Genomic DNA, 56,504 nt, shown 5'->3' with positions numbered 1-56,504 from the left:
CGTTGTCTTGCGACTTGGCACAATTGAACGTATATGCCCATCAATTGCCTGAATATGCCAAAAAAAACTTGCGCCAACAAGATGGTTGGTGGCAATTTAAGGCGGCAATGGCGGTAGTGTCGCCATTGCAAGCGCAACAAATTGGCTTGGAGACGGGTTTTGCTGTTCAAGCGCTGGCCGAAACCACATCGAGCAATGATGTGTTGTGGCAGCATTGGCAAGAAGGGCAAGACATTCATCAGCAAGCGGTGGTGGCATTGAGCCAAAGTCAAGGTCGTGGACGCATGCAGCGTACTTGGCACAATCAAGCAGGACAAGCGTTGATGTTCAGTTTGGCTTATCGCCTGCCTTTGAACAATGCGCATATTGCGTCTTTGCCTTTGATTGTCGGTTTGGCGGTGCAACAAGTTTTGGCGCAACAACACATACAAGCTCAGTTAAAATGGCCTAATGATGTGGTGGTGGGTGATTTGAAACTTGGCGGCATTTTGGTGGAAAGCAAAATTCGTGGTGAGCGTTTTCATGCGGTTATTGGCATTGGCATGAATGTCATGTTGCCGCTGCACGAAGATGTGAAATATTTGGCGACATCGTGCCAAGCGCAACAGCCACAATTTAACAGCGTGGCTTTTTTAAGTGCATTGCTGCAACAATTAAACCGCGATTTGCCACGCTTTTTTGAGCAAGGTTTTTTGGCCTTTCAGGACGCTTATGTGCAGCAATTGCGTGATGTGGGTCAAGAAGTGGTGGTGTATGAGCGTGGCGAGTGTGTTGACAGTGGTATGATTGTTGGCGTGGACACTTTGGGCGGCCTGCAACTGCAAAATGCCCAAGGACACATTCAAATTCACAGACAAGGTGAGATTTCAGTACGCCGCCTTCACGATGCGGCACCAATAATGCCCATTTTGCCAGAAACTGGCGTTCACAATTCAGACAATCAGCAACACAAGAGTCAACCAATGGTTTTAACTGCAACACATAAAAAAGATGCTCGTTATTTGTTATTAGATGGTGGTAACAGCCAATTAAAATGGGCTTGGGTTGACCAAGACCGTCAATTGCATTTTGGTGGACGTGCGCCATATGCCAATTTGCAAGCGTTCGCTGATTTTTTGCGTCAATTTCCTCGAGATTTTCCTATTTTGGGTTGTGCGGTGTGTGGTGCGAAAAAAATTGCAGCAGTGGAACAAGCTGCTTCAGGCCGCTCAATTCGTTGGTTGCCATCTATGCGTCATGCTTTGGGTGTGACCAATCATTATTATAAAGTCCAACAACATGGCTCTGATCGTTGGTTCAATGTTTTGGGCAGTCGTTTGTTCAGTCAAAATTCTTGTGTGGTGGTGTCGTGTGGTACAGCCATCACTATTGATGCAGTGACGCAAGACCATCATTATTTGGGCGGTAGTATTATGCCGGGATTCAATTTGATGAAAGAAGCGATGGCGGTCAAAACAGCCAATTTGAATCAGCCTATTGGCAAAGCGTATCCTTTTGCCACATCCACATCTAATGCTTTGGCAAGCGGCATGCAAGACGCTGCTTGTGGTGCGGTGATTTTGATGCAACAGCGTTTGAAAGAGCGTCAACAAGGTGGCAAGGTCGACATCATTTTAACTGGCGGCGGTGCGGCAAAAATCGAACAACACCTGCCCAAAGCGTTAATTTTAGACAGTGCTGTGCAAATTGTGGATAATTTGGTTTTATTTGGATTAAAAAACTGGGTAGAGCATACATGCAATTATTGAAATGGTTGTTTGCGATATTGGTTATTTTGAATATTGCAGTGTTTGCCAATGTGGTGACACAAAAAATGAATGGTAACCGTCCTACTCAAAGTCCTGCGGTGGTGGCTGTGCCTATTGGTACAGGGATTGCGGCTGAAACAACTGCCAATACCACTACTGGAGCAGCGCCAGCGGCACACATCTCGGCTGCGCCATCTCAAAATATACGCCGTGAAGCCGCGCCTGTGGTGGCAGCTAAAATAGCGCCAAATTGTTCGGCACAAATTACATTGCCTGAAGATGCTTATCACCGCTTGAAGAATTTTATTGGTGGTTATCGTCATGCCGTAGCACGCAATGTGGTAGAAAACAAACAAGCCACCAAAAAGCCTAAATTGCAATACCAAGTTTTGGCAGCAGGCAGCAGTGAAGAGTCGATGGCTGCTTTGAATAAAGCAGGCATTAACGCCACAGTGCAAGGTGCCAGTTTGTCTTTGGGTGTGTTTAGCAGTGCTGATAAAGCGCAAGCTGTGCGCCAACGTGCCATTGCGGCAGGTGTGGCGGGTGTGGTTATCAATGAGCGTGGTAATGAAGAAGCCGCTGCGTTGACTTCTGCCAATTACACTGTGACTTTCAGCGATGTCAGCGGTCAAGATGTCAGCCGGATTCAAGAAGTTTTGGGTCGTTATGGTCGCTTGCAGCGCAGTGCTTGTGCCAAATAAGCATTGAATCTGACGATTTACAGGCCGCTTGTGTGCATCTGCAACAAGCGGCTTTGTGATGTTGAAATTGAAAATGTGCAAAACATTGTTTTTGATGATGGGCATCATAAAGTTTATTACAGGCCGCTTTCGTTGAGATTGAATGAAATCCGTTACAATAGACCCTAATTATCTTTAGATTTGGATTGCGAATTCAATGAACACCCATGACGTTTTTCAGCACGCCAGCGCACATTTGTTGGCGCGCAATGACATTTCCGCAGCAGTATTGGACCAAGTCTTGTCTGAAGTAGGGCAGCATCAAGTTGATTTCGCCGACGTCTATTGCCAACATTCGGCATTTGAAAGCTGGCAATTGGAAGAAGGCATTGTTAAAAGTGGTACGTTTAACATCGATGAAGGTTTTGGTATTCGTGCAATTGTTGGGGATAAAACCGCTTTTGCTTATGCCGATTCCATTCATTTGGCCAGTTTGCAACAAGCGGCCAGTACCGTGCGTGCCATTGCTCGCCAAGGTCAAAGCAATGCCCATTGTGGTGCGCGTGTGATAGCCGAAGCCAAAGTGCAATATTCATTGGCCAATCCGATGCATTCTTTGGATGCGGCACAAAAAATCAAATTATTAGAACAAGTGGAATGCTTAGCCAGAGCCAAAGACCCTCGCGTGGTACAAGTGATGGCGACATTGGCGTGTGAGCATGACATTGTATATGTGGCGCGTTTAGATGGGCGTCATGCAGCGGATGTGCGTCCATTGGTGCGTTTGTCGGTGACGGTGATTGTGGAGCAAAACGGTCGTCGTGAGCAAGGCAGCAGTGGCGGCGGTGGTCGCTTCGATTTTGCTTATTTTGATACCAATATGGTGCAATATTATGTGGACAAAGCGGTGAGTCAAGCTTTGGTGAATTTAGAGTCGCGTCCTGCGCCTGCAGGTGCCATGAAAATTGTCTTGGGCAATGGCTGGCCGGGCGTATTGTTACATGAGGCGGTTGGCCATGGTTTGGAAGGCGATTTTAACCGCAAGCAAACCAGCGCGTTTTCAGACAAAATTGGTCAACAAGTGGCGGCCAAAGGTGTGACGGTGATTGATCAAGGCAATATTGAGCAACGTCGTGGTTCTTTGACTTTGGACGATGAGGGCAATGCTACGCAAGCGACGGTGTTGATTGAAGACGGCATTTTGAAAAACTATTTGCAAGACGAAACCAACGCACGTTTGATGGGCATGGCAGTCACAGGTAATGGTCGCCGTGAAAGCTATGCTTCGACGGTGATGCCTCGTATGACCAATACGTTTATGGCCAATGGTGAGTATGATGCTGAGGAAATTTTGGCTTCGGTGGACAAAGGCATTTACGCGGTGAATTTCGGTGGCGGTCAAGTGGATATTACCAGTGGTAAATTTGTATTCTCTGCATCAGAAGCGTGGTGGATTGAAAACGGTAAGCTGCAATACCCTGTGAAAGGCGCAACCATCATTGGCAATGGCCCCGATGTCATGAATCATATCTCTATGATTGGCAATGATATGGCTTTAGACAGCGGCGTGGGGGTGTGTGGTAAAGAAGGTCAAAGCGTCCCTGTGGGTGTGGGTCAGCCTACTTTGCGTATCGATTCTGGTTTGATTGTCGGTGGTTCGCAAGCGTAATAAGTTCGGTTTCGAATCATTCTCTATTTGAGAAAAATCCAAGGCGTTCTGTGGCTTACAGGGCGCTTTGTTGTTTTTGTGAGTGTGAATTCGTTTTTTAAACCATGAAATGGTGCTTAAAACGACTGCAATTGTTCATTTAAGAATTATAAATTCATATTTTTCTATAATTTGATTATATTTGAATTTAATCGAAAATAAAACAACAATATTTTGATGTTTTAAAACGTTTATTTTTCAGTTAACATAACTTTAAATAATAAATCGAAAATATTGTTTGACAGAAGCTTCGTTAATGTTCATAATAGCTTTCATTGAGTGGTTGCAATGACCTACTTAATAGTTTCTCTTCTATTTCTCCTTTGTAGACTTGGCGCACATTTGATTAAATGTGCGCATTTTTTTGTCTATTTTTTGGCTGATTCATGCTGCCGAGACTTGATATTCATCAGATTTTTTATATTGTTTATGTGTGTTCATTATTATGAATTTAGAATGAAGGCATGATTCAATTGTCTGTTTTGTGTGAAAATAATTTATATAAATCATCATCTTGTTGTGGTATTGTTGGTATCTTGATTGTAATGTCATTTTTATCAAAAATTTACCATTAATACATTGACTTTAAATTTTAGAGTATGGATAATAGGAACTGTTGAATCAATTGCATATTTGGTTCAACAGTTTCTCCTCTATTTCTCCTTTGTAGACTTGGCGCACATTTGATTAAATGTGCGCATTTTTTTGTTCTAAAAACAAACTTCATACTATCTTGTATCTTGGTATTTAAATAATAAAATATCAATATGAACTCAAAGACTGCTGCAATTGGATTAAGTTGCAATAGATTGTTGCATTGCAGTGGTGTCTGGTTGTCATAACATAGGCAGTAAATGCGTTTCTTTGACTTCTTCCATCACAATATAAGAGCGGCTTTCTAAAATAGCTGGCAATTGCAGCAGAATGTCTCCCAACATTTGACGGTAAGCGGCGATGTCGGTCATGCGTACTTTAATCAAATAATCATACTCACCTGAAACCAAATGGCATTCCATGATTTGTGGTGTACGCAACACATCGCGTTTGAATTCTGCAAACAAAGTTGCCGATTTGTCTTTAAGTTTGATTTCTACAAACACCAATAAACCTTGTCCGATAAGGTGTGGATTAATTTTGGCATGAAATCCTGTAATGACACCTGATTCTTGTAGTCTTTTCATGCGTTCTTTGACTGGTGTGGCAGATAAGCCTACTTTTTCGGAAAGTTCTGCGATACTGATGCGTGCATTTTGTTGCAAGATGTGAATGATTTTGGTGTCTATTTTGTCTAATTCTGAAATTGAAGTATTCATGGTGAAAATCCACATTTGTAGTTAAAAATAATCATTAATATACATTAGAAATCATTATTTTTAGTGAAAATAGCTATATATTCTGCATTACACTAGAAAAATAACTGCGCAAAATGATTGCAATGCAGCATTACATCTCATCAAGGACGAATTTATGAAAATCGTGATTTTAGGTGCGGGCGTGATTGGTACCGCGACAGCATGGTATTTGAGCCAAGCAGGCCATCAAGTACAGGTGATTGAGCGTCACGGTCATGCTGCATGTGACACCAGTTTTGCCAATGCAGGTCAAATCTCTTTTGGATATTCTACGCCTTGGGCAGCACCTGGCATCCCTCAAAAAGCCATCAAATGGATGTTTTCTGAACATTCTCCATTGTTAATGCGTCCTGATGCATCTATATACCAATTGAAATGGATGATGATGATGTTGCAAAACTGTGGCGAGAAAGTGTATGAAGTCAACAAAGAGCGCATGTTGCGCATTGCTGATTACAGTCGCCAACAATTTGCAGCTTTGCGTGAAACGACAGGTATCGAATACGAAGGTCGTCAACAAGGCACTTTGCAAGTGTTCCGCAACCAAAAACAATTGGAAGTGGTGGAACAAGACATGAAAGTCTTGGCAGAGTGTGGCATTCCATTTGAAAAATTATCGCCAGAAGCTTGTGCCGCTGTTGAGCCTGCTTTGGCTCGTGTGCAACACAAATTAACCGGTGGTTTGCGTTTGCCACAAGACGAAACGGGTGATTGCTATATGTTCACCAATCGTTTGGCTAAAATGTGTGAAGAAGCAGGTGTTGAATTTTTCTATGATCACCGCATTGACCGTGTTGAGCATGATGGCAAAGAAGTGAAAGCAGTTTGGGCAAACAGTACTGCGTTTACAGGCGACTATTATGTGTGTTGTTTGGGTTCTTACAGCCGTGATTTGTTCTTGAATTTGGGCATTGATTTGCCGATTTACCCAATCAAAGGCTATTCTTTGACTGTGCCGATTACCGATACTTCAGCTGCACCAGTATCTACCGTGATGGACGAAACCTACAAAATCGCTATTACCCGTTTTGATGACCGCATTCGCGTTGGTGGTATGGCGGAGTTGTCAGGTTATTACACCAAATTGAGTGAAAAACGCCGTCAAACTTTGGAAATGTCGGTTACCGATTTGTTCCCAGATGGTGGCGATGTGTCACGTGCTTCGTTCTGGTCGGGCTTGCGTCCTGTAACGCCTGACAGTACACCGATTATTGGTGGCTCTAGCTACAATAATTTGGCATTTAACTGCGGTCACGGCACTTTGGGTTGGACGATGAGTTTGGGTTCTGGCAAAGTGATGGCGGATTTGCTTTCAGGCAAGCGTCCTGAAATCGATGCGCACGATTTGTCTTTGCAACGTTATGCCAAAGGCGGCAAAGTATTGGCTAAACCAATTCAATTGTAATATTGTCACAACACAATGCTTAAATTCAGGTCGTCTTGAGGTCACACACAAGCGGCCTGAATGTTTTTGAAGAAAGAGAATTCGATCATGCGTTTTTTGGAAGCACACATTCATTTGGCGAATTTGCGCCACAATTACCAATATTTAAAAGGTTTACACGGCAATAAAGTTTTGGCTGTCATCAAAGCCAATGCTTATGGTCATGGTGCGGTGCAATGTGCCAAGGCTTTGAGTGATTTGGCAGATGGTTTTGCCGTTGCTGCAATTGAAGAGGCGTTGACCTTGCGCTCAGCAGGCATTACGTTGCCTATCGTCTTGTTAGAAGGCGTGTTTGAGGCTTCGGAATACGAATTGATTGAGCAGCATGATTTGTGGCCAGTGGTGCAAAACCAAAATCAATTGGATGGTTTGCTAGCGTATGAAGCGAAAAAACCGTTGACCGTATGGCTGAAGATGGACAGTGGCATGCACCGAGCAGGTTTTTTCCCACAAGACTATGTGAAGGCATTTGCTCAATTACAGGCCGCACCACAAGTAGCCAAAGTCATCAAAATGACCCATTTTGCTCGTGCAGACGAACCTGAGCAATTGATGACAGCGCAGCAAATTGCGGCATTCGATTCTGTGGTAACAGATGACAAAATCGAAGAGAGCATGGCCAATTCTGCGGGTATTTTGGCACATCCTGATTCACACCGCGACTGGGGACGTGCGGGTTTGGCTTTGTATGGTTTGTCGCCGATGGCTTATCCTGATGCCAATTTAAAACCAGTCATGACGCTCAAAACCAAAGTCTTTGGCGTGCGTGAGTTGCCTATTGGTGAAGTGATTGGTTACGGTTCTATCTTTAAAACCGAGCGCATGACGCGTGTGGGTTTGATTGCGGTCGGTTATGCTGATGGCTACCCACGTTTGGCATCCAATGACAGCCCGGTTATGATTGATGGTAAGCCATCACGCATCATTGGTCGTGTGTCTATGGACATGACGATGGTGGACTTGAATGATGATGCGCAAGGCATCGGCAGCGAAGTGGAGTTGTGGGGTGAGCATGTCAGCGCCAATACGGTGGCAGCGGTGGCAGGCACCATCAGCTATGAAATTTTGTGCAATGTGAAACGTGCACGGTTTGTTTACCACGATTGATAGATTAGCTGGTATCAGCGTCCTGTAAAGTTTACAGGACGCTTTTTTATTGCCGTTAAGTGATTCATAATGAATAGTGGAATGGGTGTGATGGTGGAACCAAATACCATTGCCCATCTCTGTTATATGTTGAAGCACAGGAGGATGAATCATGATTTCTACCATTTTAGTGGGTTTTATTGTGGGTTTGTTGGCACGGGCTTTGCATCCAGGGGATGACAATATCGGTTGGATTTGGACCATCTTATTGGGCATTGCAGGCTCGTTTGTGGCAACGTTTGTGGGCAGTGCTGTGGGTTGGTATCAACCTGGTGAAGCTGCTGGTTGGATTGCTTCAGTGATTTTTGCCATTGTGGTTTTGTGGGTGTATTACAAGATTCGTGGTATTAAGATGGGCAAGAAAGTGTAATCTTGGGCTTGGATGAAGCCAGATTCAGATGCAAAAAAGCGTCCTGTAAAAATTACAGGACGCTTTTATCCAATAAAAAAGCCTTTATACAAACAAAGGCAATTTTATCTAAAACCGTATCGAAAGATTATTTCAATTTGGTTTCTTTGTAAATCACATGCTTGCGTACTACTGGATCAAATTTTTTGATTTCCATTTTGCCAGGCATGTTGCGTTTGTTTTTGGTAGTGGTGTAGAAATGACCAGTACCCGCAGATGATTCCAATTTGATTTTATCGCGCATTTTGCTTGTTCCTTAATTACGCTTCGCCGCGTGCACGCAAATCAGCCAATACAGCGTCAATGCCTAATTTATCAATAGTGCGCAAAGCAGCGTTAGAAACGCGGATGCGTACCCAACGGTTTTCGCTTTCAACCCAAAAACGACGTGATTGCAAGTTAGGTAAAAAGCGGCGTTTGGTTTTGTTGTTGGCATGTGACACGTTATTACCCGTCATAGGGCGTTTGCCGGTCACTACACATACTCGTGCCATGGTTAGACTCCAAATTACCGAATTAGTAGAAACGAGATTTATATCATAAAAACGGCTGATTATTCAAGTTCATTTGTTGATTTTACTTATTTAATGTTGGTCTTGCTGCAATTTCGGTCTTTATATGGGGATTCTGTTTCATATGAGGCTGCGGTTTTGTATTCGGCTATGTTGGCGCTTTGGTATGGTTTTATCTGTTAATCCCAAACCAAACCATTTTAAAAATAGAAAAATTGCCCATTTTTTTGGCGGGATGGTCTTAGCTTAAAGGCTGATTTTTCTTGAATTTATGGTGGTGAAAATATTCGGCAAGATTGGGCCAAACCATGGCGGCTAAAATCAAGCTGCCACCAATTAACATATTGATGGTCAAGGCTTCATGCAGCCACCAAACGGCAAAAATAGTGGCGAAAACAGGCTCTAAATTGAAAATCAAAGTGGCGCGTTCAGGTGTGGTGTCTGGTTGGTAACGGGTTTGCGCCCATGTGGCAAAAGTAGATGGCAATAAAGTCGACAAAACCAAAATGCCTATCAATTGCCATGACCAATTGATGTGGTGTATTTCGGGTTTGGTGACGCCATAAATGGCCATGCAACCGATGCTCAAAACCAATAATTGAATCACGGTAATGACGGTACTTTCTTTGGGCGTGCTGTAACGATCTAAGGCCAAAATGTAAAACGTGTAGCCCAAAGAACAAATCAAAATGGCCAAATCGCCCATGTTCAAATGCAGTTTGTGAACTTGCGCAATGATGGCCAAACCGACAATGCCCAATGCCATGCTGACTTTGATGGGATTGCTGATGGGGGTTTTGAAAAACAAGGCATTGGTAATGGGCACCCACAAAATAAACAAGGCAAAAATAAAACCTGCATTGGATGCGGTGGTGTGGTGTAAGCCCCAGTTCATCAATTGCACACAAGGAATGAAAATTAAGCCGCAAATCAAGCCTGCTTTGAAACTATGGCGATTGATGTATTGGCGATGAAGCCATAACAGCGGTGATAACAATAAAAAACTCAACAAAAAGCGCATGAACAAAAACCAAGTGCCTTGTTCAAGCTGCAAGCCCATTTTCATCAAGGGATAATTGATGCCCCACCCTAATGTTGCAAACACTAGAAAAAATTCGGCTTTGATTTGAGAGCGAGGCAACATAGGATAACAAGCTTTAAAGTGGGTTGTGGCGCTGATTGTAGCGACAATCACAGTAGAATTTCATCCTATGAATCAAAATTTCAAAGCATTGTTGTTTTTATGTATTGGCATCATTTTTTTGATGAAGCTAAAAATGCTGTTCAAATTTTTACATTTGGGCACACAATGCGTTTGGTGATGGATTTCATATTGATATAAATAAAAAAAGACGGGGTGAAAATGCTTTCAGCGTGGGTAGGATTGACCTTGATGGCGGCGTTCATGCAAGCATGGCGCAATGCGTTTCAAAAGCAATTGAGCAGTACGGTCGATGTGTATGGCGTGACGTTGGCACGGTTTATTTTTGGTTTGCCTTTGGCGGTGGTGTATGTGTGGTGCTTGTACCACATGCGCCCTGTCAATGTCGTGACTGAGTTTACCAATTTGTATTGGATTTATATTGTCATGGGCGGGCTGAGCCAAATTGTGGCGACTGTTTTGATGGTGCAATTGTTCAAGCAAAAAAACTATGCCATTGGTGTCGGATTGGCGAAAAGCGAAGCGATTTTGGCTGCGATAGTGGCGGTGGTGTTTTTACAGGATGCTTTGAGCATCTTGGCTTGGGTGGGTGTGGCTATCGGTGGTGTGGCGGTATTCTTGCTGAGTAAAGGCAAGCGTGGTGAAGCCTTGTCTTGGTCTACTTTGTGGATTGGTTTGGGCAGTGGTTTAAGTTTTGCCATCACGTCTTTGTTGGTGCGTGAGGCCAGTTTGGAATTGAACCAATTGCCTTATTTACACCGTGCTGCTTGGGTGTTGGTATCGGTGATTGGTTTTCAATGTGTATTGATGTTGCTGTATTTGGGTTTGTGGCGTCGCCATACTTTGGTGGCAATGTGGCAACGTTTGGGTTTGACATTGAAAGTCAGTGTGTGCAGTTTTATGGCATCGCTTGGATGGTTCAGTGCCATGAGCATGCAATCAGTGCCGATAGTCAAAACTTTAGGGCAAATTGAAATCGTGTTCAGTTTGCTCATTTCGGTATTTTTCTTCAAAGAAAAATTGGCCAAAGCAGACCATTGGGGCTTGGTTTTGGTGGTGATAGCGGCATGGTTGGTTATTTGGGCGTGATGGTGGCGTTTTGATGGTGGCTTGCGCGGATGTATTTTAAAAGCGTCCTGTAAATGATTGGAGGGTAGATGGTGCAGATAGTTAATGTGTGAACTTGACACAAATTGATGCACGCTAGTGGTTTAATTGTTACCTTAAATCATGCTATAATTTGCAATTCCATTCTGTGTGTTTCGTCATGACCAAGTTTATCTTTGTGACCGGCGGTGTCGTTTCTTCTTTGGGTAAAGGCATTGCTGCAGCGTCAATTGCTGCCATTCTTGAAGCGCGTGGTTTAAAAGTCACCATGCTCAAATTAGATCCTTACATTAACGTAGACCCGGGTACGATGAGCCCGCTTCAACACGGTGAAGTGTTTGTGACCGAGGACGGTGCTGAAACCGACTTGGATTTGGGTCACTATGAGCGTTTCATCAGTTCTACCATGCGCAAGTCTAATAATTTCACTACTGGCCAAGTGTATGAAGAAGTATTGGCAAAAGAGCGTCGTGGTGATTATTTGGGCGGCACAGTACAAGTGATTCCTCACATTACCGACGAAATCAAACGCAAAGTGCACGTTGGCGCAGCCGACAACCAAGTGGCGATTGTTGAAATTGGCGGTACCGTTGGTGACATTGAATCTTTGCCATTTTTGGAATCGATTCGCCAAATGCGCAGCCAATTGGGTCGTGCTAATACCTTGTTCGTGCATTTGTCTTATGTGCCATTCATTGAAGCGGCAGGCGAAATCAAAACCAAGCCAACGCAACACTCTGTTAAAGAAATGCGTTCTATTGGTTTGCAACCAGACATTTTGGTGTGCCGTTTGAAAGACATGTTGCCAGAAGACGAAAAACGCAAGATTGCGTTGTTCTGTAACGTCGAAGAGCGTGCGGTGATCAGTTGCCCTGACAAAGACAGTATTTACAAAATTCCTGAAGTGTTGCACAACCAAGGCATCGATAAGATCATTTGCGAGCAATTGCAATTGAACGTTGCTGAAGCCGATTTGACCACTTGGAAGAAAATTGTCCATGCCATTGAAAATCCAAAACACACCGTTAAAATCGGTATGGTTGGTAAATATGTGGATTTGATTGAATCTTACAAATCTTTGTCAGAAGCTTTGAAACACGCGGGCATTCACACCGAAACCAATGTACAAATCACGTATTTTGACAGCGAACAAATCGAAAAAGATGGTACCGCAGCATTAGAAAGCATGGATGCGATTTTGGTGCCAGGTGGTTTTGGTTTGCGTGGTGTCGAAGGCAAAATCAAAGCGGTAGAATATGCTCGTACCAACAAAGTCCCTTATTTGGGTATTTGCTTGGGTATGCAAATCGCTTTGATTGAATACGCTCGCAATGTCGCTGGCATGGCTGGTGCGAATTCCACCGAATTTGATTTGAAGTCTCCATATCCTGTGGTGGCTTTGGTTGAAGAATGGGTGAATGAAGACGGTCAAGTTGAAAAACGCGATGAAAACACCGATTTGGGTGGCACCATGCGTTTGGGTGCACAAACTTGCGAATTGACAGAAGGCTCTTTGGCGGCACGCATTTACGGTGCGACCGAAATCAAAGAACGCCATCGCCATCGTTATGAAGTCAATGGCAAGTATGTTCCTAAATTGGAAGAAGCTGGCTTGGTGGTTGCAGGTTATTCTAGTGGCCATGAGCATTTGGTGGAAACCATCGAATTGCCACAAGAAGAGCATCCTTGGTTCTTTGCGGCGCAATTCCATCCTGAATTCACGTCAACCCCACGTAATGGTCATCCATTGTTCAGCGCATTTGTTAAAGCTGCGTTAAAAAGCAAAACGATAGCTGATAAATAAATTTTAAGCTGTTACACTCACTGCCAATAGATAGACTATTGGCAGTTTTGTTTTACAGGACGCCTTGATAAGGATAAAGACATGAAATTATGCGGTTTTGATGTGGGCTTGGACCAACCATTTTTCTTGATTGCGGGTCCTTGCGTGATTGAAAGCGAACAAATGGCTTTGGACACAGCAGGCTATTTGAAAGAAATCACCGATGAATTGGGCATTCCATTTATTTACAAATCCAGTTTTGACAAAGCCAATCGTTCTAGCGGTACATCGTTTCGTGGTTTGGGCATGGCTGAAGGCTTGCGCATTTTGGACGAAGTCAAACGTCAAATTGGTGTATCGGTGTTAACTGATGTGCATACCGAAGCGGAAGTGCCAGAAGTCGCTAGCGTGGTAGATGTGTTGCAAACGCCTGCATTTTTGGCGCGCCAAACCGACTTCATTCGTGCGGTGGCGCAATCGGGCAAGCCTGTGAACATCAAAAAAGGTCAATTCATGGCACCTGAAGACATGGGCAATGTGATTGACAAAGCGCGTGCGGCGGCGGCTGAAAAAGGCTTGCCTGCGGACTTTATGGTGTGTGAGCGTGGCGCAAGTTTCGGTTATCACAATTTGGTTTCTGACATGCGCAGTTTGATGATTATGCGTGACACGCAATGTCCTGTGGTGTTTGATGCGACGCATTCGGTGCAAATGCCGGGTGGTTTGGGCAATGCTTCAGGTGGTCGTCGTGAATTTGTACCTGTGTTGGCGCGCGCAGCGATTGCGGCAGGCGTGTCAGGTGTGTTCATGGAAACACACCCAAATCCATGCGAAGCCAAAAGCGATGGTCCTAATGCTGTGCCGATGGCGTACATGAAAGAATTGTTGTCTTCCATGAAACAGTTGGATGCGGTGGTGAAGAGCCAACGTTTGCTAGAACATGATTTGTTGAATTTTGGCAAATAACCAATTGATATATTCAAGCGTCCTGTAACTTACAGGACGCTTTTTTAATGTGTTACGCTGTTTCTTCATATATTTGAAAGCCCATAATATGAACTGGTTTACGCAATTAACAGGTTTACATTCAGACAGCCATGCGGCTGTTTGGAATGGTTTGAGATATGAAGATGGGTATTTGTATGGCAAAAGCCATGCGCAAATTTCGTTGCAGGCAGGACACTTGAATATGCCCAATTTGGGCAGCTTGACTTATCAAAAAGATGGCGGGCAGATTGTGTTTTCTGAAGTGGTGGCCGATGTGCAAGCATTGCATGCGGATTCTGCTAATGCAGGTGCGGTGTTTCAAGTGGCATCGCAAACCAATTTATTGGAAATGATTTCGCCCAATCAAACGCCAGAAGATGGTGTCATACGTTATCAAAACGACCGTACGCAGGGTCCTGCTTGTGCGATGGCTTGTGCGGCAGGGTTGATTTATCGCCATTATTTTGTGCCTGTTGGCGTGCAAATGGGGCAAAGCGAACACCATCAAATCGATACTTTGGCAGATTTAGGTCGTGCGCTTGGTAATGAAAATGACGAACTTTGGCACACCCAAAATGGCTATGTTTTGCCTCAAAGCGCACAGGCTTTAGAGCGCATTGCCACACAATTGCATCACCATCTTGCAGAGTATCGCTCTTTGGTGAAAGTGGGTGTGCAGCAAGATACACAAGTGACTTTGCCACATTGTGAACATGTGGTCACGCAAGTATATGCTTCAGCTTTGCCTATGGCTTATTCGCCATTGGGGCGAGATGTGACGAGTTGGGAAACTTTTGCACGCTTGGTTTTGGAAGCGGCGTATGAAGCCACTTTCATCATCGCCGCCAATAGTTCGAGTCGAAAATTGTATTTAACCCGTTTGGGCGGTGGTGCATTTGGCAATCCTGATGAGTGGATTGATGCGGCGATATTGAAAGCGGCTCAACGCGTTTCTGGCATGAGTTTGGATGTCATCTTGGTCAGTTATGGTGGTTCGAATCATCACAATCAACACATTATTCAAACTTGGAAGGCCAATCAAGCGTCCTGAAAGGTTTACAGGACGCTTGGCAAAGCGTTTTACAGCAATTGAATTTCTTGTAACACGATGTCCCAGAGTTTTTGGTGGCTAGGGCGCAAAATGTGGTTGTGTCCGATGTGCTTAAAGCCATATGTTTGTGGATTCAAGCAACGGGTGGTTTTGATGGCGTTGGGGAAAGTGCTGAGAAATTCTGCCACATTGGCTGCGTTGGCAATGTCATCGTCTTCGGCATGAATCACGGTAATCGGTTGGGTGATTTGCGTATGAAAATCGTGTTCAATGTCACCACGGTCAATGGCAGTTCGGACATAATGCCCGTTTTTACACCACTGCGCCCACTGCCGAGCGACATGGCGTGGCAAATCTTCGCCCCATTTGATGGCTTTGAGTTTGGCGTAACCAAATACCAAATTCGACAGCGGCATGTAAACCGTGAACAGAAAATTGGCTTTGCGGGCAAATTCAGGGCGCATATTGGCAAGGTGTCCTGTTGAACCGGCAATGGCAATCACTTTGGCTATTTTGGCATGATTGGGCATGACGCCTAACATTTGACTGCCTGCGCTGTGACCGATTAATAAAGCTTGTGGTAAACCTGTGTGTGCCAATAAAAAATCCACAGCGGCAGGAATGTCGCGTGTGCCCCAATCTTGTAAGCCCACGGAGCAATGTTTCAGGTCGCCTTGCAAGGATGGGCCAATGCCATCGTAATCAAAAGTCAGAACCGTATAGCCTTGTGCTGCCAACCAAGTGGCAAAAGCGGCGTAATAGGTTTGCAAGAAGCCTGTACCGCTACAAATCACAATTGCTTGATTGAATCTTATATCGGCGCGATGAAATAAAGTGCCACTGAGATTTTGCCCGTTGGGCAGTGCAATGCTGACGGTTTGTGGGTTCATGCAGTCTGACTCCTTGGTGATTTATAAAATGACTCTAACATGAGTAAGCTGGCTCACCCAACCAAGCAATCAGATGCAATGCTCTAAAAATCACCATGTTTGCCATAAAGGCAGCAAATCATAAGCAAATTTGGCGATTAAAATGACCAATAGCAGCATAAAACCATAGCGCAAAAAGCCTGAACCACCACGCAAAGCGATTTGAGTGCCAATGAAGCCACCGCTTAAATTACAGGCCGCTAATGGAATTGCCCATGCCCATAAAATATAATCATTGGGGATGAAAAAGCTCAGAGCAGCCAAATTAGTCGTGATGTTAATGATTTTAGAAGAAGCGACTGCGGTCAAAAAATCAAACGCAAACAGGCGAATGAACATGAAGGTTAAAAAACTGCCTGTGCCCGGGCCAATCACGCCATCATAAAAACCAATCAAAGCGCCACACGCCAAACCGATTAACCATTCTTTTTGGCTTAAGCTCAATTGGCGTTCTTTTTGACCAAAATCTTTTTTGCAAAAGGTGTAAATGGCCATGACCACCAAAATCAACAAAATAAATGGCTTGAACCAATGCACGGGAATGTGTGACACCAACATGGAGCCGAAATAGGATGTGATAAATGCCAATGCAGCTGCGGGCAATAACATTTTCCAAGGCACGTTGATTTTGCGCACATATTGCCAACCTGCGGTTAAAGTGCCACACATTGACGCAAATTTATTGGTGCCCATTACTGTGGCAATAGGTGTGTTGGCAGGCAGTAAGCCAAACAAAGCGGGGATTTGTACCAAACCGCCGCCACCGACAGCGGCATCCATCATACCTGCTAAAAAGGCAAACAGGCACATCCATAATAATTCAGTCATGATTGGGTTTCAGGCTACTTAATCGTATTCGTGGGCACCACGGTTTTGAGACGGGTGGTAAGTGCCGATTTTGGTCAAACGGGCATCAATTTCTTTGTCGTTGCGTGGCAGACCGCCATCACAGAACACACGGCTGAGCATTTCTTGTACTGGTGTGTTGGTGTTTAGATTGCTGCCCACATCACGCCATTGTGCATTGCGGCTTTCTAACCAACGCTTGTTATAGGTGTCGGCAAAAGCGATTTGGCGCACGCCATTATTGTATTCAGAACGAAAAGATTGGGTGCTGCAACGCAAATTTTCAAAGCTGATATTGTCGATGCCGTTGGCAGATTGATTGTTTAAAACATAAGAAACAGAAGCATTGCTCAAGACTTTGACGCTAGAGCGCAGCAATTTGGGTTTGTTTTTGAAAGTAGGGTGAACGTATAGCTCTATCCAATCGCCATTTTCAGTTGGGTATTCAGGCAAAGACACTTCTTGTTCTTGGAAAGCGTAGTCTGGTTCTTCAATGTTTTGACTGAAGCTCCGTTTGTTGTCAGCTATGGCTTGGGTGCTGATGAAAGCGAGAGCGCATAAAGACAAACAGCTCAGACGAGTGCGCATTGACAATTCCTTCGTAACAAGATGAAAACGGTATTGTAGCGCAACTGCTTGCAAATGTAGCCTGTGTTCGCTTCCTTAACAATGTTATAATTTTATCGTTTTGCATTAAGATGGAATCAACATGACTCAAGCACAATTAGATGTGAAAGGTTTGAAATGCCCCATGCCGATGCTTAGGGCTAAAAAAGCGTTGGCGAATTTGCAAAGTGGGGATGAATTAACCGTGTATGCCACCGATGCGAGTGTACAAGAAGATTTTGCGGCTTTTTGTCGTCATACAGGTCATGTGTTGTTGTCATCTGAGGCTTTGGCCGATGGTAGTTTTACTTTGGTATTGCGTCACAAATAATCTTCAATGTGGTTTACAGGACGCTTGAAGCGGCCTGTAACTTCAGAAACACCCTCGTATTTCATTCAAAGGATTGATCATGACCGAACGTCTGACCTTGTTACAGCCAGATGATTTTCACGTGCATTTTAGAAATGGTGATGCTTTAAAAGCCGTGGTGCCACACACAGCCCGTCAAATGGCGCGCGCTTTGGTGATGCCCAACTTGAAACCACCTGTCACCCAAGTGGCGCAAGCTTTGGCTTACCGTGATGAAATTTTGGCAGCCGTACCACAAGGTTTGGATTTTACGCCTTTGATGAGTTTGTATTTGACCGACAAAACCGATGTGGCAACGGTTAAAGAAGCCAAAGCGGCGGGCATTGTGGCGTTCAAATTGTATCCTGCGGGCGCGACCACCAATTCCGACTCGGGCGTGACCGATTTGTTTGCATTGTTGCCTGTGTTGGAAGCGATGGCGCAAGAGGGCGTATTACTGTTGGTGCATGGCGAAGTGACGCACAGTGATGTGGATATTTTTGACCGTGAAGCGGTGTTCATTGATGAAGTGTTGTTGCCGATTATGGCCAAAGTGCCGACTTTAAAAATTGTGTTTGAACACATCACCACCGCAGAAGCTGCCAAATTGGTGCAAGAGTCAGGTGAAAATTTGGTCGCAACGGTGACACCACAACATTTATTGCACAATCGCAATGATATGTTGGTCGGTGGCGTGCGTCCGCATTTGTATTGCTTGCCAATTTTAAAACGTCGTAGCCATCAAGAAGCTTTGTTGGCAGCGGTTTCTGGTGACAAATCACACAAATTTTTCTTAGGTACCGACAGTGCGCCACACGAGCAAGGCACCAAAGAGTGCGCTTGCGGTTGTGCGGGCGTGTTCAGTGCTTTGACGGCAATGGAATTGTATGCCGAAGCGTTTGAAAGCGTGAATGCTTTGGACAAATTGGAAGCGTTTGCTTCTCAAAACGGTGCACGTTTTTATGGCTTGCCTGAAAACAGCCGCCGCATTGTATTGGAAAAACGCCCGCAAGCCGTACCTGAATATGTGGATTATGTTACAGGCCGCTTGATTCCGATGCGTGCGGGCGAGTCTTTGACTTGGTCGTTTGCAGGCTTTGCCGATTGATGGACGTGTGATGAGCATCAATCGACGCAGAAGACATTTATTGCTGGGTACTGCAGCTTTGTTAGTTGCGCCCACTGGTGTGTGGGCGTCACAGCGGGAGGAGCAGCTGGCTGACAATGTCGCTTCGACCATGCGCCGCTCAGTAAACAATGTGAGCCCTGCGCGATTGGTGTTTTCGACACGACAAGCAGGACAGGCATGGTTGGCGGAAATGTCGGCACGTTTGTCTAAATTCATTGCTGATGCGCGTGAGCGTGAAACCATTTTAATCAATGTGCAATACGAAGCCAAACGTGCAGGTCTAGATGTGCAATTGGTTTTGGGTTTGATTGAAGTAGAATCGATGTTTAGGCGTTATGCTATTAGCGGTGTGGGTGCTCGAGGTTTGATGCAAGTGATGCCTTTTTGGGCGCGTCACATCGGCACACAGCAACACAATTTATTCGATATTCGTACCAATTTGCGTTATGGCTGTACCATTTTGCGTTATTACATCGATCGAGAAAAAGGCGATGTCATGCGTGCTTTGGCTCGCTATAACGGCAGTTTGGGGCGAATGACTTATCCTAATAAAGTTTATGCGGCCTTAAACCGCCACTGGACGTATCACGGAGTCTTGTGATTTGAAGCACAAAGAAGTTCGTTCTGACAACCAATTGACCCCGCAAGAGTGGCGCACCAGTGGCGTATTGTCGGGCGTGTATGCGCTGCGCATGTTGGGATTGTTTTTGGTTTTGCCAGTTTTGGCTTTGCATGCTGCGGCCTTGGCAGGTTCTGACCAGTCTATGTGGATTGGTTGGATTATGGGTGCTTATGGCTTGACCCAAGCATGTTTGCAACTGCCCTTTGGCATGTTGTCAGACAAAATTGGGCGTAAAAAAACCATTTACATAGGCATGTTGATTTTTGTGGTGGGCAGTTTTTTGGCGGCAATCGCTGAAACACTGTGGGTCTTGATGTTGGCGCGGGCTTTACAGGGCGCAGGTGCCATCAGTGCGGTGATTACGGCAATGATGGCGGATTTGATTCGTGAGCAAGTGCGTACTCGCGCAATGGCGATGGTTGGCATGAGTATCGGCTTGACTTTTGCAGGAAGTTTGGTGGCTGCACCGTTACTATCGGGGCTGATTGGTGTTGAGGGTTTGTTTGTATTGACGGGTGTGGCGATGCTCGCTGCGATGTATGCGGTACACCGTTTTGTGCCAGACCCAGAACAAGTGACTGTACGCAATCGTTTGCCTGCTTTGCAAATTGGTTTGCAGCCGCAATTGTGGCGCTTGAATTTTGGTATTTTTGCTTTGCATGCAGGACAAATGTCCTTGTTCATTTGTTTGCCATTTTTATTGTTGCAAATGGGTTGGGCGCAAGAAGAGCAATGGAAAGTGTATGCACCAATGGTCTTGTTTGGCATGTTTTTGATGGTGCCCATTATCATGTTTGGTGAGAAAAAACGCCAATTAAAACCCACTTTGTTATTGGCCATTGGCATGATGATTGTGGCGCAAGGTGTTTTGGCATGGCAAAGCGTCGGGACAATCGTCTTGATGACAGCTTTGGTATTGTACGCCATTGCATTCAATGTTTTAGAAGCCATTTTGCCATCTATGGTCGCTAAATTTGCGCCACCTGAGCAGCGTGGTGCAGCGATGGGTTTTTACAGCACGGCGCAATCATTGGGTATTTTTGTCGGCGGTTTGGTCGGCGGTTTGTTATTGAGCCAAATGGGTTTGAGTGGTGTGTTCATTTTTGCCACAGTGTTGATGTTGGCGTGGTGGGCGATTGCCTATACGGGACAAGCACCACAAGTACGTCAAGCGTGACGCTGTGACGGTGACTGTTTATACTGTCGCCAGATTAAAATTTTAATAGTTTGTAGGAGGACGTGATGTCTGTAAATAAAGTGATTTTAGTGGGCCGCTTGGGAAAAGATCCTGAAGTGCGTTACATGACCAATGGTGAGGCAGTGACCAATTTTGGTGTGGCCACCAGCGAGTCTTGGAAAGGCCGCGATGGTCAAAAACAAGAGCGTACGGAGTGGCACAATGTGACTTTGTATCGCAAATTGGCAGAAATTGCAGGCCAATATTTGAAAAAAGGCAGCCAAGTTTACATCGAAGGTAAAATTCAAAGCCGTAAATACATGGGTAAAGATGGCATTGAGCGCACAGCTTATGAAATCGTAGGCTCAGAAATGAAAATGTTAGGTGGTCGCTCTGATGCATCATCGTCTTCTTACGATGATGGTATGGGTGCACCTTATGAAGACAATAGCAGCCAATACAGTGGTGCTAGTCATTCAGGTTCTTATGGCAGTGGCAATCAATATGCGTCTAATGCAGGTAGTCCAGCTGCACCTGTGCGTCAAGAAGTACCTGCTGCGCCAAGTCGTTCTATGAATCAGCCGCCTAAAGTTGAGGTGGACGATTTGAATGATGATATTCCGTTCTAATATTTTAAAGTTTGGTAGTGATTGCTATTTTTTTTTAGTTTGTTACAATAGACTCTAAATATTTCGAAACAAGCCGCCGTTTATTCGGCGGCTTGTATTTTTGTTGCCTAAATGACGTTGAATGTAGGAGACAGTCATGCAAAAAGTACCATTGACCGTTCGTGGTGCCCAATTATTAAAAGATGAGTTGCAGCACTTGAAATCGGTGGAGCGTCCATCGGTCATTGAGGCGATTGCGGAAGCCCGTTCCCACGGCGATTTGTCTGAGAATGCAGAATACGATGCTGCCAAAGAGCGTCAAGGCTTTATCGAAGGCCGTATTGCTGATTTAGAAGGCAAATTGTCTTATGCGCACATTGTCGATCCCAAAGAGTTGGATGCCGATGGCAAAATCGTTTTTGCAGCGACTGTGACCATTGAAGATTGCGATACTGAAGACCAGATGACTTACCAAATTGTGGGCGATGATGAAGCCGACATTAAACAAGGTAAAGTATCGGTGTCTTCGCCGATTGCTCGTGCTTTGATTGGTAAGTACGAAGGCGATGTAGCGGAAGTGCAAGCACCAGGTGGCGTGCGTGAATATGAAATTGTGACTGTGCAATATATTTAATCTTTCAATATCGATGAAATTTTGACTTGATAACCAAGGTAACGCATTTATGAAAACGGTTTTCACTTTATTGCATGCGCTTTGGTTTGGCGCACACTTGATGGTAGGTTATGTGGTGGCACCTTTTTTATTTGCTTATGCAAATGATGGTTTGCTCGATAAACAAGTGGTTGGCAATATTGCAGGAGATTTGTTTGATTGCGTGATGTATCTGGGCTTGGTGGTCAGTTTGTGGTGGTGTGTGTATTTGCGCCAACAAAATGGATCTAACCGTTTGGCTAAAGCTTTATTGGGTTTGTTAATCATGAGCCAGTTTGTGGTGACACCTGTTATCGTGGCCATTAAACAACAGCAAAGTCATTGGTTATTGAATTGGGTTGGCGGTAGTTTCGGTATGTGGCATGGCATTTCATCATCACTGTATTTGCTTATCAGTATTTTATTGATGGTTTTAACATGGCAGCGTTTACAAGTTAAAAGTCGTTATTGATTCCAATTAAAAAAGCGTCCTGTAAAAATATTTACAGGACGCTTTGAATTCAAAAGAACTTATTGTTCGTTTTGACGGTATAACACCAAAATCTTACCAATGCTTTGCACCAATTCAGCGCCTGTTTGTTCACACAATTGTACAGACCACAGTTTGCGATCATCGCGATCATCGCCCAAAATACGTACTTTGATTAATTCATGTGCTAACAAATTGGCATCGACTTCTTTAACCACCGATTCGGTCAAACCGTTTTGGCCTATCATAACCACGGGTTGTAAAGTGTGTGCTTGTTGTTTAAGTGCCGCTTTTTCGACACTGCTTAAAGTTTTTTTAGACATCTGCAGCTTTCCTAGAAAACATGTATTGTACTAGAATTTGGATGAAAAAACTCATCAAAATAATGGATTATCTTTATGCCTAAACGCACAAAATCTTCAGGGGCTTGGCTCAATGAACATGTTCATGACCCTTATGTAAAATTGGCGCAAAAACACGGTTATCGTGCGCGTGCAGCATTTAAATTGCTGGAAATTAATGAAAAATATAAATTAATTCAAAAAGATACGTTATTGGCGGATTTGGGTAGTGCGCCCGGTAGCTGGTCGCAAGTGGCGGCACAAATGATTGGCGATAAAGGTCGTATATTTGCTTTGGATATTTTGCCTATGGAACCAATTGAGGGCGTAGAATTCATACAAGGAGATTTTCGTGAAGAAACCGTCCTGCAACAATTGGTCGAAACCTTACAAGGTCAAAAATTAGACCTTGTGATTTCAGATATTGCCCCAAATATGACTGGTAATTCAGTCACAGACCAAGCACGCAGTTTTTATTTGTGTGAGTTGGCCTATGAATTTGCCATCGAACATTTGAAACCCGGTGGACATTTTTTAATCAAAGTGTTTCAAGGTGCTGGTTATCAAGAGTATGTCAGTTTATTGCGAGCCTCGTTTGGGCAAGTGCTCATTCGCAAGCCAAAAGCTTCTCGCGATAGGTCTAATGAAATTTATTTATTGGCGAAAGATTTGCACTGACAAGCTAGGGTGAGTGTTTTACAATGCAAATTCGTTCATATCTCTTGTATTTTAATGGGAGCCTCATTTAGTGGGTAATACGGTTAAGAATCTTTTGGTTTGGCTTGTTTTGTTGATGGTGGTCATTTTGGCTTTCAACGCATTGCAAGGGTCCAAAGAAACCAAACAACAAGTTGAGTATTCGCTTTTCATGCAAGAAGTGGAAGCGGGGAAAATTGAGAATGTGCACATCGAAGGTTCGATTGCACGTGGTTATGAAATCTCGGGTGAGCGTAAAGACAAGACAACTTTTACGACCAATGCACCGTTGGATGATCAATTAGTACCAAAATTGCTGCAAAGCGATGTGCGCGTGAAAGTGACTCCAGAAGAGCGCCCTAGTGTTTTAGGTGGCATCTTCTTAAGCTTGTTGCCAATTTTGTTACTGCTAGGTGTTTGGTTTTACTTCATGCGTCAACAAGCTGGTGGCGGTGGAAAAGGCGGTGCGTTTTCGTTTGGTAAGTCTCGTGCCAAATTATTGGACAAAGACACCAATGCCATTACATTTGCGGATGTGGCAGGTTGTGATGAAGCCAAAGAAGAAGTGCAAGAAATTGTGGATTATCTGAAAGCACCGACTCGTTATCAAACTTTAGGTGGTCGTGTACCACGTGGCGTGTTGTTAGCAGGTTCTCCAGGTACAGGTAAAACCTTATTGGCTAAAGCCATTGCTGGTGAAGCAAAAGTGCCGTTTTACAGTATTTCCGGTTCTGATTTCGTAGAAATGTTTGTCGGTGTGGGTGCTTCTCGTGTGCGCGATATGTTTGAGCAAGCGAAGAAAAATTCACCGAGCATTATCTTTATCGATGAGATTGATGCGGTGGGTCGCCAACGTGGTGCTGGTTTAGGCGGTGGTAACGATGAGCGCGAGCAAACATTGAACCAATTATTGGTTGAAATGGATGGCTTTGAAAGCAATCAAACTGTGATTGTGATTGCTGCTACCAACCGTCCTGATGTTTTGGATCCTGCGTTACAACGTCCAGGCCGCTTTGACCGTCAAGTGGTTGTACCTTTGCCTGATATTCGTGGTCGCGAGCAAATTTTAAAAGTTCATGCTAAAAAAGTACCTTTGGACAGTTCGGTACAATTGTCTGAATTGGCTCGTGGTACACCGGGTTTTTCGGGTGCAGATTTGGCTAACTTGGTTAATGAGGCTGCTTTGTTTGCAGGCCGCCGTAATAAAACCAAAGTTGATCAAAGTGATTTTGAAGATGCCAAAGACAAAATCTACATGGGTCCTGAGCGTCGCTCTATGGTGATGCACGAAGATGAAAAACGTGCAACGGCTTACCATGAGTCAGGCCATGCTGTGGTTGCAAGTTTGTTACCTGGCACTGACCCTGTACACAAAGTCACCATCGTACCTCGTGGCCGTGCTTTGGGTTTGACTTGGCAATTGCCTGAGCGCGATCGCATCAGCATGTACAAAGACCAAATGTTACACAATATTGCCATTTTGTTTGGTGGTCGTATTGCTGAAGATATTTTCTTAGGTCGAGTGTCTACTGGCGCATCTAATGACTTTGAACGTGCTACGGGCATTGCTCGTGACATGGTGACCCGTTATGGTATGTCGGACAAAATGGGTGTGATGGTTTATGCTGAGAATGAGGGCGAAGTGTTTTTGGGCCGTTCTGTAACCAATACCAAAAACATTTCTGAAAACACGCAGCAGCAAGTGGATGCAGAAGTTCGTCGCATTTTGGATGAACAATATGCATTGGCTTATAAGTTGATTGATGAAAATCGCAATAAAATGGAAGTGATGACCAACGCTTTGATGCAGTGGGAAACCATTGATGCAGACCAAGTGAAGGAAATCATGGCAGACAAACAGCCTAGTCCTCCTAAAGATTACAGTCATAATTTGCGTACTGATGAGCCTGAAATCACAGAAGAGGTAGTAGAGGTAGAGGCAGTTAGTTTGGTGAAAGACGATGCAGACGCAGCGAAAGCTGCTGATGTAGAAGCCACACCAGAAACGACTGTTACTTCTGACGATGTTGAGTCTAAAAAAGACGATACACAAAATCCATCTCGACCACAGTAATCGGTTCTGATATAACAACGGCAGCTTATTAAAGCTGCCGTTTTTGATTTTTGGATGAGGGTAAAACATGTATTGGCAATGTGGTCGTTTTGAGTTGGATTTGTCTGAACCTAAAGTAATGGGTATTGTGAATGTGACACCAGATTCTTTTTCTGATGGCGGTCGTTATTCATCTAGTTTAGAGCAAGTTTTGGCACATGCTCAAAAACTCTTGGATGATGGTGCGGATATTTTGGATATTGGCGGTGAGTCGACTCGCCCAGGCAGTGATCCTGTTTCGCCTGAGGATGAATGGGCACGGGTTGAGCCCGTTTTGGAAGCTTTGTATCAATGGAATGTACCCATTACTTTAGACAGTCGCCGTACTTGGGTGATGCAAAAAGCTTTGCAGCAAGGTTGTGTCGATGCTATCAATGATGTAGCGGCTTTGAGTGATGAAGGCGCGGTAGCATTGTTGGCACAATATCCGAAAATAGGCGTGTGTTTGATGCACATGCAAGGCATTCCGCAAACCATGCAAAGCAATCCGCATTATAGTGACGTCAGTGCAGAAGTCTTCAAATATTTACAAGAACGTGTAGCAACATGTTTACAGGACGGTATCGGTGCGGAACGTTTGTTGTTAGATCCTGGTTTTGGTTTTGGCAAGACTTTAGAACACAATATTGCGCTGATGCATGACTTAAATGCTTGGATTAAAGCCATTTCTTACCCTGTTTTGATTGGCATTTCACGCAAAACCATGTTGGGGCAAATCATTGGTGAAGAAATTCCTGCTGAGCGTATGGTGGCTTCGGTCATGGCTGCTGTGGCATCGATTGCACGAGGTGCACATATTGTGAGGGTACATGATGTTAAAGAAACGGTTCAAGCAGTAAAAGTTTGGCAGAAGTTGGGCATTTGAATTTTTCTGTGGAATTTTTACTGTCCATGAGGTCATTATGGATTTACAATGACTGTCTTCAATAATTAAAAAATAATGGATTAATGGATGGCAAGGAAATATTTTGGTACAGATGGTGTGCGTGGTTTGGTTGGTAAAGATCCTATTACCCCTGAATTTGTATTGAAATTGGGCTATGCAGCAGGCAAAATATTGGTGGAACGTGAACATGGTCACCGCCCAATGGTTTTGATTGGTAAAGACACTCGTATTTCAGGCTATATGTTAGAAGCGGCTTTGCAAGCTGGTTTCACTGCCGCTGGTGTGGATGTGCGTTTGACTGGTCCCTTGCCAACTCCAGGTATCGCTTATTTGACTCGTGCTATGCGTGTGGATGCGGGTGTGATGATTTCTGCATCTCACAATGCTTTCTATGATAATGGTATTAAATTTTTTGCCAAAGGCGGCGTCAAACTCAATGATGAAATGGAATTGGCAATTGAAGCTGTATTAGACCAGCCTATGAATACGATGGAATCGATGGATTTAGGTAGGGCTAAGCGTATTTCTGGTGCAGATGATCGTTATATCGAGTTTTGTAAATCGACTTTTCCTAATGAATATGACTTACATGGTTTAAAAATTGTGGTCGATTGTGCCAATGGTGCGGGCTATCATGTGGCACCAAAAGTGTTTCATGAGTTGGGTGCACAAGTGATCACGATTGGTTGCGAACCTAATGGTTTTAATATCAATGATGAAGTGGGTGCCACGCATACCAAGGCCTTAGAAGCGGCCGTAGTGGCACATCAGGCTGATTTTGGCATTGCCTTAGATGGTGATGGTGATCGTTTGATGATGGTCGATCGTCATGGACGTGTATTCGATGGTGACAGCTTGATTTATGTGATTGCCAAAGCCCGTGCACAAAATCACACTTTGGTGGGCGGCGTGGTTGGCACAGTCATGACCAATTTGGCGATGGAGTTGGCATTGAAACAACGCGGGATTGAGTTTTGCCGTGCCAAAGTGGGTGATCGCTATGTGCTAGAACAATTGTACCAACGTGGTTGGCAAGTGGGTGGTGAGGCTTCTGGTCATGTATTGTGCATGGATAAACACAATACAGGTGATGGTATTATTTCAGCTTTGCAAGTGTTTGCAGCTTTGCGCAGTTTGGATAGTGAATTGGCTGAAGTATTGAGCGATTGGGATGCTTATCCACAAACCATGATCAATGTTCGCATTGAAAAAGGTGCGGTATGGGAGCCTGCAGCGCAGCCTGTTTTGGCAGAAGTAGAAGCGCGCTTGGGTGAAAATGGACGTGTGGTTTTACGTGCTTCAGGTACTGAGCCTGTTGTGCGGGTCATGGTTGAGGCGCAAGATGCGTTATTGGCCGAACAAAGCGCACAACAAATTGCCGAAGCGATTCGTCAAGCTGTCGTGTCGTGAAGTTGAATCATTATGAGTTTGATTGATTTATTAGAAAGTTTTTTTGCTGAGTATGGTTATATCGCCGTATTTGGCGTCTTGGTCGCTTGTGGTTTTGGTGTGCCGATTCCAGAAGACATTACCTTGGTTGCTGGTGGTGTTATGGCTGGCTTAGGCCATGCCAATGTACACTGGATGGTAGTCGTGGGTTTGGTAGGTGTGTTGGTGGGTGATGGTTTGATGTTCACAGCTGGAAAAGTCTTTGGCACACGCATTTTGCGCTTTCGTTTGATTGCTCGCATTATGACGCCTGAGCGCTATCTTCAGGTGCAAGAGAAATTTGAAAAATATGGCAATTGGGTGTTGTTTGTGGCGCGATTCTTACCAGGCTTGCGCACACCGATTTTTATTTCTGCAGGCATCAGTGGCAAAGTTTCATATACGCGATTTTTGCTGATGGATGGTTTTGCAGCTTTGATATCGGTACCAATTTGGGTATATTTGGGCGAGTTTGGCGCTGAAAACCGCGATTGGCTGATGGCAAAAGTACATCAATTTCAGATGGTGATTTTCGTTTTATTGGGCATTGGCGCGGTGTTGTTGTTGAGTCATTGGTGGCGCAAGCGTCAAAAAAACAAGACAATGTAAAATCGTTCAATCTCTAAATAAGGTCTGATATAGGCCTTATTTTTTTATGCTGATTAAAAAAGCGTCCTGTAAATATTTACAGGACGCTTGATTCATATAAACAGACCGAATGGTTCGTTCATATTAACGTGCGTGGTAGTTTGGTGCTTCTTTGGTGATTTGCACATCATGTACGTGCGACTCACTCATACCTGCTGCTGTGATTTCCACAAATTCTGCACGTTCGTGCATTGCTTTGATGGATTCGCAACCCAAATAACCCATGCTAGAGCGCAAACCGCCTACCAATTGGTGAATGATGTTCACGATAGGGCCTTTGTAAGGCACGCGGCCTTCAATGCCTTCAGGAACGTATTTGTCGCTGCTAGACACCGTGTCTTGGAAGTAACGATCAGAAGAACCTTGGCTCATCGCACCCAAAGAACCCATACCACGGTAAGATTTGTACGAACGACCTTGGTACAATTCGATTTCACCAGGAGCTTCATCGGTACCTGCAAACATGCCGCCAAGCATCACCGCAGAAGCACCTGCTGCCAATGCTTTAGACACATCGCCTGAAAAACGAATACCACCGTCAGCAATCAAAGGTACGCCAGTGTCTTTTAAAGCTTCTGAAACATTGTGAATGGCCGTCAATTGAGGTACGCCCACACCTGCAACAATACGCGTGGTACAAATAGAACCAGGGCCGATACCGACTTTCACGCCGTCTGCGCCTGCTGCAACCAAATCCAAAGCGGCTTTGGCAGTGGCGATGTTGCCACCAATCACATCTACTTGAGGGTAGGTTTCTTTGACCCAGCGCACGCGGTCAATCACACCTTGGCTGTGGCCGTGAGCCGTATCCACGACAATCACATCCACGCCTGCTGCCACTAAAGCCGCTACACGTTCGTCAGTTTCCGCACCCACACCGACAGCAGCACCGACACGCAAGCTGCCATTGGCATCTTTATTGGCACTTGGGAAGGTTGAGGTTTTCAAGATGTCTTTAACTGTGATTAAGCCTTTCAATTCCCAAGCATCGTTAATCACCAACACACGTTCTACTTTGTGTTCGTGCATGATTTCACGAGCTTCTTCGATTGAACTGCCTTCAGGCACAGTGACCAAACGTTCTTTAGGCGTCATGATAGAAGCCACGGTTTGATCCAAACGTTTTTCAAAACGCAAGTCACGATTGGTTACCAAACCAACGACTTTGCCGTCTTCTATCACTGGCAAGCCAGAAATTTTGTGTTTGCGAATCAAATCAATCAAATCGCGAACCAATAAATTTGGTGCAATGGTCACAGGCTCTTTGACAATACCACTTTCATGACGCTTCACTTTGGCTACAGCACGAGCTTGGCGTTCGATGGTCATGTTTTTGTGCATGATGCCGATGCCGCCTTCTTGGGCGATGGCAATGGCCAATTTGGCTTCAGTGACAGTGTCCATAGCAGCAGACACGAGCGGGATATTTAAAGAAATATTGCGGGTCAAAGGGGTTTTTAGAGAGACGTCGCGAGGTAAGACGGTAGAATGGGCCGGTACCAATAAAACGTCGTCGAAAGTATAGGCTTTTTCGACTATGCGCATTTGAAGCTTCTTTCGTGGTCACAAAGCGAAATTGTATCAAATTTGTGCCTTGGCGTTAAGCTTTTCAAAGTGTAGCGTGACATACCCATGACATCTATTGTGCTTTGAGGCTAAAATAGACATCAATCAATACATAATAATCGTCAAAGGGAACGGGTGACATGAAAAAGTCAGTAAAAAGCATTTTAACAATCGCTTTGATGGGTGCTATCGGTATGGCATCTGCGTCGACTGTTTTTACGTGGAAAGGGCAAAGTGGTAATGCTGTGTATTCAGACACACCGCGCAACTTGACGACCCACAATATCAGTACCATGAATGTGCGCTCACAGACAGTGAACAAAGTCGATTCAGGTGTTTCAGGCAGCCCTGCTGGCGGACAAATTGGTACCACGGCACCAGTAGGCAGTGATGCGAGTTTGGCTGACCAACAAGCAGCGCTCAATGCCAAAGTGGCACTTGAAAACAAGCGTCAAGAAGAAGAAAATAAAAAAGTAGAAGAACAAAATAAGCAAATGCGTTCTCAAAACTGCACCAGTGCAAAAATGAATTTGCAAAACGTGCAAACCAGTAGTCGTGTGAACAATCGCGAAGCTTTGGTAGCAGGCTATCAAGCTGACATCCAAAAATTCTGTAATTAATTTGATGGGCTGTTGGGCATATGTCTTTTGATATTGCAATATTTGTCAGCAGCTTGCCACAATTGCCCGGTGTGTATCGTATGTTTGATGCCGCCGGGCAAGTCCTTTATGTGGGCAAAGCGGTTAATTTGAAAAAAAGGGTGGGCAGTTATTTTCAAAAAACCGATTTGTCGCCACGAATTCAATTGATGCTTAAGCAAGTGGCACATATTGAAATCACAGTGACGCGCTCTGAAGCCGAAGCTTTGGTATTGGAAAACAACTTCATCAAAGCGCTGTCGCCCAAATACAATATCTTGTTTCGTGATGACAAAACCTATCCTTATTTGATTTTGAGTGAGCATGAATTTGCACGCATGGTTTATCACCGTGGCAGTGTCATCGGACGCAAACATTTTTTTGGTCCTTATCCTAATGGCCAAGCAGTGCGACAAAGTATGGAAGTGTTGCAAAAAGTGTTTCAATTGCGTACTTGTGAGGACAGCGTTTTTGCCAATCGCCAACGACCTTGTTTGTTACATCAAATCAAAAGATGCAGCGCGCCTTGCGTGGGTTTGATTGAGGCAAGTAGGTATCAAGAAGTGGTGCAGCAAGCCATTCAATTTTTACAAGGCAAAACCGACCAATTGTTGTTGCAATTACAAGAAAAAATGCAGCAAGCTGCGGAAGAGTTTGAGTTTGAAAAAGCGGCGGTATTGCGTGACCAAATTGTGGCGTTGGGCACTTTGCAATCACAACAATATGTTGATATGCAAGCGGGACAAAAAATTCAAGACATTGATATTTTGTCAGCCGTATTAGAGCAAGGTTTGTTGTGTGTGCATTGGAGTAGTGTGCGTGGTGGGCGTTTGGTGGGAGATCGTCATTTCTTTCCAGAACAATTTGATGCCTCTTGGCAAAGTTTGGAAGACAGTGCGCAAAGTTTCGTCGCGCAACATTATTTAGGCAAAGACAAACCTAAAATCATTCTCAGTGATTTTGTCATCGCACCAGATTTACAGGCCGCTTTGAATCAAGAATCTTCGCAGAATGTGGTTTTTATTACTCAAACCACAGGTCAACGTAAAGTGTGGTTAGAAATGGCGCAGCAAAATGCGCGCATTGCGATTACCCAAAAGCTACAACAAAAAAATACCCAATTGATGCGTTTGGATGCATTGGCGAGTGTGTTAAATAGGCAAGACATACAACGTTTGGAATGTTTTGATATCAGCCATACTCAAGGTGAGGCGACGGTGGCCTCTTGCGTGGTGTATGACGATGGCGCCATGCAGCCTTCGCAATACCGCCGCTTTAATATTCAAACGACGGCGGCAGGTGATGATTACGCTGCGATGAAAGAAGTCTTATTGCGCCGCTATGGCGGCCTGAAAGAAGCGGCAAGTAATGGTGAAACTGTGGTTTGGCCTGATGTGGTGTTGATTGATGGTGGCAAAGGTCAAGTTGCGATGGCAATGCAGGTATGGCAAGAGTTGGATTTAAATGTGATGATTGTCGGCATTGCCAAAGGACCTGAGCGCAAAGCAGGTTTAGAAGAGCTGATTTTGGCGCAAACCAACGAAGTTTTTAGCTTGCCTGCGCAACATCCTGCGTTGCATTTGTTGCAAACCATTCGGGATGAAGCACATCGATTTGCCATTACAGGGCACCGCAATAAACGTGCTAAGACACGATTACAGTCTAATTTACTTGATATTCCTGGTATCGGACCGAAGAGACGCAAGAATTTGCTCACCCGTTTTGGTGGTTTAAGAGGTATGATGGCGGCAAGTAAAGACGATATTGCGCAAGTTGATGGCATCAGTGCCCAATTGGCGCAAATAATATACGACACCTTACATTCATCTTGATCGTGATTTTGTTATGAAGTGGAACATCCCTATTTTATTGACGTGGCTGCGTGTGTGGCTGATACCGGTATTTACGGTTTTATTTTATTTGCCTGATAGCTGGCTCAGTGAAGAGTCGGTCAATTGGTGGGCTGCGATTATTTTTACTGTGGCAGCAGTGACCGATTGGTTAGATGGTTATTTGGCGCGTAAATGGAATCAAACCTCTAGTTTCGGTGCTTTTTTAGATCCTGTGGCAGACAAATTGATGGTGGCTGTGGCATTGATTTTGTTGGTGAGCCTCGACCGCACTTATGCTTTTTTTGCGATGATTATCATTGGCCGAGAAATCACTATCTCTGCGCTAAGAGAATGGATGGCGCAATTGGGTCGACGCAATAATGTTGCTGTGGCACAGATTGGTAAGTTTAAAACAGCGGCGCAAATGGCAGCGATTGTGATGCTTTTGGTGGGTTCTGAAGATTTTTTTGGAATGAATTTGATTTTTTTTGGTAATATTTTAATGGCTGCTGCAGTGATTTTAACTGTTTGGTCAATGTGTTACTATTTAAAGGTCGCTTTTGCTGATTACAAAGAGTGATTTTTATTGAAAAAGGGTGTTGACATAAATTATAGATGCCTTATAATGCACATCTCTTCAGCGATGAAGTGATTAGCAAGACAGAGAGGCGGGAATAGCTCAGTTGGTAGAGCGATACCTTGCCAAGGTATAGGTCGCGAGTTCGAACCTCGTTTCCCGCTCCAAATTACAATTTAAAAGTTTCAGAAGTTTCAGTGCGGGAATAGCTCAGTTGGTAGAGCGATACCTTGCCAAGGTATAGGTCGCGAGTTCGAACCTCGTTTCCCGCTCCACTAAACTTTTGAACAAGCAGATTTCTGCGGGAATAGCTCAGTTGGTAGAGCGATACCTTGCCAAGGTATAGGTCGCGAGTTCGAACCTCGTTTCCCGCTCCACTAAACTTTTGAACAAGCAGATTTCTGCGGGAATAGCTCAGTTGGTAGAGCGATACCTTGCCAAGGTATAGGTCGCGAGTTCGAACCTCGTTTCCCGCTCCAGTTTCAAAGTTTGATCGAGTTAACCACTTCGATTAAATAGCAGTTTAAATGGCGGGATAGCAAAGTGGTTATGCAGCGGCCTGCAAAGCCGTAGACGCCGGTTCGATTCCGGCTTCCGCCTCCAGTTTAGCAAACTGATTTTGATGTTGAATATTCATTGAAATCATATATCATGGCGGGGTGGCAGAGTGACTATGCCACAGTTTGCAAAGCTGTGCAGGCCGGTTTAAATCCGCGCCCCCGCCTCCAGTTTCAAGTTTTAAAGTATGCCCGGGTGGTGAAATAGGTAGACACAACGGACTTAAAATCCGTCGACCCTAAACAGGTCGTGCCGGTTCGATTCCGGCTCCGGGCACCACTTTAATACATAAAAAAGCCGCTTAAGCGGCTATTTTTATGCCTATTTAATTGGTCATCGCTGAAAAATCATTGTAGGCGAATCAGACCCATCCAAAGTAAATTCTTCGATATTCAGACTAATCTCACAAAACATCGCTGCTTAAGCGATGCAATCAATCTGTGTTACAGTGAAGCAATATTAAAGTGTATCTGTTTTGAAAAATCTGTGTCTAGGCGACATTATCGACTTTGCCTATGCTAGATGCATTCAAGCAATCAAATCTATGGCAATTGAAATATTGACCGAATTCACGCTCGTAACATGTCAAACTTGGGAACATTAGGCAAATCTCCATTCGATACAACTCACCATCAATATGAAAGTCATCGGGCCAAATTGGAATACTTAGATGTATTGTTTGGTGTGGATGCGATATAAGATTACTGACACATTTTCTGGCAATAAAAAAGAAAAATTTAAAGCGAACAATACATCTCAACAAAGTTGTTTGTTATTGGTTGTGACACAATCAAATAGGATGGCATATTAAGCCATTCATATGTATTTTGAGCGTATAAGCGTCCTGTAAGGTTTACAGGACGCTGAATGAGGATGACACATGGCTTGAAGCAATGATAAATATCACAATTTTTGTAGCAAGCGTTGTTGTTTGTGGGCGAGGCTCAAGCGCATGTGTGTGGCACGGGCAATGAGCAATTGTTGCTCGTGAACAGGATAATTTTGCTTGAGCTCATAGCGCAAAGCGTCTTGTATCGCATCAATGCGTTGTTGCAAATAGTGGATGCGTTTTGTATACAGCCATTTTTGGGCTTTTTTCGGCAAGCTGATGTGTTTGGGCAATGTTTTGGCGCTTTGATAAAACATAGGTGCGTGGTTTTGGGCTGATTTAGGTAACATACAACCGCCTTTTTGAAATGTGTAACTTAAATCAAGTTTAACAAAAGTCGTTTGGATTTGTAAAATGAGCTGGTGTAATTGTGCCGCAGCTGTGGTTTTTTATGAGCATGAAAAAACCGCTGTGGTGACAGCGGTGATTCATATTGGGCTAAACTTTTTATCGTAGCGTTTTGATGATGGAGGTGACCACACCGACGATTTGCCATTGATCGTGTGCTTGGGGTTTGAGTATTGAATAGCGCGCTTGTGCGTTTTCAGGATGTAATTCAAAGTGTGCAGCATGTAAATGCAAGCGTTTGATGGTGAAGTCGTTGCCCGTATCGGCCATGACAATATCACGGTGGCGCGGTGTCAAAGAGCGGTCTATGATGAGTAAATCTTCTTTGTCTATGCCAGCATCTTGCATCGAATCACCACCTGCACGCACCATGAAAGTGTGTTCGGGATGCTCAACCAAATAGCGGTTTAAATCCACATATTCTTCAACATGGGTTTCAATCGGTGAGGGGATGCCTGCGGGGATTTTTTCGGTGGCTAAAGGAATATTGGCTGCTGTTTGCTGCAATAAATTGCTCGGCAAAAGTTTGAAAATTTGTTCAGGCAAGACGGTATCTTGTTGGCAAGCAAGGCGTTGTTGGCGTTTGAGTTGTGCAATGGCATTGTCTAGCATCGGCACCAATGCTTTAGGGACGCGTTTGACCACAGTGGCCAAGGTTTCGGGCTGGCATTTGCGGCCAGCACCTTGGCGTTTACCGCCCCAATGGTTGATTTGGTCTGTCATGGTGAGTCAATATGAGAGTGTAACGTTATTCAAGTGTAGGGCAAAGCGGCGCAAGAAACAAGAAAACTGTCTGTGGCGCCACTGTGGGTTAAGGCGGAATGTTATAAACCCATGGCTTGGCGTATCAAATGGTTTTTCAGGCCGCTTAATTGATTCACCATATTCAGGCCGCTATTGCGTACCCAACTTAAAGGGGTGTTTTGGGGCTTGAACAAGTGGAATAAGCCATCGCAACCCATTTGCATGCTGCGCACTGCATGCAAGCGTTGCGCTTCGTAGCTGCGCAAGGTTTTGAGGCTGCCCCAATCTTTGGCAAGGCGTAACAATTGGCTTAAGGCTTGTACATCACCAAAGCCCAGATTCACACCTTGACCTGCCAATGGATGAATGGTGTGGGCGGCATCGCCTAATAAGGCAATGCGTGGCGCATACATATTGGCAGGGCGGCGTAAAATCAGTTCAAACGCAAAGCGTTTGCCAATAGGCGTGAGTTTGCCCAAGCTGTGTTCGCCTTGAGCGGCAACTTGTTCGGCAAATTCTGCATCGCTTAAAGCCATTAACGCTTGGGCTTGGTGGCTAGACCAGACGATGGAAATTTGTTGTTCAGGCAGCGGCAAATAGGCTAAAACATCACCATCTTTAAACCATTGTCTTGCTGTGGCACCGTGCGGCTTTTGCACTTGATAATTGGCGACGATGCCATGATGGTGATAAGGCTTGGAATCGGTGTGAATATCGGTTTGCGAGCGCACCCAAGAATTGGCACCATCGGCAGCCATTAATAACGGCGCAGACAAAATATCACCATTGTCCAAATGCAAACTGATGGCGTCGATTTCTTGTGTTAAGGTGGTGGCAGTATGAGCAAAAATGGTGACATTGCAATAAGCATGCAAGCGTTGCCACAAAGCTTGTAGCAACCATCGGTTTTCTACAATCGAAGTCAGGTGTGGTGTGTGTATGGCTTGGGCATCAAATTCAATGCGCCCACCTGCATCACCTTGGACATCCATTTTCAGGACGCTTTGAGTGCGTTGGGCTTCAGGCCATGCTTGCAATGAGCGTAAAAAAGCTTCGTTGCTGGGACTGATGGCGTAAATGCGTGCATCCCAATGCTTGTCGGTGGATTGCAAATCCAATGATGGCGGGGAAGGTTCTAGCAATGCAATGTGCTTGCCTTGTTCTGCCAAAGACAAAGCCATGGCTGCACCAACCAAGCCGCCACCCACAATCAAACCATCAAAATACTGTGTATTCATATTTACAGGACGCCTTATAAACCAAAAATCAGGTGTTCAGAGAATTTTTGTCGCAATGGTAAAGACGTGTTCAATACGCTCATGATTGCGCCACGACCGACTTGCAAGAAAGCATGTGGTTGGTCAAAAACGGTGACCAAAGAATGGGTGAAACCGACGATGGTTTTGGCGTCCAAGCGACGGCTGCGGGCATAGGTTTGTCCCAGTTGCCCATTTTTCATTTGGGTGGTGTTTTGGAAAGCCTGTGCTAAAGCTTGGGCATCGCGTACGCCCAAATTCAAACCTTGTGCGGCAACAGGGTGCATGGTTTGTGCAGCATTGCCGATGCAAATCACGCGTCCTGAAGTCACCGATTGCAATTGTTTTAATGCCAATGGAAATTGAATCGCTTCGTCGACCGCTAATAATTCGCCTGCACGAGTACCAAATGCGCTGTCAAATTCTTGTTTGAAATCGGCAAAAGGTAAGTGTGCCAAACGCTGTGCTTCGCTAGGAGTGCGTGTCCAAATCAAGCGGTAATGTTCACCATAAGGCAATAAGGCAAATGGACCCGCTTGGGCAAAACGCTCATATGCCACCCCATTTTGTGCTTGGTCAAAATAAGCTGTGGTGATGTAAGCGTGCTGGTGGTAATTGTATTGGGTTGGGTTCAGATGAGGAATTTGGGCAGTCAATTCGCCACCTTCTGCCAAAATCAACCAATCACAAGTGATTTGCGTGCCATCGGCTAAAGTCACTTGTGCCCAAGAAGACAAGGTTTGGACGTTGCTGACGGCCATGCCCCAATGGCTAGGGACATTTTGTGCATCCAATGCCTGCATGCTTGCACGCATTAATTGTGCATAGTCTATGACTTGACCCATAAATGGCAGATTCAAATCCGTATGGCTTAATAAGGTGCGACCATAAGCATTTTGTTGCGAGATATGCACTTGAGAAATGGCAGTCATGGCAGTGTTGGTCAAATTGACGCCTGCATCTTGAAATGCCATCACGCTATTGTACGACAGTGCCAGTGTGCGTTTGTCTTGAGGTGGGACGGCTTTAGGACGAGCTTCTAATAATAAGATTTGTTGCCCTTGTTGCTGTAATTGCAAGCTGAGCAACATGCCGACAGGGCCTGCGCCCACAATGATGACCGGTACATGCAGTGGCAACATCATTCATCCATCCCATTGGTTTTAACAGCCGCAATTGTACCTCAATTGCTCCAATGACCCACACCGATTGCATCAGTTTGCTGTGATTTACTGATTGGTCGATACCAAAATCTGAGCATTTTCACCATCAGGATAGATTTCTAAGTCAAAACGGTAATTGCGTTGTAAAGCGGCTTCTTGAGCGTGGATGTCGTTCCAAAGTTGTTTGACATCTTCAACCAATTCCGAAGTGGCTTCAAATTGGCAATAGGTTAGCTCAGGAATTTTCAAGCGGCGAAAACCGCTAGGCAAGGGCGCTTCTGTATCGGTTTGCATGCCTAACCAGACACTAAAACCTTTTTCGCTGTTTGGATGGTAATCGGTGTAAATCAAAAACACATCATCGTTGAGGCTGAAATCCAGTTGCTCAGGTACGTCTTCCAAATAAAAACGCCGCCATAATTTGGCCAAATCATTCTTGGCTTGGTTATTGTGCCAAGTGGTATGGATGTGCAAGCCGGTCAATTCAAATGCCGGTAATGTGGTGATATTCATAAAAAACCGTCCTGTACAAACCGCTTGAAGGATGTTCTTACGAGAATGTAATAAGCATACAAGTTCAATATGGCTGCGGTAAAATGACGTTATTGTAATGAAATTGAGTAAAAAAGCGATGGATACAAGTGGGTTGACTTGGGCAACAGCATTAGAATTGGAACAGCAACAAGCATATTTTGTACAATTACAAAGCCAAGTGGCTGCCGCGCGTGCCCAAGGGTTAGCAGTGTATCCGCCTGCCAATGAAGTTTTTTATGCTTTAGATGTGACACCTTTACACACGGTCAAAGTGGTGATTTTGGGACAAGATCCTTATCACGGTCCGCATCAAGCGCATGGTTTGGCATTTTCTGTACCAGAAGGTGTTGCTATCCCGCCATCATTGCGTAATATTTACAAAGAATTGATGACAGACATTGAGGGTTTTCAAATTCCGATGTACGGGCAATTGGATGCGTGGGCGCAACAAGGGGTATTATTGCTCAATACGGTTTTGACCGTGGAAGCAGGTAAAGCAGGTTCACATGCTAAATGGGGTTGGGAACGATTTACCGATAAGATTATCGATGTGTTGAATCATGAAAAAGAGCATGTGGTATTTTTATTGTGGGGTGCGCATGCACAAAAAAAGGTGCCATGATAGACCGCTCGCGTCATTTGGTCTTGAATGCTGTTCATCCATCACCATTATCAGCCCACCGAGGTTTCTTTGGTTGTCGCCATTTTTCACAAGCAAATGCTTATTTAGAGCAAAATCAGCAGTCAGTTATTGATTGGCAGTTATGATTTTGTAGCATTGCTTGCGATGCTGGTGATGAAATCAATATTTGGGTGGGGGTAAGGAGTTTTATTATGAGTGCATCATCTACACCCAAACAACACAGCCGTTGGCTTAACCGCTTTCCTAGCTCTTACTCTATACGTTATGGGGTTTGGGTATTGAGCATGTTGATTGTTGTATGTCATTTGTTTAGCGACCATTTATTGGGCTTTTTTTTCAGTACAGGCACACAAAACGTGGTGTTTGTCATCGCTTGTTTGGCTATGCTGCTTGGGTTTTATGATGTACAGCAAAAAAAACACAGCATTTGGCGCAATTATCCAGTCATTGGTCATTTTCGTTGGATATTTGAAGCCATCCGTCCTGAAATTCGCCAATATCTGATTGAAGCAGACAACGAGGCTTTGCCGTTTACCCGTGCACAACGCTCGTTGGTATACCAACGGGCCAAGTCTGTGAGTGCTGATAAGCCTTTTGGCACAATTATCGATGTCTATCAAACAGGCTATGAATTTATGTTGCATTCGGTCGTGCCTGCCAAACATGCCAATGTGGATGATTTTCGGATTCAAATTGGCAATGAACAATGTCAACAGCCGTATTCTGCTTCTATTTTCAATATTTCAGCCATGAGTTTTGGCAGCCTCAGTGCCAATGCCATTCGAGCTTTGAATGCAGGGGCCGCGCGTGGGCATTTTTACCATGATACGGGCGAGGGCAGCATCAGTCCTTATCATTTGGAAGCAGGTGGCGATTTGGTGTGGGAATTGGGCAGTGGTTATTTTGGTTGTCGCGATGAAAAAGGACAATTTGATCCTGAGCGTTTTGCCAAACAAGCAGCTTTACCCAGCGTCAAAATGATTGAAATCAAAATGAGCCAAGGTGCTAAACCAGGTCACGGTGGGATTTTACCCAAAGAAAAAATCACACCATTGATTTCACAAGTGCGTGGCGTACCGCAAGATAGAGATTGTGTTTCGCCTGCCTCTCATTCAGCTTTCAGGACGCCTCTGGAGATGATGCGTTTTATTGCTCAATTGCGTGAGCTATCTGGTGGCAAGCCCGTTGGCTTTAAATTGTGTATCGGGCAGCCATGGGAATTTATGAGCATGGTCAAAGCCATGTTGGAAACAAAAATTTATCCTGATTTTATTGTCGTGGATGGCTCTGAAGGCGGTACGGGTGCGGCGCCGATTGAGTTCACAGATTATTTGGGCACACCTTTGCGCGAAGGTCTGCTGTTTGTACACAATACTTTGGTGGGTGCGGGTTTGCGTGAGCATATTAAAATTGGTGCCAGCGGTAAAATTGTTTCGGCATTTGAAATTGCGCGGACTTTGGCAGTAGGAGCCGATTGGGTCAATTCTGCGCGTGGGTTTATGTTTGCTTTGGGATGCATACAATCACAAAGTTGTCATACCAATCGTTGCCCGACAGGTGTGGCGACGCAAGACGAAGACAGACAAAAAGCCTTGGTCGTGGAAGACAAATCATCACGGGTTTACCATTTTCAACACAATACCTTAAAAGCCTTGGCTGATATGATTGCTGCTTCTGGTTTGGAGCATCCTAGTCAAATCAAAGCGGAGCATTTGGTGGCGAGGGTGTCTGAAATAGAGATTAAAAGTTACCGTCAGATGCATTATTTTATGCGTGATGGTGAATTATTGAACGGGAGATCTAAAAGCCCATTTTATGCACGCATGTGGAGTTTGGCACGAGCGGACAGTTTTAAAGGCAATTCATAATATTTTTTGATTCAAAACGCCACTAAAAATACAAGGGAATAGATATGTTGAATGTTGAACAATTAAGAAAATGTTATCCGTTGATTGTGACCCCTAGCCATGATGGCAAGTTTTTTTACAATTATGTTTTATCGATATTGAATTTACAAAATACTGCCATGAGTATTGGTATGCCAATGCAATTTTTATTGCAACAAGGTGAAAGCTTGGTGACTCGTGCGCGTAATAATTGTGTGGCACAGTTTTTGTCCAATCCTGAGTGGACGCATTTGTTTTGGATTGATTCTGACATTGGTTTTAGCCCTGAGGCAGCTTTGCGTTTGTTGGCGGCAGATTATGACATTGCCGCAGGTGTCTATCCATTGAAAGCGGAGTTTTGGCCTAAAGAGGGCTTCCCGACAGGTATGACCAAAGAAGCTTACCAAGCTTTGTATCAGCGTTATACGGTTAATGCGCGTTGTGAGTCTGATGCAACGGAATTTCATTTGCATGTACAAGACGATGGTTTTATTGCCATGAGTGAAGCGCCAACTGGTTTTATGGTGATTAAGCGACAAGTATTTGAGCGCATGATGCAGCATTATCCAGAATTACAGTATCAGTCAGACAGCATTGGTTTTGAAAACACAGGTCTGCATTATCGGTTTTTTGATGTCATGGTAGATCCTGAAACCAAACGTTATTTGTCAGAGGATTACGGATTTTGTCGTTTGTGGGAAGGCATGGGTGAAAAAATTTACATTGATGCTTTGAGCAAATTGACCCATCAAGGCACCAAAGTGTATGAAGGCAATTTTGGTGCTGCTTTAAAAGGCAATCTTGGTAATGCAGTGCCATGCAAAGAAGGGATAAAATTATTTTTACATGGCATGGACAATTTAGCCAAATTCATGCCTTAATCGGTTTGCTCGTCTGTTTCTTGCCACAAGCGCAATGCCGAATGGATGACATCCATATCAAAACCACGATAAGCCAAAAAATGCATGTATTTGAGCTTCATCGTGGCTTCGCTGTCATAAACCTTGAATTTCTTAGACACGACTTCTAAAGCGGTTTCAATTTGTGCTGATTTGGATGGCAAAGCGTCCTGAAACAAATCAGCATCTACCCCTTTTTGTTGCAATTCTTGTTGCAAACGCCGATTGCCCAAACGCCTGCTTTTGCTGTGTATCAGCGTTTCGGCAAAGCGTTGGTCTGATTGCCAACCAGCTGCTTCTAAATGGTCTAGTAATGTGTCGATTTCTTGTACATCTTCACAATATTTGGACAATTTTTGCCGCAGTTGCAAGCGGCTGTATTCGCCTCGACTGAGTAGCTCAAAAGCGCGAAAACGCAGGGTTTTTTCTGGTTTCATCGTTGCGGATCGTCTTGGCGCACGGCGTCGTACAATTGCACAATCGAATGAATGACCACATCTGCACGGGTTTGTGGGTCTTGTGCCAATAGATTCATGTCTTCATAACCATAATCGACACCAATGGCCATAGCACCCGCAGCGCGCGCAGACAAAATGTCATTGTGTGAATCGCCAATCATGGCAATTTTATTCGCATCGACATTTAAAACTTCGGCAACATGTTGCAAAGGCAAAGCCGATGGTTTTTTCTCAGACAAAGTGTCACCACCGATGACCAAACTGAATTCATCCAATAAGCCCAAATCTGCCAATAATTTGACTGCAAAACGCTCGGCTTTGTTGGTAACAACGACCACAGGTAGATTTTGAGAACGCAATAAAGTCACACCATCTACCACACCTGCATAAGGGCTGCTGTAGTCGGCAATGTGTTCGTAATAATGCTTGGCAAACAAAGCAAAACCTTGTTGCCACAAATGGCCTTCTGCCAAAGCCTCGTGGTCATTGGTCAAGGCGCGGTGTACCAAACGACCCATACCATCGCCGACAAAGCTTTTTAAAGTTTCCAAAGGCAAGTGTTCCATGCCCAAAGCCTCGCGCATGGCGTTGGCAGAAATGGCCAAATCTTTAATAGAATCGACCAAAGTGCCGTCTAAATCGAATGCAAAAGCTTGAATGTGGTGTAAATCTAATTTGGGGCTCATGGTAGCAAAGCGTCCTGTAAACAATATGGCACAAATTATACGGGCTTATACCGATAGGTGCGAATTTTGCACCATGAAAAAATGTGGTTGGCAAGGGGAAACATAAATGGTTAATGTGCACTTGGTTGTATGAAGCAGTCATTCAACAGTGTGGGGTCTGTTTGTGAACCAAATGCAAACAGGGATTGAGATGCTTGGCTGAGCAATGGATATGATTGAATTTGAGGAGAATACAATGCAAAAATGGAAATGGATGGTGGTTTGGTCTGTATTATCGGTCGCTGCGATACCGTCGGTTCAAGCACAGCCGCGCGGTGTGGAAAATCCAGACAAAGTGGGATTGATGGGTTGGGTACATACGCCGCCTACCAATATTCGTGCGTCACCGAATGGCAAAATTCAGTGTGTGGTACGCAAGGAAGGGCACATTCGCTTGTTTGGTTCTAGTGGGATGGAAGATTCGAATGGAGAATGGTATTACACAGATTATTGCGGCAAAATGGGCATGATACACACGACTCAATTTGTCATTCCTGATTGAGATGGATTAAAAAAAGCGTCCTGTAAGCATTTACAGGACGCTTTTAGGTATGAATGGTTTATTTCTTGTAATCTACATAAATTTTGTTGTTGACGATGTCGCGCCCGATTTCATAATCGGGATTGAGCGTCAGCAAATTGTGTGCAGCGATGCCAGCAAAAGAAAGCGCACCTGCACCGACTAAAATGCTGGCTCCTGCTGCTGCAATGCGGTTGCGTGTGTAAACACGGCAACGCAAACCTTGCGCTTCGATGGCTGACTCCAGCAATTTGCTGGTGTCGAGCATGTCACCGCTCAAGCTGGTCACGACAAAACTGCGTTTTTGTGCAATCAAATCGGTCAATTGTTTTTGTACTTCAATCAAAGTATATTCCATGCAATAGTCCTTTTTATCAACAACAGTTTGTATTCAAGCCATTCAGTGTGGGTTGTGTGCAGTTACACAATTTCCGCTTTGGTAATCACTACCGCTTCTTTAGGCACATCTTGGTGGTAGCCTTTGTTGCCTGTTTTCACCAATTCGATTTGGTCAACTACATCAAAACCTTCAACCACTTTACCGAATACCGCATAGCCGAAACCTTGTGGATTTGGAGCTTTGAAGTTCAAGAAGCTGTTGTTAGCTGTGTTGATGAAAAATTGAGCGGATGCTGAGTGAGGCGCAGAAGTACGAGCCATAGCAATGGTATATTTGTCGTTAGTCAAACCATTTGCTGCTTCGTTTTCGATGGTTGCACGAGTGGCTTTTTCATTCATGTCAGCATCCATGCCGCCGCCTTGAATCATGAAACCTTTGATGACACGGTGGAAAATCACGCCATCGTAAAAACCATCTTTAACATATTGTTCAAAGTTGGCTGCAGTGACAGGGGCTTTTTCATGGTCCAATTCGATGGCGATCACGCCGAAGTTGGTATGGAATTTAATCATAATCGTCTTCTTTCAAGGATTATTGGGTTTTTAAAACTGTGACTTTTCTAATCACAATAGGGGTAACAGGCACATCGCTGTGACCATTTTTGCGGGAAGTTTTGGTTTTAGAAATTTGGTCGACCACTTTTTTACTGGCATCATTGCTGACGTAACCAAACACCGCATAGCCAGCACCAGATGGTGTTGGACCACGGTAATTCAAGGCATCGTTGTTTTTGGTGTTGATGAAAAATTGGCTGGTAGCCGAGTGTGGCGCTTGGGTACGAGCCATGGCGATGGTGTATGAGTTGTTTTTCAAACCATTGCTGGCTTCATTGTTAATGGGTTTGTCTGTTGGTTTTTGTGCCATGTCTGAGGTAAAACCACCGCCTTGAATCATGAAGCCATCAATCACACGGTGAAAAATGGTGCCGTTGTAAAAACCTTTGTTGGCATAGCTGACAAAGTTTTTCACAGTCGTCGGTGCTTTTTTCTCATCTAACACCAAATCAATATTGCCCACTGAAGTTTCAATGCGCACAGGTGTGGCGGCAAAACTGCTCATGGCCACGCTCAGTAACAAACTTGCAAACAGACTTTTTTTCATCATCACGTTTTCCTTGTATTAAGCTTGCATATTGCTGCTGACATGTTTTTCGGTGACATACGACACTTCATCTGTGCTGCCTAAAACCACAGATACGCGTTGGTGTAAGCCTTGTGGTTGGATGTCCAAAATATTTTCGTGGGCATTGGTTGAAGCACCGCCTGCTTGTACTACCAACAAACTCATTGGATTGGCTTCGTACATCAAACGCAATTTGCCTGCTTTGCTTGGGTCACGGCTGTCTTTGGGATACATGAACACACCGCTGCGCATCAAAATGCGGTGTACTTCGGCAACCATCGATGCAACCCAGCGCATATTGTAATCTTTGCCACGTTTGCCCGTTTTGCCTTCTAACAATTCTGCGACATACGTTTGCATCGCCGATTGCCAATGGCGTTGGTTAGACATATTGATGGCAAATTCTTTGGTGCTTGGGCTGATTTGGCAAGTATCGCGCGTCAACACAAATTCGTTGGCATCGTTCAATGTGAATACAAATACACCATGGCGCAAAGTCAAAACGAACAAAGTTTGAGGGCCATACAAAGCATAACCGCTGGCCACTTGTTGGTTACCTGCTTGTAAAAAGCTGTCCAATTCCAATGTGCCTTCGTGTGGTAAAATGGAAAAAATCGTACCAATTGAAATATTCACATCAATGTTAGATGAGCCGTCTAATGGGTCGAACAACACCAAATATTTGCCATCGACATTGCCCGCTACAAAGTTGTCTTCTTCTTCAGAGGCCAAACCCGCTACATGCTTATTGCCCTGTAAAGCCTCTACCAACATATTGTTGGCAATCACGTCCAATTTTTTTTGGTCTTCGCCTTGTACATTGCCGCTGCCTGCTTCGCCGATGATGCCAGCCAAATCACCCAAACGGACTTTGCTGCTGATGGCCACACAGGTGTCCGCAACCGTGTTCATCACATCAATCAAAGCGGCGTCAATTTGGTGGGCGCTGGCGTGTTCTTGTAAAAATGCACGTAAGTTTTGTGCCATGGTGGTTCTGTCCTTGTTTGCTGAATCTGAAGAAACGATATTACAGGGCGCTATTTTAGTACAGCTGCGTCATATCGCCCATGTTTTTAATCTATTTGTCTTAGGCAATTTTGTGTTCCAGCGTGAAGTTGGCGCTGTTGTCTTGTGCCAAAATTTGGGTCAATACAGGCAAAGCGTCCTGTAATTGTTCGACCAACATAAATGGCGGGTTGATGACAAACATACCGCTGCCAAACATGCCAAAACCATCCGCACGTGGCGCATGCACAGACAAATGTGCTTGCAAATAATTGTTTGGGCTTAAGGCAGGCAATTGTTTAACCAATTTTTGGCTGGCTTCACGACTGAGTAAGGGATACCACAATAAATACGTACCTGTGGCAAAGCGTTTTTGAGCGTCCTGTAAAGTGCTGATGACATCACGATAGTCTTGTGCGGTTTCATACGGTGGGTCAATCAGCACCACGCCACGACGGCTCGCTGGTGGCATGGTGGCAATCAAACCTTGATAACCATTGTCTTTGCTCAATTGGATTTGACGACCACGATGCAAAGTGCCGATATTGTGGCGCAAAATATCAAAATCACTGGGATGCAATTCATACAGCTTGGCTTTGTCGTGTTCGCGCAGCATCGAAGCTGCGAGCCAAGGTGAACCGCAATAATGCTGGTCACTTTCTAAAATCGAATTGACATGACTCACAAAATCACCCAAGAGGGGAGGGAGGTTTTGAGCTTGTTGCAGCAAAGCCCAGCCTTGTTTGTATTCACCAATTTTTTGCGCATAAGCGTCCTGTAAATCATACAAGCCTGCGCCAGAATGGGTATCGACATAGGTATAAGCTTTGTCTTTGCGATTGTAATATTGCATCACCAAATACAAAACCAAGTGTTTGAGCATGTCGGCATGATTGCCGGCGTGAAAGGCGTGGCGGTAACTGAGCATTGTGGGTATTTCGTCAAAAAAACAAAGGGTATTGTAACATTGAAGAATTATGAAGCGGCATTTAGCCACAGATTTTTGATGGCATGGGCTGATATCGTTAAAGTTAAGGCTCGAAAAATAATTTACATTTAAATATTCAGGGTGTTAGTTTTTGTAAACAGGGTGTATAGCCATTTTTTATCAGCATGGTGTGGTTGATTTTATTGCGATTGATATAAGTGCCTTAAGTAAAATAGTTCCGTTTTTTACTTAACCAAAATCAAATTAGAGTCAAATTGAGCAACTGCTTATGGGTTTAAACCATGAAATTTCGTTAACTTCCTGATAGAATTACGGAGTTATAAGTTAATAACTTGGCTGCATTTGACCTCATGATGTTGATTTATTTGGGTTTATTGTCGTAAAAACGGTAAATTTCAGTAAGTGGACATGGTGAGGTTTTAGTGCTTTTGTAAAAATCAAAGATTATTTGAGGTCACGCTCATGAAGCAGATGATTCAGGTCTTATCTTTTATCACGTTGGCGGCATTGCTTGCTGGTTGTGGTGAGGGGTATGTGCTGATCGATTCCAAAGGACAGGTTGGTATCGAACAGCGTAATTTGATCTACATCCAAATTGTGATGATGTTGTTGGTGGTGATTCCCGCCATCGCGATGTCATTGTGGTTTGCATGGAAGTATCGCCATAACAACAAGGCAGTAGAAAAAGAGTACGCACCAAATTGGGACTATTCTCACAAGATTGAAATGTGGGTTTGGGCTGTACCGTGTATCATTATTTTGATTATGGCAGTCATTTCATGGCGTGCCACTCACAAATTGGATCCATACCGTCCATTGGATTCTGATAAAGAGCACATTCAGATTCAAGCGATTGCAGCGCCTTATCAATGGGTATTTGTATATCCAAATGAAAACATTGCAACCGTAAATGAAATCTATTTCCCTGATAATCAGCCTGTGAATTTTGTCATCACATCTGATTTTTCAATGAACTCATTCTTCATCCCTCAATTGGGTGGTCAAGTGTATGCAATGGCGGGTATGAAAACCCAATTGCATTTGATCGCGAATGAGCAAGGTGTCTATGAAGGCACATCAGCTAACTACAGTGGTCACGGTTTCTCTAAAATGAAATTCAAAGCCCATGCTGTAAGTGGTGCTGAATATGAGAATTGGATTAAACAAGTTAAAGCGTCTCAAAACACTTTGACTATGCAAAAATTCAAGTCTTTGCAAGAACCTGTGCGTCAAACCACTGTTGGTGTGCCACATGTAAAACGTACTGAGTCTCCTAAACCAGAGCCAGTGCAATACTTCGGTACTGTGGAAAACAATCTGTTCCAAAACATTGTTGACCAATACATGCGTTCAAAACATTTGAGTCAATCTGTTAACAGTAGCAGTGAGCCGGTTGCCACCAGTGCGCCAGTTGCTGCATCTGCTGCAGGAGGAAATTAATCTATGTTAGGTAAACTCGATTGGAGTGCCATCCCCGGAGATCCTATCGTCATTGTGACGATGATCGCGATGGCACTGGGCGGTATCGCCGTAGTAGGAGCTCTGACTTACTTTAAAAAGTGGGGCTATTTGTGGAGCGAGTGGTTCACATCGGTTGACCACAAACGTTTGGGCATCATGTACATCATCGTTTCTTTGGTGATGTTGGTGCGTGGTTTTGCCGATGCATTTATGATGCGTTTGCAATTGTCTATGGCTGCCAGCGGTGGACCAGGCTATTTAACACCTGAACATTACGACCAAATCTTTACTGCCCATGGCGTCATCATGATTTTCTTCGTGGCGATGGGCTTGGTTGTGGGTTTGATGAACGTGGTGGTACCTTTGCAAATTGGTGCACGTGACGTAGCTTACCCATTGCTGAACAATTTCAGTTTTTGGCTATTCGTGTCTGGCGTCATTTTGGTGATGGCATCTTTGGTCATCGGTGAGTTTGCAGCTGTAGGTTGGTTGGCTTATCCACCATTGTCAGGTATTGATTACAGTCCTGGCGTGGGTGTGGATTACTATATCTGGGCATTGCAATTGTCAGGTTTGGGTACCTTGTTGACTGGTGTGAACATGGTTGTAACCATCTTGCGCATGCGTACACCTAGCATGTCTTTGATGCAAATGCCTATCTTCACTTGGACCACTTTGGTGGCTGCCATGATGATTTTGGCAACTTTCCCTGTGTTGACTGCGACTTTGGCTATGTTGACTGTGGACCGTGTGATGGACTTCCATTTCTTCACTAATGACTTGGGTGGTAGCCCAATGTTGTATGTGAACTTGATTTGGACTTGGGGTCATCCTGAGGTTTACATCTTGGTATTGCCAGCATTTGGTATTTTCTCTGAAGTGGTATCTACTTTCTCAGGCAAGCGTTTGTTCGGTTACAGAGGCATGGTTTATGCTTCTGGCGCGATTGCAGTATTGTCGATGATTGTATGGGTGCATCACTTCTTCACCATGGGCGCAGGTCCTAGCGTGAATGCATTCTTTGGTATCATGACCATGGTCATTGCCATTCCTACTGGTGTGAAAATCTTTAACTGGATCTTCACCATGTACAAAGGCAAAATTCGCTTTGAAGTGCCAATGTTGTGGGCAGTGGGTTTCTTGGTAACATTTACTGTTGGTGGTATGACGGGCGTATTGTTGTCTATTCCGCCTGCTGACTTTGTAGTACACAACTCTTTGTTCTTAGTAGCTCACTTCCATAACACCATTATCGGTGGTGTGGTATTTGGTTTGATGGCTGGTTTGACGTTCTGGTGGCCAAAAATGTTTGGCTTCAAGTTGAATGACCGTTTGGGCCGCGCTTCTTTCTGGTGTTGGTTCTGGGGCTTCTGGTTGGCATTCGTTCCGTTGTACATCTTGGGCTTCATGGGTATGACTCGCCGTATGAATACAATCGGCTTAGATCATCCTGAATGGGCGATTTACTTACACATTGCGTTTGTTGGTGCTGTTGTGATTGCCATCGGTATTGGTTTGACTGTGTTGAACATCTTGTGGTCTATCAAAGTGTACTTGACCGATAAGAGCAATGCTGATGTGACTGGTGATCCATGGGGAGGTCGTACTTTGGATTGGGCAACTTCTTCACCGCCTCCATTCTACAACTTTGCTAAATTGCCAGAAATCAACGACATTGATCAATTCTGGTATGACAAAGAACACGGTAAAGCGTATCCAAGCAATGTGAAATACGAAGAAATCCACATGCCGAAAAACCGTACTGTTGGTGTGGTGATGGCTGGCTTGTTGACTGTATTTGGTTTCGCGTTTGTATGGCATATCTGGTGGTTGGTAGCAGTGAGTTTGATTGCGACCATCGGCGCTTTCATCATCTCTTCATTCAACACCAAACACGACTACTATGTTGATGTGGACACTGTTAAAAAGACAGAAGAAGCACAGTTAAAACGTGTTCGTGAATACCAAGAATCTCGAGGTTAATTATGACAACAACTACTAATGTAAATGATGCTCATCACCACGATGACCATCACGATCATGATGCGGTGGTAAATGCCAATGCCTCTTTGGGCTTTTGGATTTACATCATGACCGACTTGATTTTGTTCTGTACCTTGTTCATTGGCTTTCAAGTGTTGCGTGAACATTCAGCCGGTGGTGCGACTGAATACGAAATTTTCAAAGATACTTTGGGTTTTGTGTTTGTTGAAACCATCGTATTGTTAGCCAGTAGCTTTACTTTTGGCATGGCGCATTTTGCCCAAGCACAAAAGAATGTGGCGAAATTGCAATTTTGGTTGATTGCAACCTTTGTTTTGGGTGCCATCTTCATCGGCATGGAAGTGTATGAGTTCTCTCATTTGATTCATGCTGGTCATACGCCACAAAGCAGTGCTTTCTTGACTTCATATTTCAGCTTGGTAGGTACTCACGGCTTGCACGTGACTTCAGGTTTGATTTGGTTGGCGGTGTTGATTGTACAAGTGGGCAAGTTTGGCTTGGATAATCCAGCGGTGAACCGTCGTTTGATGATGTTGAGTATTTTCTGGCACTTTTTGGACATCGTTTGGGTGTGTGTTTACACTGAAGTTTACTTATTGGGAGCCATTCAATGAGTTCACATAACAATCATGATGCCGGCTCAGTCAAACAATATGTTGTGGGCTTTATCATCTCTATCATCTTGACCGTGATTCCATTCGGTATGGTGATGGGTGGCATGCCTAAAGGCATTACCGTAGCGACTTTGGTGATTACCATGTTTGCTCAGGTTTGGGTGCAGTTGGTGTTCTTCTTACACATGAAACGAGAAGACGCTCAAAGATGGCACATTGCCTCTTTTTGGTACACTTTCTTGACCATCGCCATTTTGTTCGTTGGCTCGGTTTGGATTTTGTCTGAATTGCATTCTTTCATGATGTAAGAGCTGTGCAAACAACGACGTTTAAGCGCTATTGGGGCTTAATCAAACCAGGAATCGTGTTTGGTAACATGATTCCTGTGTTGGGTGGCTTCTTACTGGCTGAACCAAGTTGGAAAGATTGGCCAACATTGCTTTGGGTGATGTTGGCCACCTTCTGTTTGGTAGGCTCAGCATGTGTGTTCAACAATTATTATGAACGTGACATTGATGGATTGATGTCGCGAACCCAAAACCGCTTGTTGGTGCAAGAATCTGTACCCAAATGGCAGGTGATGGGCATTGCTTTGGCATTGTTTTTTGCTGCCATGGGCATTTTGGCAGCCATGAATGTCGTGACTTTATTGGTCGGTATTTTTGGATTTGTGGTGTATGTATTGATTTACACCATGCTTTTGAAACGCCGCTCCATTCATCAAACCACTTTGGGCAGTTTCTCAGGGGCATGTCCGCCTGTGATGGGTTATTGCAGCATCAGTGGTGTCTTCAACATCGACGCTTTCTTCATTTTCATGCTGTTTGCTTTTTGGCAAATTCCACATTCTTATGCCATTGCGGTTTTCCGCCAACAAGATTATGCCAACGCACAAATTCCCTTGTTGCCATTGGTTAAAGGCGTGTGGCATACCAAAAAAGCCATGATTGCTTATTGGGCTTTGTACATGGCAAGTGGTGTGGCTTTGTATGCTTATGGCACAGTAGGTTGGGTCTTTTTAGCTATTTTTGGCTATTATGGCTTGCGTTGGGGATACATTGGTTGGCAAGGTTTTGATGCAGAGGACAACGATCAATGGGCAAGAAAGTTTTTCTTTTATTCCATCAAAGTCATGATGATGTTCAGCTTAGGTATCGTCATTGATACCACGGTGAAACATTTGCTGCCGCATATTTATTTTTGAATGCATTTACAGGACGCTTAAAATCAAGCGTCCTGTAATTTTTTGTGCGTTTGAAAACGCTTTATTTTGCCGATAGAGAAAATCTTAAATCATTGCTTAATCTTAAGCACAGATATGATAGTATTGAAAGCGTTTCGCCTGATGGCGATGAGTGTCGATTAACTTTCATAAACATAAGAATTCAGCATGAAAACAGCCGAAATACGCCAAAAATTTCTCTCGTTTTTCGAGAGCAAAGGACATGCAATTGTCCCTTCTAGCTCGCTTGTGCCACACAACGACGCGACTTTATTGTTCACCAACGCTGGTATGAACCAGTTCAAAGATGTGTTTTTGGGCTTTGACAAACGCCCTTATACCCGCGCCACGACAGCTCAAAAATGTGTGCGTGCAGGTGGTAAACACAATGACTTGGAAAACGTGGGCTATACCGCACGTCACCATACTTTCTTTGAAATGATGGGTAACTTCAGTTTTGGTGATTATTTCAAACACGATGCGATTAAATTTGCATGGGAATTTTTGACTTCACCTGAATACTTGAATCTGCCTAAAGACAAATTGTTGGCAACGGTGTATGCAGAAGACGACGAAGCCTACAATATTTGGTTGAACGACATTGGTTTGCCTGCGGAAAAAATCATCCGCATTGGTGACAACAAAGGCGAAAAATACGCCTCAGACAATTTCTGGACGATGGGTGACACAGGTCCTTGTGGTCCTTGCTCTGAAATTTTCTATGATCATGGCGCAGACATTTGGGGAGGCCCTCCGGGAAGTCCTGAAGAAGATGGCGACCGTTTCATTGAAATTTGGAACAACGTGTTCATGCAGTTCAACCGCGATGAAAGCGGCACCATGCACCCATTGCCAAAACCATCTGTAGACACAGGCATGGGTTTGGAGCGCATCACTGCCGTATTGCAACACGTACATGCCAATTACGAAATCGACTTGTTTGTGGATTTGTTACAGGCCGCTGCTCGTGAAACAGGCGTGCCTTACAACCAAGATACACCAAGCTTGAAAGTGATTGCCGATCACATTCGCGCGTGTTCATTCTTGATTGCCGATGGCGTGTTGCCGTCAAATGAAGGTCGTGGTTATGTGTTGCGCCGCATCATTCGCCGCGCTGTGCGTCATGGTTACAAATTGGGTCAAAGCAAACCATTTTTCCACAAATTGGTGGCAGATTTGGCGAATATCATGGGCGATGCTTACCCTGAATTGCGCGAACGCCAAGCTTTGATTACCGAACAATTGCGTTTGGAAGAAACCCGCTTTGCACAAACTTTGGAAACTGGCATGGGCTTGTTGGAACAAGCTTTGGCAGGTGACCAAAAAGTATTGGCAGGCGAAGTGATTTTCAAACTCTACGACACTTACGGTTTTCCATACGATTTGACTGCTGATATTTGTCGCGAGCGTGAAATCGAATTGGACGAAGAAGGCTTTAACCGTGAAATGGAAGCGCAGCGCAATCGTGCTCGTTCAGCCAAATCATTCAAAGCCAACGTACAATTGGATTACGAAGGTGCAGACAGCCAATTTGAAGGCTATACCGAGCGTGAAACCCAAGCGACCATCTTGGCTTTGTTCCGTGACAACGAGTCTGTGGACGAATTGAACGAAGGCGAAGAAGGCATTGTGGTGTTGGACAATACGCCTTTCTATGCTGAAAGCGGTGGTCAAATTGGTGACACAGGCGTGATTGCAGCGGTTTCAGGACGCTTTGAAGTGTCGGATACGCAAAAAATCAAAGCTGCGGTGTTTGGTCAATACGGTAAAGTGGCGGCAGGCTCGATTAAAGTGGGCGAAAGCGTGACTGCAACCATCGACAGCGACATTCGCAACGCCAACATGCGTAACCATTCAGCGACGCATTTGATGCACGCGGCGTTGCGTGAAGTTTTGGGCACACACGTTGAGCAAAAAGGCTCGTTGGTAACAGCTGAGCGCACCCGTTTTGACATTTCACACCAACAAGCCATCACTGCCGAAGAAATCGCGCAAGTGGAAGCGATGGTGAACCAAGCGATTTTGGCGAACGTGGAAGTGAAAGCGGCGCACATGTCGTTTGATGATGCGATTGAAGCGGGCGCGATGGCTTTGTTTGGCGAGAAATACGGCGACGAAGTGCGTGTATTGCAAATGGGCGAGTTTTCTACCGAATTGTGTGGCGGCACGCATGTGTCACGCACAGGCGACATTGGCTTGTTCAAAATTGTGATGGAGCAAGGCATTGCTGCAGGCGTGCGCCGCGTCGAAGCGGTGACAGGTTTGAACGCTTTGGCTTGGGCGCAAGAACAAGAACAATTGGTGAAAAACGTGGTGGCCGAAGTCAAAGCACAAACCGCTGACGACATCATCGCCAAAGTTCACGCCAACCAAGCGCACACCAAACAATTGGAAAAAGCCTTGGCTGACGCTAACAGCAAATTGGCAGCTCACGCAGGCGCTGCTTTGTTGAATGAAGCACAAGCGGTTGGTAATGCGCGTGTGATTGTGAAACAAATGGACGGCGTGGATGCTGCTGCCATTCGTGACATCACCACCGATTTGACTGGTAAAGGCGACGACATTGTCGTGTTGCTCGCTTCCGTTGTCGACGACAAAATCAGCTTGTGCGCAGGCGTATCCAAAGCCTTGAGCAAAACCGTTAAAGCGGGCGACTTGGTGAAAACCGTTGCTGAGCAAGTTGGCGGTAAAGGCGGCGGTCGCCCTGATTTGGCACAAGCGGGCGGCTCTAATGTGGCGGCTTTGCCTGCTGCATTGGCAGGCGTTGTGGCTTGGGTTCAAAGCAAAGTTGCTTAAATCATTTGATTGTTTTAGGTAAGATGAAGCGTCCTGTAAGGTTTACAGGACGCTTTTTTATATTAATATTCCAACTATAAAAAATAATAACTATATTGGATAAAACAAGGGAGAAATATGCGTATTAGAGAGCAGAAAGTGATGAAAGGCTTTTTTTGGAAAGTCGCTGATGAGCAAAATAAATATCCGGGAATTTTAACCATTTCTGATGGTGGGGTGATTGAACTTGAACTAACTGTTGATTTACCTGATGCATTGCAATCGTTTAAAACCACAAATAACAGCATTCGTATTATTGGTCATGTAGCTAATGAAGGTTATGTGACTTTAGACGAATGTTCTCAATTTAAATCCAGTATTAATATGAAAGGTATTCATACGATTTGGATTTCATCTCAAATGGTTGTAAGTGGCTTGTCATTTGATGAAGATGAGGCAATCCACATTCAAAGTATGCGTTTTATGGTAGAGAATTTGGATGATTGGGTAGAATTATCAGGATTCGATAGAGGACAATTAGCAAATCAGTCGGATAATGAAGAAATCATTATTTCATATAAAAAATTGCCTACTAAACGCTTTGAGTTGGGTGATGGTTTGGTATTAGAAATGGTTTTTTATTGTCCAGCTTTTATTAATCATTTTGAGGCGAGAATCGTACAAAGTGTACGTTTGAATGTCTACAGTGAAACGGCAAGACCATTACAAGATTTGAAAGTTGTTTGCCATCGTATGGTAGATTTTTTGAGTTTGGTCATGAATCAACCATTAATGATTGAAAACATTACGGCTCAAGTACCGATCGTTCATCAAGGCGTAGCTAAAAACCATGGAGCTATAGTCATTTCTGGTGTATGACGTACAAATGAAGAAGGCGTATCCTGTTGATTGATTTCCGCCAAGATTTCAACCAACAAAAGGAATACGCCATGACTGATTTTAACCCAAATGCATTCGTACAACCACAGCAAACATTCAATGACCCATTGACCGATTTGCTGCGTCAGGGAGCCAGGGAGTTGATTGCCAAAGCGGTTGAAACCGAATTGCAGATTTTGCTGGAACAACATTCACCCAAGAAACTGC

At 44.4% G+C, this 56,504-nt stretch carries 56 protein-coding genes, 7 tRNA genes and 2 pseudogenes (1 of these 65 running past the window's edge); 44 read left to right on the top strand and 21 right to left on the bottom strand.

From position 1 onward, the window contains the following. The 3 genes from H150_RS15310 to tldD form a co-directional block, all read left to right on the top strand. Positions 1 to 1,748, top strand: the 3' portion of a protein-coding gene (locus tag H150_RS15310) for a biotin--[acetyl-CoA-carboxylase] ligase (protein WP_019958074.1). The gene continues 85 nt to the left of window position 1, outside the view; only the last 1,748 of its 1,833 coding nucleotides appear in the window; its start codon lies beyond the left edge, outside the window; its stop codon occupies positions 1,746 to 1,748. Then, entirely contained in the window at positions 1,736 to 2,449 is a 714-nt protein-coding gene (locus H150_RS0105600) for a hypothetical protein (protein WP_019958073.1), read from the top strand. The genes H150_RS15310 and H150_RS0105600 overlap by 13 nt, the downstream gene beginning before the upstream one ends. Before the next feature lie 196 nt (positions 2,450 to 2,645). Beyond that, complete coding sequence (gene tldD, locus H150_RS0105595) at positions 2,646 to 4,097, top strand: metalloprotease TldD (RefSeq protein ID WP_019958072.1); 1,452 nt, start codon at positions 2,646 to 2,648, stop codon at positions 4,095 to 4,097. An 875-nt stretch (positions 4,098 to 4,972) separates the two neighbouring features. Here the strand turns inward: tldD and H150_RS0105590 are convergent. Next, positions 4,973 to 5,437, bottom strand: a complete 465-nt coding sequence (locus tag H150_RS0105590; RefSeq protein ID WP_155970448.1) for an Lrp/AsnC ligand binding domain-containing protein — start codon at positions 5,435 to 5,437, stop codon at positions 4,973 to 4,975. 166 nt (positions 5,438 to 5,603) lie between these two features. Here H150_RS0105590 and H150_RS0105585 point away from each other — a divergent pair, with 166 nt between their 5' ends. The 3 genes from H150_RS0105585 (at position 5,604) to H150_RS0105575 (ending at position 8,448) form a co-directional block, all read left to right on the top strand. After that, positions 5,604 to 6,893: a D-amino acid dehydrogenase gene (locus H150_RS0105585; protein WP_019958070.1), complete on the top strand. Its 1,290-nt coding sequence runs from the start codon at positions 5,604 to 5,606 to the stop codon at positions 6,891 to 6,893. 87 nt (positions 6,894 to 6,980) lie between these two features. Then, on the top strand, positions 6,981 to 8,039 hold the full coding sequence (gene alr / locus H150_RS0105580) for an alanine racemase (RefSeq protein ID WP_019958069.1): 1,059 nt from the start codon (positions 6,981 to 6,983) through the stop codon (positions 8,037 to 8,039). A gap of 151 nt (positions 8,040 to 8,190) precedes the next feature. Further along, positions 8,191 to 8,448, top strand: coding sequence for a GlsB/YeaQ/YmgE family stress response membrane protein (locus H150_RS0105575; RefSeq protein WP_019958068.1), 258 nt, complete (start codon positions 8,191 to 8,193; stop codon positions 8,446 to 8,448). A 127-nt stretch (positions 8,449 to 8,575) separates the two neighbouring features. On the opposite strand, the gene rpmG is transcribed toward H150_RS0105575, so the two are convergent. The 3 genes from rpmG to H150_RS0105560 all read right to left on the bottom strand — a co-directional run bounded on the left by rpmG (position 8,576) and on the right by H150_RS0105560 (position 10,143). Next, positions 8,576 to 8,731, bottom strand: coding sequence for a 50S ribosomal protein L33 (gene rpmG, locus H150_RS0105570; RefSeq protein WP_019958067.1), 156 nt, complete (start codon positions 8,729 to 8,731; stop codon positions 8,576 to 8,578). 16 nt (positions 8,732 to 8,747) lie between these two features. Beyond that, positions 8,748 to 8,981, bottom strand: coding sequence for a 50S ribosomal protein L28 (rpmB, locus tag H150_RS0105565; protein ID WP_019958066.1), 234 nt, complete (start codon positions 8,979 to 8,981; stop codon positions 8,748 to 8,750). A gap of 259 nt (positions 8,982 to 9,240) precedes the next feature. Then, positions 9,241 to 10,143: a DMT family transporter gene (locus H150_RS0105560; protein WP_026353503.1), complete on the bottom strand. Its 903-nt coding sequence runs from the start codon at positions 10,141 to 10,143 to the stop codon at positions 9,241 to 9,243. A 219-nt stretch (positions 10,144 to 10,362) separates the two neighbouring features. On the opposite strand from H150_RS0105560, the gene H150_RS0105550 reads away from it, so the two are divergent. From H150_RS0105550 to H150_RS0105535, 4 genes are all read left to right on the top strand, one after another. Next, positions 10,363 to 11,250: a DMT family transporter gene (locus H150_RS0105550; RefSeq protein WP_026353502.1), complete on the top strand. Its 888-nt coding sequence runs from the start codon at positions 10,363 to 10,365 to the stop codon at positions 11,248 to 11,250. 178 nt (positions 11,251 to 11,428) lie between these two features. Continuing rightward, positions 11,429 to 13,072, top strand: coding sequence for a CTP synthase (locus H150_RS0105545; RefSeq protein ID WP_019958062.1), 1,644 nt, complete (start codon positions 11,429 to 11,431; stop codon positions 13,070 to 13,072). 81 nt (positions 13,073 to 13,153) lie between these two features. Next, on the top strand, positions 13,154 to 14,017 hold the full coding sequence (gene kdsA, locus H150_RS0105540) for a 3-deoxy-8-phosphooctulonate synthase (protein WP_019958061.1): 864 nt from the start codon (positions 13,154 to 13,156) through the stop codon (positions 14,015 to 14,017). Between the two features lie 88 nt (positions 14,018 to 14,105). Further along, the gene (locus H150_RS0105535) at positions 14,106 to 15,089 is read left to right on the top strand and encodes a hypothetical protein (RefSeq protein WP_019958060.1); all 984 of its coding nucleotides are present in this window, start codon (positions 14,106 to 14,108) and stop codon (positions 15,087 to 15,089) included. Between the two features lie 29 nt (positions 15,090 to 15,118). On the opposite strand, the gene H150_RS0105530 is transcribed toward H150_RS0105535, so the two are convergent. The 3 genes from H150_RS0105530 to H150_RS0105520 all read right to left on the bottom strand — a co-directional run bounded on the left by H150_RS0105530 (position 15,119) and on the right by H150_RS0105520 (position 17,452). Beyond that, positions 15,119 to 15,979 carry an alpha/beta hydrolase family protein gene (locus tag H150_RS0105530; RefSeq protein ID WP_019958059.1) on the bottom strand — a complete coding sequence of 287 codons (861 nt, stop codon included), beginning with the start codon at positions 15,977 to 15,979 and terminating at the stop codon, positions 15,119 to 15,121. 90 nt (positions 15,980 to 16,069) lie between these two features. Continuing rightward, positions 16,070 to 16,846 carry a sulfite exporter TauE/SafE family protein gene (locus tag H150_RS0105525; RefSeq protein ID WP_019958058.1) on the bottom strand — a complete coding sequence of 259 codons (777 nt, stop codon included), beginning with the start codon at positions 16,844 to 16,846 and terminating at the stop codon, positions 16,070 to 16,072. An 18-nt stretch (positions 16,847 to 16,864) separates the two neighbouring features. Then, positions 16,865 to 17,452, bottom strand: coding sequence for a CNP1-like family protein (locus tag H150_RS0105520; RefSeq protein WP_019958057.1), 588 nt, complete (start codon positions 17,450 to 17,452; stop codon positions 16,865 to 16,867). Positions 17,453 to 17,573: 121 nt separating this feature from the next. On the opposite strand from H150_RS0105520, the gene H150_RS0105515 reads away from it, so the two are divergent. From H150_RS0105515 to H150_RS0105485, 7 genes are all read left to right on the top strand, one after another. Further along, positions 17,574 to 17,801, top strand: coding sequence for a sulfurtransferase TusA family protein (locus H150_RS0105515; RefSeq protein WP_019958056.1), 228 nt, complete (start codon positions 17,574 to 17,576; stop codon positions 17,799 to 17,801). Between the two features lie 79 nt (positions 17,802 to 17,880). Further along, positions 17,881 to 18,927 (top strand): dihydroorotase, encoded by a 1,047-nt coding sequence (gene pyrC / locus H150_RS0105510; protein ID WP_019958055.1) that lies wholly within the window; start codon positions 17,881 to 17,883, stop codon positions 18,925 to 18,927. Positions 18,928 to 18,937: 10 nt separating this feature from the next. Then, on the top strand, positions 18,938 to 19,549 hold the full coding sequence (locus H150_RS0105505) for a lytic transglycosylase domain-containing protein (protein ID WP_019958054.1): 612 nt from the start codon (positions 18,938 to 18,940) through the stop codon (positions 19,547 to 19,549). Position 19,550: 1 nt separating this feature from the next. Continuing rightward, positions 19,551 to 20,747, top strand: coding sequence for an MFS transporter (locus H150_RS0105500; RefSeq protein WP_019958053.1), 1,197 nt, complete (start codon positions 19,551 to 19,553; stop codon positions 20,745 to 20,747). A gap of 65 nt (positions 20,748 to 20,812) precedes the next feature. Next, positions 20,813 to 21,376, top strand: a complete 564-nt coding sequence (locus tag H150_RS0105495; RefSeq protein WP_019958052.1) for a single-stranded DNA-binding protein — start codon at positions 20,813 to 20,815, stop codon at positions 21,374 to 21,376. A gap of 136 nt (positions 21,377 to 21,512) precedes the next feature. Continuing rightward, the gene (gene greA, locus H150_RS0105490) at positions 21,513 to 21,989 is read left to right on the top strand and encodes a transcription elongation factor GreA (RefSeq protein ID WP_019958051.1); all 477 of its coding nucleotides are present in this window, start codon (positions 21,513 to 21,515) and stop codon (positions 21,987 to 21,989) included. A gap of 49 nt (positions 21,990 to 22,038) precedes the next feature. Continuing rightward, the gene (locus H150_RS0105485; protein ID WP_019958050.1) at positions 22,039 to 22,479 is read left to right on the top strand and encodes a DUF4149 domain-containing protein; all 441 of its coding nucleotides are present in this window, start codon (positions 22,039 to 22,041) and stop codon (positions 22,477 to 22,479) included. A 59-nt stretch (positions 22,480 to 22,538) separates the two neighbouring features. On the opposite strand, the gene yhbY is transcribed toward H150_RS0105485, so the two are convergent. Beyond that, positions 22,539 to 22,820 (bottom strand): ribosome assembly RNA-binding protein YhbY, encoded by a 282-nt coding sequence (gene yhbY / locus H150_RS0105480; RefSeq protein WP_019958049.1) that lies wholly within the window; start codon positions 22,818 to 22,820, stop codon positions 22,539 to 22,541. Between the two features lie 75 nt (positions 22,821 to 22,895). On the opposite strand from yhbY, the gene H150_RS0105475 reads away from it, so the two are divergent. The 5 genes from H150_RS0105475 (at position 22,896) to H150_RS0105455 (ending at position 28,570) form a co-directional block, all read left to right on the top strand. Next, entirely contained in the window at positions 22,896 to 23,516 is a 621-nt protein-coding gene (locus tag H150_RS0105475; protein WP_019958048.1) for an RlmE family RNA methyltransferase, read from the top strand. 70 nt (positions 23,517 to 23,586) lie between these two features. After that, positions 23,587 to 25,608 carry an ATP-dependent zinc metalloprotease FtsH gene (gene ftsH, locus H150_RS13820; protein WP_051082998.1) on the top strand — a complete coding sequence of 674 codons (2,022 nt, stop codon included), beginning with the start codon at positions 23,587 to 23,589 and terminating at the stop codon, positions 25,606 to 25,608. A gap of 67 nt (positions 25,609 to 25,675) precedes the next feature. Beyond that, positions 25,676 to 26,512 (top strand): dihydropteroate synthase, encoded by an 837-nt coding sequence (folP, locus tag H150_RS0105465; RefSeq protein ID WP_019958046.1) that lies wholly within the window; start codon positions 25,676 to 25,678, stop codon positions 26,510 to 26,512. 87 nt (positions 26,513 to 26,599) lie between these two features. Further along, on the top strand, positions 26,600 to 27,943 hold the full coding sequence (gene glmM / locus H150_RS0105460; RefSeq protein ID WP_019958045.1) for a phosphoglucosamine mutase: 1,344 nt from the start codon (positions 26,600 to 26,602) through the stop codon (positions 27,941 to 27,943). A gap of 12 nt (positions 27,944 to 27,955) precedes the next feature. Then, positions 27,956 to 28,570 carry a DedA family protein gene (locus H150_RS0105455; RefSeq protein ID WP_019958044.1) on the top strand — a complete coding sequence of 205 codons (615 nt, stop codon included), beginning with the start codon at positions 27,956 to 27,958 and terminating at the stop codon, positions 28,568 to 28,570. Between the two features lie 123 nt (positions 28,571 to 28,693). Here H150_RS0105455 and guaB read toward each other — a convergent pair whose 3' ends face one another. Then, entirely contained in the window at positions 28,694 to 30,154 is a 1,461-nt protein-coding gene (gene guaB, locus H150_RS0105450; RefSeq protein ID WP_019958043.1) for an IMP dehydrogenase, read from the bottom strand. 161 nt (positions 30,155 to 30,315) lie between these two features. Here guaB and H150_RS0105445 point away from each other — a divergent pair, with 161 nt between their 5' ends. The 10 genes from H150_RS0105445 (at position 30,316) to H150_RS0105405 (ending at position 34,059) form a co-directional block, all read left to right on the top strand. Continuing rightward, complete coding sequence (locus H150_RS0105445; protein WP_019958042.1) at positions 30,316 to 30,795, top strand: DUF4124 domain-containing protein; 480 nt, start codon at positions 30,316 to 30,318, stop codon at positions 30,793 to 30,795. 20 nt (positions 30,796 to 30,815) lie between these two features. After that, entirely contained in the window at positions 30,816 to 32,645 is a 1,830-nt protein-coding gene (gene uvrC, locus H150_RS0105440) for an excinuclease ABC subunit UvrC (protein ID WP_019958041.1), read from the top strand. A gap of 13 nt (positions 32,646 to 32,658) precedes the next feature. Next, on the top strand, positions 32,659 to 33,225 hold the full coding sequence (gene pgsA, locus H150_RS0105435) for a CDP-diacylglycerol--glycerol-3-phosphate 3-phosphatidyltransferase (protein ID WP_026353501.1): 567 nt from the start codon (positions 32,659 to 32,661) through the stop codon (positions 33,223 to 33,225). Between the two features lie 88 nt (positions 33,226 to 33,313). Next, a tRNA-Gly gene (locus H150_RS0105430) sits at positions 33,314 to 33,389 on the top strand. 32 nt (positions 33,390 to 33,421) lie between these two features. After that, a tRNA-Gly gene (locus tag H150_RS0105425) sits at positions 33,422 to 33,497 on the top strand. A gap of 26 nt (positions 33,498 to 33,523) precedes the next feature. After that, positions 33,524 to 33,599, top strand: a tRNA-Gly gene (locus H150_RS0105420). Between the two features lie 26 nt (positions 33,600 to 33,625). After that, positions 33,626 to 33,701 (top strand) — tRNA-Gly (locus H150_RS0105415). Positions 33,702 to 33,751: 50 nt separating this feature from the next. Next, positions 33,752 to 33,825 (top strand) — tRNA-Cys (locus H150_RS0105410). Positions 33,826 to 33,875: 50 nt separating this feature from the next. Next, positions 33,876 to 33,950 (top strand) — tRNA-Cys (locus H150_RS15095). A 19-nt stretch (positions 33,951 to 33,969) separates the two neighbouring features. Beyond that, positions 33,970 to 34,059, top strand: a tRNA-Leu gene (locus H150_RS0105405). 624 nt (positions 34,060 to 34,683) lie between these two features. Here the strand turns inward: H150_RS0105405 and H150_RS0105395 are convergent. From H150_RS0105395 to H150_RS0105370, 5 genes are all read right to left on the bottom strand, one after another. Beyond that, positions 34,684 to 34,959 (bottom strand): hypothetical protein, encoded by a 276-nt coding sequence (locus tag H150_RS0105395; RefSeq protein ID WP_019958038.1) that lies wholly within the window; start codon positions 34,957 to 34,959, stop codon positions 34,684 to 34,686. 157 nt (positions 34,960 to 35,116) lie between these two features. Further along, entirely contained in the window at positions 35,117 to 35,740 is a 624-nt protein-coding gene (locus tag H150_RS0105385) for a LexA family protein (RefSeq protein WP_019958036.1), read from the bottom strand. A gap of 101 nt (positions 35,741 to 35,841) precedes the next feature. Beyond that, the gene (locus tag H150_RS0105380) at positions 35,842 to 36,999 is read right to left on the bottom strand and encodes an FAD-dependent monooxygenase (protein WP_019958035.1); all 1,158 of its coding nucleotides are present in this window, start codon (positions 36,997 to 36,999) and stop codon (positions 35,842 to 35,844) included. Between the two features lie 14 nt (positions 37,000 to 37,013). Further along, positions 37,014 to 38,159, bottom strand: a complete 1,146-nt coding sequence (locus H150_RS0105375) for an FAD-dependent monooxygenase (RefSeq protein ID WP_019958034.1) — start codon at positions 38,157 to 38,159, stop codon at positions 37,014 to 37,016. 87 nt (positions 38,160 to 38,246) lie between these two features. Further along, positions 38,247 to 38,693: a GyrI-like domain-containing protein gene (locus tag H150_RS0105370; protein WP_019958033.1), complete on the bottom strand. Its 447-nt coding sequence runs from the start codon at positions 38,691 to 38,693 to the stop codon at positions 38,247 to 38,249. A gap of 118 nt (positions 38,694 to 38,811) precedes the next feature. Between H150_RS0105370 and ung the strand changes: the two are divergent. The 3 genes and pseudogenes from ung (at position 38,812) to H150_RS0105355 (ending at position 42,124) form a co-directional block, all read left to right on the top strand. Then, positions 38,812 to 39,482, top strand: a pseudogene (ung, locus tag H150_RS13815) (uracil-DNA glycosylase). A gap of 66 nt (positions 39,483 to 39,548) precedes the next feature. Further along, positions 39,549 to 41,225: an FMN-binding glutamate synthase family protein gene (locus H150_RS0105360; RefSeq protein WP_019958030.1), complete on the top strand. Its 1,677-nt coding sequence runs from the start codon at positions 39,549 to 39,551 to the stop codon at positions 41,223 to 41,225. A gap of 44 nt (positions 41,226 to 41,269) precedes the next feature. Continuing rightward, complete coding sequence (locus H150_RS0105355; protein ID WP_019958029.1) at positions 41,270 to 42,124, top strand: hypothetical protein; 855 nt, start codon at positions 41,270 to 41,272, stop codon at positions 42,122 to 42,124. On the opposite strand, the gene recX is transcribed toward H150_RS0105355, so the two are convergent. Then, positions 42,121 to 42,579 carry a recombination regulator RecX gene (gene recX / locus H150_RS0105350; protein WP_019958028.1) on the bottom strand — a complete coding sequence of 153 codons (459 nt, stop codon included), beginning with the start codon at positions 42,577 to 42,579 and terminating at the stop codon, positions 42,121 to 42,123. The two genes, H150_RS0105355 and recX, sit on opposite strands and share 4 nt — an antisense overlap. Beyond that, entirely contained in the window at positions 42,576 to 43,286 is a 711-nt protein-coding gene (locus H150_RS0105345) for a phosphoglycolate phosphatase (protein ID WP_019958027.1), read from the bottom strand. Before H150_RS0105345 ends, recX begins: the two co-directional genes overlap by 4 nt. 235 nt (positions 43,287 to 43,521) lie before the next feature. Here H150_RS0105345 and H150_RS14740 point away from each other — a divergent pair, with 235 nt between their 5' ends. Then, positions 43,522 to 43,827, top strand: coding sequence for a hypothetical protein (locus H150_RS14740; RefSeq protein ID WP_019958026.1), 306 nt, complete (start codon positions 43,522 to 43,524; stop codon positions 43,825 to 43,827). A 58-nt stretch (positions 43,828 to 43,885) separates the two neighbouring features. Here H150_RS14740 and H150_RS0105335 read toward each other — a convergent pair whose 3' ends face one another. The 5 genes from H150_RS0105335 to H150_RS0105315 form a co-directional block, all read right to left on the bottom strand. Continuing rightward, complete coding sequence (locus tag H150_RS0105335) at positions 43,886 to 44,203, bottom strand: hypothetical protein (RefSeq protein ID WP_019958025.1); 318 nt, start codon at positions 44,201 to 44,203, stop codon at positions 43,886 to 43,888. Positions 44,204 to 44,265: 62 nt separating this feature from the next. Beyond that, positions 44,266 to 44,757, bottom strand: a complete 492-nt coding sequence (locus H150_RS0105330) for a peptidylprolyl isomerase (RefSeq protein ID WP_019958024.1) — start codon at positions 44,755 to 44,757, stop codon at positions 44,266 to 44,268. Positions 44,758 to 44,776: 19 nt separating this feature from the next. Beyond that, positions 44,777 to 45,346 carry a peptidylprolyl isomerase gene (locus tag H150_RS0105325; RefSeq protein WP_026353499.1) on the bottom strand — a complete coding sequence of 190 codons (570 nt, stop codon included), beginning with the start codon at positions 45,344 to 45,346 and terminating at the stop codon, positions 44,777 to 44,779. 18 nt (positions 45,347 to 45,364) lie between these two features. Next, positions 45,365 to 46,354 (bottom strand): class 1 fructose-bisphosphatase, encoded by a 990-nt coding sequence (locus H150_RS0105320; protein WP_019958022.1) that lies wholly within the window; start codon positions 46,352 to 46,354, stop codon positions 45,365 to 45,367. 100 nt (positions 46,355 to 46,454) lie between these two features. Continuing rightward, positions 46,455 to 47,300: a 23S rRNA (adenine(2030)-N(6))-methyltransferase RlmJ gene (locus H150_RS0105315; protein ID WP_019958021.1), complete on the bottom strand. Its 846-nt coding sequence runs from the start codon at positions 47,298 to 47,300 to the stop codon at positions 46,455 to 46,457. Between the two features lie 483 nt (positions 47,301 to 47,783). On the opposite strand from H150_RS0105315, the gene cyoA reads away from it, so the two are divergent. From cyoA to H150_RS13805, 8 genes and pseudogenes are all read left to right on the top strand, one after another. After that, entirely contained in the window at positions 47,784 to 48,761 is a 978-nt protein-coding gene (gene cyoA, locus H150_RS0105310) for a ubiquinol oxidase subunit II (RefSeq protein WP_040755708.1), read from the top strand. Positions 48,762 to 48,764: 3 nt separating this feature from the next. Continuing rightward, positions 48,765 to 50,765 carry a cytochrome o ubiquinol oxidase subunit I gene (gene cyoB / locus H150_RS0105305; RefSeq protein WP_019958019.1) on the top strand — a complete coding sequence of 667 codons (2,001 nt, stop codon included), beginning with the start codon at positions 48,765 to 48,767 and terminating at the stop codon, positions 50,763 to 50,765. 2 nt (positions 50,766 to 50,767) lie between these two features. After that, positions 50,768 to 51,400 carry a cytochrome o ubiquinol oxidase subunit III gene (gene cyoC, locus H150_RS0105300; protein WP_019958018.1) on the top strand — a complete coding sequence of 211 codons (633 nt, stop codon included), beginning with the start codon at positions 50,768 to 50,770 and terminating at the stop codon, positions 51,398 to 51,400. Continuing rightward, on the top strand, positions 51,397 to 51,708 hold the full coding sequence (gene cyoD, locus H150_RS0105295; RefSeq protein ID WP_019958017.1) for a cytochrome o ubiquinol oxidase subunit IV: 312 nt from the start codon (positions 51,397 to 51,399) through the stop codon (positions 51,706 to 51,708). Before cyoC ends, cyoD begins: the two co-directional genes overlap by 4 nt. Positions 51,709 to 51,713: 5 nt before the next feature. Then, positions 51,714 to 52,604, top strand: coding sequence for a heme o synthase (gene cyoE, locus H150_RS0105290; protein WP_026353498.1), 891 nt, complete (start codon positions 51,714 to 51,716; stop codon positions 52,602 to 52,604). 186 nt (positions 52,605 to 52,790) lie between these two features. Beyond that, positions 52,791 to 55,418 carry an alanine--tRNA ligase gene (gene alaS / locus H150_RS0105285; RefSeq protein WP_019958015.1) on the top strand — a complete coding sequence of 876 codons (2,628 nt, stop codon included), beginning with the start codon at positions 52,791 to 52,793 and terminating at the stop codon, positions 55,416 to 55,418. 117 nt (positions 55,419 to 55,535) lie between these two features. Further along, complete coding sequence (locus H150_RS0105280) at positions 55,536 to 56,276, top strand: ApeA N-terminal domain 1-containing protein (protein ID WP_155970430.1); 741 nt, start codon at positions 55,536 to 55,538, stop codon at positions 56,274 to 56,276. 71 nt (positions 56,277 to 56,347) lie between these two features. After that, positions 56,348 to 56,504, top strand: a pseudogene (locus tag H150_RS13805) (IS256 family transposase); the annotation flags it as partial.

The sequence above is a fragment of the Vitreoscilla stercoraria DSM 513 genome, from assembly GCF_000382305.1.
Lineage (GTDB): Bacteria > Pseudomonadota > Gammaproteobacteria > Burkholderiales > Neisseriaceae > Vitreoscilla > Vitreoscilla stercoraria.
Note: the sequence above shows the minus strand (reverse complement) of the source record. Positions and strands in the feature narration are given on the sequence as shown.

Coding starts and splice junctions, on each gene's coding strand:
- H150_RS0105575 (WP_019958068.1), top strand. CDS start 8,191: ATGATTTCTACCATTTTAGTGGGTTTTATTGTGGGTTTGTTGGCACGG.
- H150_RS0105475 (WP_019958048.1), top strand. CDS start 22,896: ATGCCTAAACGCACAAAATCTTCAGGGGCTTGGCTCAATGAACATGTT.
- kdsA (WP_019958061.1), top strand. CDS start 13,154: ATGAAATTATGCGGTTTTGATGTGGGCTTGGACCAACCATTTTTCTTG.
- greA (WP_019958051.1), top strand. CDS start 21,513: ATGCAAAAAGTACCATTGACCGTTCGTGGTGCCCAATTATTAAAAGAT.
- H150_RS0105585 (WP_019958070.1), top strand. CDS start 5,604: ATGAAAATCGTGATTTTAGGTGCGGGCGTGATTGGTACCGCGACAGCA.
- tldD (WP_019958072.1), top strand. CDS start 2,646: ATGAACACCCATGACGTTTTTCAGCACGCCAGCGCACATTTGTTGGCG.
- H150_RS0105495 (WP_019958052.1), top strand. CDS start 20,813: ATGTCTGTAAATAAAGTGATTTTAGTGGGCCGCTTGGGAAAAGATCCT.
- rpmG (WP_019958067.1), bottom strand. CDS start 8,731: ATGCGCGATAAAATCAAATTGGAATCATCTGCGGGTACTGGTCATTTC.
- H150_RS0105445 (WP_019958042.1), top strand. CDS start 30,316: ATGAAAAAGTCAGTAAAAAGCATTTTAACAATCGCTTTGATGGGTGCT.
- cyoA (WP_040755708.1), top strand. CDS start 47,784: ATGAAGCAGATGATTCAGGTCTTATCTTTTATCACGTTGGCGGCATTG.
- H150_RS0105355 (WP_019958029.1), top strand. CDS start 41,270: ATGTTGAATGTTGAACAATTAAGAAAATGTTATCCGTTGATTGTGACC.
- cyoD (WP_019958017.1), top strand. CDS start 51,397: ATGAGTTCACATAACAATCATGATGCCGGCTCAGTCAAACAATATGTT.
- H150_RS0105360 (WP_019958030.1), top strand. CDS start 39,549: ATGAGTGCATCATCTACACCCAAACAACACAGCCGTTGGCTTAACCGC.
- H150_RS0105515 (WP_019958056.1), top strand. CDS start 17,574: ATGACTCAAGCACAATTAGATGTGAAAGGTTTGAAATGCCCCATGCCG.
- folP (WP_019958046.1), top strand. CDS start 25,676: ATGTATTGGCAATGTGGTCGTTTTGAGTTGGATTTGTCTGAACCTAAA.
- H150_RS0105485 (WP_019958050.1), top strand. CDS start 22,039: ATGAAAACGGTTTTCACTTTATTGCATGCGCTTTGGTTTGGCGCACAC.
- H150_RS0105370 (WP_019958033.1), bottom strand. CDS start 38,693: ATGAATATCACCACATTACCGGCATTTGAATTGACCGGCTTGCACATC.
- H150_RS0105345 (WP_019958027.1), bottom strand. CDS start 43,286: ATGAGCCCCAAATTAGATTTACACCACATTCAAGCTTTTGCATTCGAT.
- H150_RS0105535 (WP_019958060.1), top strand. CDS start 14,106: ATGAACTGGTTTACGCAATTAACAGGTTTACATTCAGACAGCCATGCG.
- H150_RS0105560 (WP_026353503.1), bottom strand. CDS start 10,143: ATGTTGCCTCGCTCTCAAATCAAAGCCGAATTTTTTCTAGTGTTTGCA.
- H150_RS0105525 (WP_019958058.1), bottom strand. CDS start 16,846: ATGACTGAATTATTATGGATGTGCCTGTTTGCCTTTTTAGCAGGTATG.
- H150_RS14740 (WP_019958026.1), top strand. CDS start 43,522: ATGCAAAAATGGAAATGGATGGTGGTTTGGTCTGTATTATCGGTCGCT.
- recX (WP_019958028.1), bottom strand. CDS start 42,579: ATGAAACCAGAAAAAACCCTGCGTTTTCGCGCTTTTGAGCTACTCAGT.
- alr (WP_019958069.1), top strand. CDS start 6,981: ATGCGTTTTTTGGAAGCACACATTCATTTGGCGAATTTGCGCCACAAT.
- H150_RS0105325 (WP_026353499.1), bottom strand. CDS start 45,346: ATGAAAAAAAGTCTGTTTGCAAGTTTGTTACTGAGCGTGGCCATGAGC.
- H150_RS0105375 (WP_019958034.1), bottom strand. CDS start 38,159: ATGTTGCCACTGCATGTACCGGTCATCATTGTGGGCGCAGGCCCTGTC.
- rpmB (WP_019958066.1), bottom strand. CDS start 8,981: ATGGCACGAGTATGTGTAGTGACCGGCAAACGCCCTATGACGGGTAAT.
- H150_RS0105395 (WP_019958038.1), bottom strand. CDS start 34,959: ATGTTACCTAAATCAGCCCAAAACCACGCACCTATGTTTTATCAAAGC.
- cyoC (WP_019958018.1), top strand. CDS start 50,768: ATGACAACAACTACTAATGTAAATGATGCTCATCACCACGATGACCAT.
- H150_RS0105330 (WP_019958024.1), bottom strand. CDS start 44,757: ATGATTAAATTCCATACCAACTTCGGCGTGATCGCCATCGAATTGGAC.
- yhbY (WP_019958049.1), bottom strand. CDS start 22,820: ATGTCTAAAAAAACTTTAAGCAGTGTCGAAAAAGCGGCACTTAAACAA.
- alaS (WP_019958015.1), top strand. CDS start 52,791: ATGAAAACAGCCGAAATACGCCAAAAATTTCTCTCGTTTTTCGAGAGC.
- H150_RS0105505 (WP_019958054.1), top strand. CDS start 18,938: ATGAGCATCAATCGACGCAGAAGACATTTATTGCTGGGTACTGCAGCT.
- cyoB (WP_019958019.1), top strand. CDS start 48,765: ATGTTAGGTAAACTCGATTGGAGTGCCATCCCCGGAGATCCTATCGTC.
- H150_RS0105600 (WP_019958073.1), top strand. CDS start 1,736: ATGCAATTATTGAAATGGTTGTTTGCGATATTGGTTATTTTGAATATT.
- H150_RS0105550 (WP_026353502.1), top strand. CDS start 10,363: ATGCTTTCAGCGTGGGTAGGATTGACCTTGATGGCGGCGTTCATGCAA.
- uvrC (WP_019958041.1), top strand. CDS start 30,816: ATGTCTTTTGATATTGCAATATTTGTCAGCAGCTTGCCACAATTGCCC.
- H150_RS0105280 (WP_155970430.1), top strand. CDS start 55,536: ATGCGTATTAGAGAGCAGAAAGTGATGAAAGGCTTTTTTTGGAAAGTC.
- pgsA (WP_026353501.1), top strand. CDS start 32,659: ATGAAGTGGAACATCCCTATTTTATTGACGTGGCTGCGTGTGTGGCTG.
- H150_RS0105455 (WP_019958044.1), top strand. CDS start 27,956: ATGAGTTTGATTGATTTATTAGAAAGTTTTTTTGCTGAGTATGGTTAT.
- guaB (WP_019958043.1), bottom strand. CDS start 30,154: ATGCGCATAGTCGAAAAAGCCTATACTTTCGACGACGTTTTATTGGTA.
- glmM (WP_019958045.1), top strand. CDS start 26,600: ATGGCAAGGAAATATTTTGGTACAGATGGTGTGCGTGGTTTGGTTGGT.
- H150_RS0105335 (WP_019958025.1), bottom strand. CDS start 44,203: ATGGAATATACTTTGATTGAAGTACAAAAACAATTGACCGATTTGATT.
- H150_RS0105380 (WP_019958035.1), bottom strand. CDS start 36,999: ATGAATACACAGTATTTTGATGGTTTGATTGTGGGTGGCGGCTTGGTT.
- H150_RS0105545 (WP_019958062.1), top strand. CDS start 11,429: ATGACCAAGTTTATCTTTGTGACCGGCGGTGTCGTTTCTTCTTTGGGT.
- H150_RS0105520 (WP_019958057.1), bottom strand. CDS start 17,452: ATGCGCACTCGTCTGAGCTGTTTGTCTTTATGCGCTCTCGCTTTCATC.
- H150_RS0105530 (WP_019958059.1), bottom strand. CDS start 15,979: ATGAACCCACAAACCGTCAGCATTGCACTGCCCAACGGGCAAAATCTC.
- pyrC (WP_019958055.1), top strand. CDS start 17,881: ATGACCGAACGTCTGACCTTGTTACAGCCAGATGATTTTCACGTGCAT.
- H150_RS0105315 (WP_019958021.1), bottom strand. CDS start 47,300: ATGCTCAGTTACCGCCACGCCTTTCACGCCGGCAATCATGCCGACATG.
- H150_RS0105385 (WP_019958036.1), bottom strand. CDS start 35,740: ATGACAGACCAAATCAACCATTGGGGCGGTAAACGCCAAGGTGCTGGC.
- H150_RS0105320 (WP_019958022.1), bottom strand. CDS start 46,354: ATGGCACAAAACTTACGTGCATTTTTACAAGAACACGCCAGCGCCCAC.